This is a genomic window from Herpetosiphon llansteffanensis (assembly GCF_003205875.1).
GTDB lineage: Bacteria > Chloroflexota > Chloroflexia > Chloroflexales > Herpetosiphonaceae > Herpetosiphon > Herpetosiphon llansteffanensis.
Map to the genome: position 1 here is coordinate 1 of NZ_PUBZ01000099.1, position 57,671 is coordinate 57,671.

52 protein-coding genes, 1 CRISPR repeat array and 1 riboswitch (1 of these 54 running past the window's edge) are annotated in these 57,671 nt (G+C 49.7%); of the genes, 25 read left to right on the forward strand and 27 right to left on the reverse strand.

Annotation, left to right across the window (positions count from 1 at the left end; genetic code table 11):
- Positions 1-155 precede the first annotated feature (155 nt).
- A CRISPR array of direct repeats spans positions 156-1,550; the repeat unit is 37 nt; unit sequence GTTCAATAAATACCGAATCCCTGCAAGGGATTAAAAC.
- 213 nt (positions 1,551-1,763) lie between these two features.
- Positions 1,764-2,075 carry a winged helix-turn-helix domain-containing protein gene (locus C5S61_RS13900; protein ID WP_110515648.1) on the forward strand — a complete coding sequence of 104 codons (312 nt, stop codon included), beginning with the start codon at positions 1,764-1,766 and terminating at the stop codon, positions 2,073-2,075.
- A gap of 53 nt (positions 2,076-2,128) precedes the next feature.
- On the opposite strand, the gene C5S61_RS13905 is transcribed toward C5S61_RS13900, so the two are convergent.
- On the reverse strand, positions 2,129-4,117 hold the full coding sequence (locus C5S61_RS13905; RefSeq protein WP_110515649.1) for a choice-of-anchor A family protein: 1,989 nt from the start codon (positions 4,115-4,117) through the stop codon (positions 2,129-2,131).
- 323 nt (positions 4,118-4,440) lie between these two features.
- Positions 4,441-6,831, reverse strand: coding sequence for an ATP-binding protein (locus C5S61_RS13910; RefSeq protein WP_110515650.1), 2,391 nt, complete (start codon positions 6,829-6,831; stop codon positions 4,441-4,443).
- A gap of 219 nt (positions 6,832-7,050) precedes the next feature.
- Between C5S61_RS13910 and C5S61_RS13915 the strand changes: the two genes are divergently transcribed.
- Positions 7,051-7,446, forward strand: a complete 396-nt coding sequence (locus C5S61_RS13915) for a SpoIIAA family protein (protein ID WP_110515651.1) — start codon at positions 7,051-7,053, stop codon at positions 7,444-7,446.
- Here C5S61_RS13915 and C5S61_RS13920 read toward each other — a convergent pair.
- From C5S61_RS13920 to C5S61_RS13935, 4 genes are read right to left on the reverse strand one after another with little or no spacing between them, the layout of a single operon-like run.
- Complete coding sequence (locus C5S61_RS13920; RefSeq protein WP_110515652.1) at positions 7,443-9,020, reverse strand: polysaccharide deacetylase family protein; 1,578 nt, start codon at positions 9,018-9,020, stop codon at positions 7,443-7,445. The two genes, C5S61_RS13915 and C5S61_RS13920, sit on opposite strands and share 4 nt — an antisense overlap.
- Positions 8,993-10,225 carry an alpha/beta hydrolase gene (locus tag C5S61_RS13925; RefSeq protein ID WP_110515653.1) on the reverse strand — a complete coding sequence of 411 codons (1,233 nt, stop codon included), beginning with the start codon at positions 10,223-10,225 and terminating at the stop codon, positions 8,993-8,995. The genes C5S61_RS13920 and C5S61_RS13925 overlap by 28 nt, the downstream gene beginning before the upstream one ends.
- A 3-nt stretch (positions 10,226-10,228) precedes the next feature.
- Positions 10,229-11,182: a glycosyltransferase family 2 protein gene (locus C5S61_RS13930; RefSeq protein WP_110515654.1), complete on the reverse strand. Its 954-nt coding sequence runs from the start codon at positions 11,180-11,182 to the stop codon at positions 10,229-10,231.
- 4 nt (positions 11,183-11,186) lie between these two features.
- Positions 11,187-11,987, reverse strand: a complete 801-nt coding sequence (locus C5S61_RS13935; RefSeq protein ID WP_110515655.1) for an HAD-IIA family hydrolase — start codon at positions 11,985-11,987, stop codon at positions 11,187-11,189.
- Between the two features lie 162 nt (positions 11,988-12,149).
- Between C5S61_RS13935 and C5S61_RS13940 the strand changes: the two genes are divergently transcribed.
- The 4 genes from C5S61_RS13940 to C5S61_RS13955 are packed head-to-tail and all read left to right on the forward strand — an operon-like array spanning position 12,150 to position 14,416.
- Entirely contained in the window at positions 12,150-12,698 is a 549-nt protein-coding gene (locus tag C5S61_RS13940; RefSeq protein ID WP_164689474.1) for an RNA polymerase sigma factor, read from the forward strand.
- Positions 12,695-13,372, forward strand: a complete 678-nt coding sequence (locus C5S61_RS13945) for a hypothetical protein (protein ID WP_110515657.1) — start codon at positions 12,695-12,697, stop codon at positions 13,370-13,372. Before C5S61_RS13940 ends, C5S61_RS13945 begins: the two co-directional genes overlap by 4 nt.
- A 2-nt stretch (positions 13,373-13,374) precedes the next feature.
- Positions 13,375-13,863, forward strand: coding sequence for a hypothetical protein (locus C5S61_RS13950; RefSeq protein ID WP_110515658.1), 489 nt, complete (start codon positions 13,375-13,377; stop codon positions 13,861-13,863).
- A gap of 58 nt (positions 13,864-13,921) precedes the next feature.
- Complete coding sequence (locus tag C5S61_RS13955; protein WP_110515659.1) at positions 13,922-14,416, forward strand: hypothetical protein; 495 nt, start codon at positions 13,922-13,924, stop codon at positions 14,414-14,416.
- A gap of 37 nt (positions 14,417-14,453) precedes the next feature.
- Here C5S61_RS13955 and rnc read toward each other — a convergent pair whose 3' ends face one another.
- The 15 genes from rnc to C5S61_RS14025 form a co-directional block, all read right to left on the reverse strand.
- Entirely contained in the window at positions 14,454-15,164 is a 711-nt protein-coding gene (rnc, locus tag C5S61_RS13960) for a ribonuclease III (RefSeq protein WP_110515660.1), read from the reverse strand.
- Between the two features lie 63 nt (positions 15,165-15,227).
- Positions 15,228-16,469, reverse strand: coding sequence for a beta-ketoacyl-ACP synthase II (gene fabF, locus C5S61_RS13965; protein ID WP_110515661.1), 1,242 nt, complete (start codon positions 16,467-16,469; stop codon positions 15,228-15,230).
- Positions 16,470-16,594: 125 nt separating this feature from the next.
- Positions 16,595-17,056 (reverse strand): 6,7-dimethyl-8-ribityllumazine synthase, encoded by a 462-nt coding sequence (ribH, locus tag C5S61_RS13970; RefSeq protein WP_110515662.1) that lies wholly within the window; start codon positions 17,054-17,056, stop codon positions 16,595-16,597.
- 20 nt (positions 17,057-17,076) lie between these two features.
- Positions 17,077-17,943: a restriction endonuclease gene (locus C5S61_RS13975; RefSeq protein ID WP_110515663.1), complete on the reverse strand. Its 867-nt coding sequence runs from the start codon at positions 17,941-17,943 to the stop codon at positions 17,077-17,079.
- Positions 17,944-17,951: 8 nt separating this feature from the next.
- Positions 17,952-18,404, reverse strand: coding sequence for a transcriptional regulator NrdR (gene nrdR / locus C5S61_RS13980; RefSeq protein ID WP_110515664.1), 453 nt, complete (start codon positions 18,402-18,404; stop codon positions 17,952-17,954).
- 66 nt (positions 18,405-18,470) lie between these two features.
- Positions 18,471-18,851, reverse strand: a complete 381-nt coding sequence (locus C5S61_RS13985) for a nuclear transport factor 2 family protein (RefSeq protein WP_110515665.1) — start codon at positions 18,849-18,851, stop codon at positions 18,471-18,473.
- A gap of 12 nt (positions 18,852-18,863) precedes the next feature.
- Positions 18,864-20,048, reverse strand: a complete 1,185-nt coding sequence (locus C5S61_RS13990) for a glycosyltransferase family 4 protein (protein WP_110515666.1) — start codon at positions 20,046-20,048, stop codon at positions 18,864-18,866.
- The gene (locus C5S61_RS13995; RefSeq protein ID WP_110515667.1) at positions 20,045-20,452 is read right to left on the reverse strand and encodes a hypothetical protein; all 408 of its coding nucleotides are present in this window, start codon (positions 20,450-20,452) and stop codon (positions 20,045-20,047) included. Before C5S61_RS13995 ends, C5S61_RS13990 begins: the two co-directional genes overlap by 4 nt.
- Before the next feature lie 68 nt (positions 20,453-20,520).
- The gene (locus C5S61_RS14000) at positions 20,521-21,102 is read right to left on the reverse strand and encodes a YdeI/OmpD-associated family protein (protein WP_110515668.1); all 582 of its coding nucleotides are present in this window, start codon (positions 21,100-21,102) and stop codon (positions 20,521-20,523) included.
- A gap of 65 nt (positions 21,103-21,167) precedes the next feature.
- On the reverse strand, positions 21,168-21,749 hold the full coding sequence (locus tag C5S61_RS14005) for a YdeI/OmpD-associated family protein (RefSeq protein WP_110515669.1): 582 nt from the start codon (positions 21,747-21,749) through the stop codon (positions 21,168-21,170).
- Between the two features lie 74 nt (positions 21,750-21,823).
- The gene (locus C5S61_RS14010; RefSeq protein WP_110515670.1) at positions 21,824-22,858 is read right to left on the reverse strand and encodes an ABC transporter substrate-binding protein; all 1,035 of its coding nucleotides are present in this window, start codon (positions 22,856-22,858) and stop codon (positions 21,824-21,826) included.
- Between the two features lie 16 nt (positions 22,859-22,874).
- The gene (locus C5S61_RS14015; protein WP_110515671.1) at positions 22,875-23,699 is read right to left on the reverse strand and encodes an ABC transporter permease; all 825 of its coding nucleotides are present in this window, start codon (positions 23,697-23,699) and stop codon (positions 22,875-22,877) included.
- 152 nt (positions 23,700-23,851) lie between these two features.
- A riboswitch (FMN riboswitch) is annotated at positions 23,852-23,986 on the reverse strand.
- A 228-nt stretch (positions 23,987-24,214) separates the two neighbouring features.
- Positions 24,215-24,580 (reverse strand): hypothetical protein, encoded by a 366-nt coding sequence (locus C5S61_RS14020; protein WP_110515672.1) that lies wholly within the window; start codon positions 24,578-24,580, stop codon positions 24,215-24,217.
- Positions 24,581-24,713: 133 nt separating this feature from the next.
- Positions 24,714-24,851: a hypothetical protein gene (locus C5S61_RS26885; protein ID WP_164689475.1), complete on the reverse strand. Its 138-nt coding sequence runs from the start codon at positions 24,849-24,851 to the stop codon at positions 24,714-24,716.
- 3 nt (positions 24,852-24,854) lie between these two features.
- Complete coding sequence (locus C5S61_RS14025; RefSeq protein ID WP_110515673.1) at positions 24,855-25,346, reverse strand: hypothetical protein; 492 nt, start codon at positions 25,344-25,346, stop codon at positions 24,855-24,857.
- Between the two features lie 174 nt (positions 25,347-25,520).
- Between C5S61_RS14025 and C5S61_RS14030 the strand changes: the two genes are divergently transcribed.
- From C5S61_RS14030 to C5S61_RS14080, 11 genes are all read left to right on the forward strand, one after another.
- Entirely contained in the window at positions 25,521-26,018 is a 498-nt protein-coding gene (locus tag C5S61_RS14030) for a DUF4274 domain-containing protein (protein WP_110515674.1), read from the forward strand.
- A gap of 96 nt (positions 26,019-26,114) precedes the next feature.
- Positions 26,115-26,474, forward strand: coding sequence for a hypothetical protein (locus tag C5S61_RS14035; RefSeq protein ID WP_110515675.1), 360 nt, complete (start codon positions 26,115-26,117; stop codon positions 26,472-26,474).
- Positions 26,475-26,555: 81 nt separating this feature from the next.
- Entirely contained in the window at positions 26,556-27,608 is a 1,053-nt protein-coding gene (gene imm40 / locus C5S61_RS14040; RefSeq protein ID WP_164689477.1) for an Imm40 family immunity protein, read from the forward strand.
- Positions 27,609-27,774: 166 nt separating this feature from the next.
- Complete coding sequence (locus C5S61_RS14045) at positions 27,775-28,293, forward strand: hypothetical protein (RefSeq protein WP_124033432.1); 519 nt, start codon at positions 27,775-27,777, stop codon at positions 28,291-28,293.
- Positions 28,294-28,386: 93 nt separating this feature from the next.
- Positions 28,387-29,517: a tyrosine-type recombinase/integrase gene (locus tag C5S61_RS14050; RefSeq protein ID WP_240614523.1), complete on the forward strand. Its 1,131-nt coding sequence runs from the start codon at positions 28,387-28,389 to the stop codon at positions 29,515-29,517.
- Positions 29,518-29,591: 74 nt separating this feature from the next.
- The gene (locus C5S61_RS14055) at positions 29,592-30,281 is read left to right on the forward strand and encodes a Maf family protein (RefSeq protein ID WP_110515678.1); all 690 of its coding nucleotides are present in this window, start codon (positions 29,592-29,594) and stop codon (positions 30,279-30,281) included.
- Entirely contained in the window at positions 30,257-31,024 is a 768-nt protein-coding gene (locus C5S61_RS14060; RefSeq protein ID WP_054533230.1) for a response regulator, read from the forward strand. Before C5S61_RS14055 ends, C5S61_RS14060 begins: the two co-directional genes overlap by 25 nt.
- Positions 31,021-31,914, forward strand: a complete 894-nt coding sequence (locus tag C5S61_RS14065) for a diacylglycerol/lipid kinase family protein (RefSeq protein WP_110515679.1) — start codon at positions 31,021-31,023, stop codon at positions 31,912-31,914. Before C5S61_RS14060 ends, C5S61_RS14065 begins: the two co-directional genes overlap by 4 nt.
- A gap of 20 nt (positions 31,915-31,934) precedes the next feature.
- Positions 31,935-33,065 carry a DPP IV N-terminal domain-containing protein gene (locus C5S61_RS14070; protein ID WP_164689478.1) on the forward strand — a complete coding sequence of 377 codons (1,131 nt, stop codon included), beginning with the start codon at positions 31,935-31,937 and terminating at the stop codon, positions 33,063-33,065.
- 29 nt (positions 33,066-33,094) lie between these two features.
- Positions 33,095-34,312, forward strand: a complete 1,218-nt coding sequence (locus C5S61_RS14075; protein ID WP_110515681.1) for an acyl-CoA dehydrogenase family protein — start codon at positions 33,095-33,097, stop codon at positions 34,310-34,312.
- Positions 34,313-34,338: 26 nt separating this feature from the next.
- Positions 34,339-35,373, forward strand: a complete 1,035-nt coding sequence (locus tag C5S61_RS14080; protein ID WP_110515682.1) for a phosphotransferase family protein — start codon at positions 34,339-34,341, stop codon at positions 35,371-35,373.
- A gap of 52 nt (positions 35,374-35,425) precedes the next feature.
- Here C5S61_RS14080 and C5S61_RS14085 read toward each other — a convergent pair whose 3' ends face one another.
- Positions 35,426-38,086 carry an ATP-binding protein gene (locus C5S61_RS14085; RefSeq protein WP_164689480.1) on the reverse strand — a complete coding sequence of 887 codons (2,661 nt, stop codon included), beginning with the start codon at positions 38,084-38,086 and terminating at the stop codon, positions 35,426-35,428.
- Positions 38,087-38,326: 240 nt separating this feature from the next.
- On the opposite strand from C5S61_RS14085, the gene C5S61_RS14090 reads away from it, so the two are divergent.
- On the forward strand, positions 38,327-44,707 hold the full coding sequence (locus C5S61_RS14090) for an RHS repeat-associated core domain-containing protein (RefSeq protein ID WP_164689482.1): 6,381 nt from the start codon (positions 38,327-38,329) through the stop codon (positions 44,705-44,707).
- Positions 44,708-44,822: 115 nt separating this feature from the next.
- Positions 44,823-45,290 (forward strand): hypothetical protein, encoded by a 468-nt coding sequence (locus tag C5S61_RS14095; protein ID WP_110515685.1) that lies wholly within the window; start codon positions 44,823-44,825, stop codon positions 45,288-45,290.
- A gap of 89 nt (positions 45,291-45,379) precedes the next feature.
- Here the strand turns inward: C5S61_RS14095 and C5S61_RS14100 are convergent, their stop codons facing one another.
- Entirely contained in the window at positions 45,380-46,612 is a 1,233-nt protein-coding gene (locus tag C5S61_RS14100) for an AAA family ATPase (protein WP_110515686.1), read from the reverse strand.
- A gap of 214 nt (positions 46,613-46,826) precedes the next feature.
- Between C5S61_RS14100 and C5S61_RS14105 the strand changes: the two genes are divergently transcribed.
- Both C5S61_RS14105 and C5S61_RS14110 read left to right on the forward strand, forming a co-directional pair.
- A complete protein-coding gene (locus tag C5S61_RS14105; RefSeq protein WP_110515687.1) occupies positions 46,827-48,002 on the forward strand; it encodes a hypothetical protein in 1,176 nt (391 codons plus the stop codon).
- A gap of 150 nt (positions 48,003-48,152) precedes the next feature.
- Complete coding sequence (locus C5S61_RS14110; RefSeq protein WP_110515688.1) at positions 48,153-48,557, forward strand: (R)-mandelonitrile lyase; 405 nt, start codon at positions 48,153-48,155, stop codon at positions 48,555-48,557.
- On the opposite strand, the gene C5S61_RS14115 is transcribed toward C5S61_RS14110, so the two are convergent.
- Complete coding sequence (locus tag C5S61_RS14115) at positions 48,554-49,492, reverse strand: AraC family transcriptional regulator (protein WP_110515689.1); 939 nt, start codon at positions 49,490-49,492, stop codon at positions 48,554-48,556. The genes C5S61_RS14110 and C5S61_RS14115 overlap by 4 nt on opposite strands.
- A gap of 224 nt (positions 49,493-49,716) precedes the next feature.
- Here C5S61_RS14115 and C5S61_RS14120 point away from each other — a divergent pair, with 224 nt between their 5' ends.
- A complete protein-coding gene (locus C5S61_RS14120) occupies positions 49,717-50,421 on the forward strand; it encodes a hypothetical protein (protein WP_110515690.1) in 705 nt (234 codons plus the stop codon).
- Positions 50,422-50,488: 67 nt separating this feature from the next.
- On the opposite strand, the gene C5S61_RS14125 is transcribed toward C5S61_RS14120, so the two are convergent.
- Positions 50,489-52,519: a hypothetical protein gene (locus tag C5S61_RS14125; protein WP_110515691.1), complete on the reverse strand. Its 2,031-nt coding sequence runs from the start codon at positions 52,517-52,519 to the stop codon at positions 50,489-50,491.
- A gap of 166 nt (positions 52,520-52,685) precedes the next feature.
- On the opposite strand from C5S61_RS14125, the gene C5S61_RS14130 reads away from it, so the two are divergent.
- The 3 genes from C5S61_RS14130 to C5S61_RS14140 all read left to right on the forward strand — a co-directional run bounded on the left by C5S61_RS14130 (position 52,686) and on the right by C5S61_RS14140 (position 56,813).
- Positions 52,686-55,292: a CHAT domain-containing protein gene (locus tag C5S61_RS14130; RefSeq protein WP_110515692.1), complete on the forward strand. Its 2,607-nt coding sequence runs from the start codon at positions 52,686-52,688 to the stop codon at positions 55,290-55,292.
- Between the two features lie 88 nt (positions 55,293-55,380).
- The gene (locus C5S61_RS14135) at positions 55,381-56,160 is read left to right on the forward strand and encodes an RNA polymerase sigma factor (RefSeq protein WP_054533220.1); all 780 of its coding nucleotides are present in this window, start codon (positions 55,381-55,383) and stop codon (positions 56,158-56,160) included.
- A gap of 20 nt (positions 56,161-56,180) precedes the next feature.
- Positions 56,181-56,813 carry a hypothetical protein gene (locus C5S61_RS14140; protein ID WP_110515693.1) on the forward strand — a complete coding sequence of 211 codons (633 nt, stop codon included), beginning with the start codon at positions 56,181-56,183 and terminating at the stop codon, positions 56,811-56,813.
- Positions 56,814-56,896: 83 nt separating this feature from the next.
- Here C5S61_RS14140 and C5S61_RS14145 read toward each other — a convergent pair whose 3' ends face one another.
- Entirely contained in the window at positions 56,897-57,541 is a 645-nt protein-coding gene (locus C5S61_RS14145) for an HD domain-containing protein (RefSeq protein WP_110515694.1), read from the reverse strand.
- Positions 57,542-57,549: 8 nt separating this feature from the next.
- Positions 57,550-57,671 carry the 3' end of a glycosyltransferase family 4 protein gene (locus C5S61_RS14150; RefSeq protein WP_164689483.1) on the reverse strand. 1,006 nt of this gene lie beyond the right edge of the window, so the window shows 122 of its 1,128 coding nt (coding positions 1,007-1,128); its start codon lies off the right edge, out of view; the stop codon is at positions 57,550-57,552.

A 57,671-nucleotide genomic window follows, 5' to 3' on the forward strand; every position in this document is an offset into this window, starting at 1 on the left:
CATTGTCGGGATGTAAGCACCGGTCGTCCCCACACCATCACGTGGAAACTCCCTGCCTTTCGGACGCTTGACTATGAACGGGTTGTCGTCCCATTGCCCGTTCTTGGGCCGGATGTCATGCAGTAAGCCGCTGGCATCGATGCGGATTTACTCGAGTTCAATAAATACCGAATCCCTGCAAGGGATTAAAACCTACCGATGGCTGAATTATTCATTATTGACCATGAAGTTCAATAAATACCGAATCCCTGCAAGGGATTAAAACGTTCCTCGGGTTGGGCTATGGGTTCAAGGTCGGTTCAATAAATACCGAATCCCTGCAAGGGATTAAAACTTCATGGGCTTCTCCTTTGGGGTCATATCCATTGGTTCAATAAATACCGAATCCCTGCAAGGGATTAAAACATCGCCAAATTGTTCACCCGTTAAGATTGTGCCGTTCAATAAATACCGAATCCCTGCAAGGGATTAAAACCGCAATCAAATTATGGATGCCTTTACTCGAACGTGGTTCAATAAATACCGAATCCCTGCAAGGGATTAAAACGTGAGCATTTCATAGAGCAGCGTTGATAGCCAAGTTCAATAAATACCGAATCCCTGCAAGGGATTAAAACTTTCTATCGTGCCATTCATGGCCTGAATATCCTTGAGTTCAATAAATACCGAATCCCTGCAAGGGATTAAAACCAAGGGACTTCAATTGCGCTTACCCCAGCCCCGCCGTTCAATAAATACCGAATCCCTGCAAGGGATTAAAACGATTATGGCGTTTTCAATTCTGCACCCGCGACGGGTTCAATAAATACCGAATCCCTGCAAGGGATTAAAACCGCCGTTCACTGCTAGCGGTCGTGGCACAATCATCGAGGTTCAATAAATACCGAATCCCTGCAAGGGATTAAAACATTCCAAAAATCCGCAAACTGATGTTCTCGGTGTTCAATAAATACCGAATTCCTGCAAGGGATTAAAACATTGCACGCGGGGCAGCAGCCAAAGTGCAGTTTGGTTCAATAAATACCGAATCCCTGCAAGGGATTAAAACTCATCTATCGGGACTTCAGGCGTATCCGATCCCGGTTCAATAAATACCGAATCCCTGCAAGGGATTAAAACTTGGCGCAGCCTGTCACCGACCCCAGCGGCAGAGCGGGTTCAATAAATACCGAATCCCTGCAAGGGATTAAAACATGGATACTACTGCCACTGCTGCTATCGAACGATTGTTCAATAAATACCGAATCCCTGCAAGGGATTAAAACTACCACAACATATAGACGTGACTCATCTGGGCTGAGTTCAATGAATACCGAATCCCTGCAAGGGATAACATAACCATTCCTCGACAGAGCATGGCTCCTGAGGAAGTTCAATAAATACCGAATCCCTCCAAGGGATTAAAACTTTCTTCTCCAATCGCGATTGGGGCCGCGCTTTCCGTTCAATAAATACCGAATCCCTGCAAGGGATTAAAACATTATCACCCGCCCCGATTGACGTTCGATTGAGTGTTCAATACATACCGAATCCCTCCAAGGGATTAAAACTACACTGTCATGAATAGGCTCGTCTCCCGCTCCATGTTTAATCCATAGCGAATCCCTGCAAAGGTCTTGAGTTCAATTCTTACTTAGCGTAGCTTGGGCAATGCTACCACCGACTTGACATAGCCTGAGGCCGGTGCTATTCTAGCCCAAAATTCTGTGTAGCAGAATTATATCCTTGTAAAACTAATAATTACAGCAAACAGTGAGGATTCGATGGATAAACACATCAAAACCATCGCCCAACTTAATCGGCTTGTACATGAACCAGTTCGCTTACAAGTGATGAGCTATCTTGCTACCGTTGATGAAGCAGATTTTCTGTATCTGATGAACGAACTTGAGCTAACCCAAGGCAACCTCGGCTCCCACATGAGCAAGCTCGAAGCCGAAGGTTATATCTCGGTCACCAAAGAATTTGTCGCCCGCCGCCCACGCACCAGCTATCGCCTCACCTCAGATGGCAAGGTCGCGATCAATCAATATTGGCGTCTGATGCGCTCGATCGCCAGCGATGTCAATGAGTAAACAAAAAAGGCCTTGGGCAATTGCCCAAGGCCTTTTGATTATGCGGTTAGAAATTATTGGCCAACAGCTCGGCTAGGAGCAATCGCTGGCAAACAACCATTGAATGGGTAGTGATGCGATTCACCATAACCAATCAATGAGTTGCCAATCAAGGTGCCATTGATTTGGCCATTGTTGAAGTTGACATCAGCAAATGGAGCCAAAATCGTGCCTTTGATACCAATTCCATCCAACTTGAAGCTGGTGGCTTGGTAGAAGTTGTAGACAATCTTGGTTTGATCAACATTGGTCAAGAAGGTTTCGAAATATTGCATCTTATTATCAAGACCGCTGATATTGACCAACACGGTTGAGCCAGCTGGAACATTGATGTGTAAGCCATTGGCTTTGCTCAATTCAATTCCATCAACCGTGAAGATGTTGGCGCTGGCATTGGTTCCGGTCAACTTGACTGCACCATATTCATAGACAGTCGTGCCATTGGCGCTCAACGCACCCCAAGCTTGCGAGCGATTGCGCAAGAAGCTTTGCTCAGTGGCAAAATTGATTGGTTGGCCTTGGCGAACCGTGCCATTTTGCACGCTAACGCCATTCAATGATTTGCTCGTGCCATAAACTACGTTGCCGTTGTAGACCGAACCATTGGTGTAGGTCAATGAACCACCAGCAATCAAATCGTCGCGCGTCCCATTCGAGTTGGTCAGGCGCACGCCAACCCCAAAGTTTTGGAAGTTGATATTGCCACCAGCTGCAACCCGACCTTCAATATCGGTGTTGCTTTGGGTAATGTTGCCAAAGGTAAAGACATTGAAATCGCTAGCAGTGCCTAACCCTTGTGGGACACATTGGTTACCTGGTACAGGCGTACTGGTTGGTACTGGAGTACTAGTTGCAGTTGGCACTGGCGTATTCGTTGCGGTTGGCAACGGCGTGTTGGTTGCAGTTGCGGTTGGTACTGGCGTATTCGTCGCGGTTGGCAACGGCGTGTTGGTTGCAGTTGCGGTTGGTGTGCTCGTCGCGGTTGGCACTGGCGTATTCGTCGCGGTTGGCAACGGCGTGTTGGTCGCAGTTGCGGTTGGTGTGCTCGTCGCGGTTGGCACTGGCGTATTCGTCGCGGTTGGCAACGGCGTGTTGGTTGCAGTTGCGGTTGGCGTATTCGTCGCGGTTGGCAACGGTGTGTTGGTTGGCGTGCTGCGGCGAATGCTGAAATTGACCGCAACAGGCTCACAGCGAATTGCTAACGATTCACCAAATAAGCCAACATAGGTTGCGCTCAAGCGATAATCGCCTTCAGGCTTAGTGCTCGAATCCCAGCCATTTGGCTGAGTGCCATTATTGCCCATGAAATAGTATGGTGAGTTCACATCAGTGTAATTGGTGGTTTGAGCACCAGTCAAAGCAAACTCAACTTTTTGGGGCAAAGCACCAGCAACTTCAGCCTGGATATTCAAAACACCACTGACCAATTGGTTGTTGCTCACCCCGCTCAAGCGGCTAATTTGGCCTTGAGCACAAACTTCTTGGACTGGAGGCGCACAATAGCTGGTGTTAGGGAAGCGCGTTGAAAGCAAACGATCGCCATAGCGTTGGCCAACTAGTGATTGCAAAACTGGCCCACGGAAAATATCGAGCTGGGCTTTACAATCAGGAATTGCCACCTCCATCGTGACTGTTTGGCGTGGCCCAACAGTATACAGCGTGTAATCAAACAGCTGTTGGTTGCCAATCCGATCATCAAACATTCGATATGAGGCAATCCCAACCTGATAGGCACAATTGTACGAGTTATTGTATACCGCCCCAGCAGTATTCGATGTAAACCAGCCAGTCAATGAACGGGTATTCGTTGGATCACACGTTGGTGGAGTTGCAGTAGTAACTGCAACTGCAGCTGGCAAAGAGACCGATTCCACCACCCGCACTGTAGCTTGCACTGCTTGCGGTGTTTTGACTGTTTGGCGTGGAGTTGCAGCCCAAACGCTAAAAGGAACGCCTAAGACCGCCACGAGCAACACGGCCAACCAAACGACACGTTGCTTCATAAAGCATCCTCAATAATAGAGCTAAAGTACTACGCAAATAAAGACCTTCCTATCATAATCTAGCCGTAGCATAAAGCAAGGTGGAGATTTGTTTTTATTATGTGTGAATATCGCAACATCTTTTTTAGATCAGTACTAGGACTTTCAGTACATACACTTTTCGATCATTCATGCATAAATTTATTAAAATTTTATATAACAGATTGCCTATTAATCTAAATACTTATTAAAGCAGTGATTATTGTACGTCAGCTAGCATTTTATCGCTTAAAAAAGCAAAGCCCGCCAATCGGCGGGCTGCACCATTAAGTTTGCTAAGAATCTTAGCGCGCTAAAGCAGTTTGGGTAGCCTGTAAGCCAGCAGCAAAACTCAAGGCCTCGCTTGGCGCAAGCTGATCTAAGCCAGTTTGGGCTAGCCATTGTTGCTCGGCAGCACTTTGGTACAAGCCACGTTCTTGGCGAATTTGTTGGGCGGTTGCCATTAATTGCGCTGCCAGTTCTGGGTGTGTTGCTGTTACCAGCGCGGCGCAATGTTGCATAATCATCAGATCGTAGCGTCGTAGCTCTGTTGTTGCTGCAATTGCCAGCATATCTTGTGCTTGTTGTTGCATTGCAGATTGATCATTGGTTGCAATTGCTAAGCGTATTGCTAAAATCGCATGATATAAACGAAATTCTTGAATTAATGCTTCGATTGGTTCAAGCTTATGGAAATATTCGCTAGCTTGCGCATAATTTCCTGTTGCAATTGCAATTTCTGCTTGCTTAATCCAACTTCGTTGCATTGCTTCTTGATTGCCAACCGCGCGCCAAGCTTGCTCAGCTTCGCTAAAATGCAGCTCAGCTTGGGCATAATCAGCTTGTTCAGCTGCCGAAATTCCTCGTGCATAACGAATATAGGCCAAATTATCGTGATCACTAATCGCATACGCATTAACAAACGCTTGATCAAACCATTGCGTTGCCTCAGCATAGCGCCCATAATCAACCGCAACTAAACCTAAATTGATCTGGCTAAGAAACATATCCCATGTTTGATTCAGCTGTTGTTTAAGCGCAAGTGCTTGCTCAAAATAGTTTTGGGCGGTGGCTAATTGATTTCGTTCTTGGGCTAAAGTGCCAAGATTATGTAACATCAAGATTTCGCGTTGTTGGTTCCCAACCGTGCGCGCCAATGTCAACGCTGCTTCAAATGCTATTTGTGAATCCTGCAAGCGCCCAAGCGTGCCATATAAAACTGCCAAATTACCAATTGCACTAATCTCATCGTGCGGTAAATTAAGTTCCTGCCATAAACGTCGAGCTTCAATTAAATAATTCTCTGCTTCAGCAAAACGATTCAAGCTAATTAACAAACCACCGAGGCCGGTTGCAATTCGCGCGATTGCGCTTAAATCGCTGCGATTTGGGTGTTGATAGGTTTGTTCGAGCCAAGCAACGGCCTCGCGGTACGCACTTGTGCGATACCAATAAAAATAAAGATTGCCAGCAATTCGCTGCGCAATCAGACCATCGCTGCTTTCAAGCGACCAGCCTATTGCTTGGCGAATATTATGAATCTCGCCGCGGGCCTGTTCGATCCACTTCGCCCCATCTGCTCCGCGAATCTGCTGCTGGACTGATTCACTCAAGGCTTGGTAATGCAGTGCATGCCGCTCTTGCAAATAATAGAAACGGCCTGTTTTTTGCAATTGCTCTAGGGCATATTCACGCACTGCATCAATCATAATAAAGCGCGGTTGTTGGCCAGGCAGGTGTTCAGTTTGCAGCAAATGGCGATCAATCAGCGCATTTAGGCTGGTTTCAAATGGCATACCCTCAACCAAACCAACCTGTTTGATGGTATCGATGGTTGCCCCGCCAGCAAAAACACCCAACTGGATAAAAATATCTTTGGCATCGGCGGGCAACATGCTGACACTCCACGCCAGCACCGGCTTGATAATCGCTTGGCGCGCCGATTGTTTGGGGTTTAAAGCAGCCATCGAAAGATGATTACGCACGAAAAATAATAAATCTTGCGGGGTAAGCGAGGCACTATGGGCGGCGATTAACTCAATCGCCAAAGGCAGGCCCTGCACTAGCCGACAAATATCAACTAATGCGGCGGCATTATCGGCGCTCAAACGAAAGCGCGGCTGGCGCGTCCGCATTCGCTCAACAAACAAGTTAACAGCACTATACTGCTCTAATGCTTCAAGACTATATTCTTCGCCAATATCAGGGTATTGCAACGCAGGAACCATAATCGTGGTTTCATCAGCAACCCCAAGGGCTTGGCGGCTGGTAATCAAACAGGTTAGGCCAGGCGCACGGCGCAACAATGCTTGGATTTCGCTAGCAGCTGCGGCAACTTGCTCAAAATTATCAAGAATTAACAGAATTTGTTTATCGGCTAAAGCCAAAACCAATGAATCCAAGATTGCTTCATTGTGCGATTCTTCAACGCCGAGCGTGGCTGCAATCGTTGGCAACACAAATTTAGCTTGTGAAACGGGGGCCAAGGCCACAAAATAGCGCCCATCGCGAAAAACCTCGCCAACTTGCTCAGCAACCTCTAAACTGAGACGGGTTTTGCCAGCCCCACTTTGGCCATATAATGTTACCAACCGTGCTTGAGCATCGAGCAAAAGGTCAAGCACTAAGGTGCGAGCACGGGTGCGACCAATCAAACGCGTGGCATATTGGGGCAATTGTGATGGTAATAATGGCATAACAAAACCTCATCACCGCGAAACGTGCAGTAAGGTTTTACTGTAATGATTCATTCGCAGCTTGGCAAGGTTGATTTATGTCCCTCAATCGGGCTATTTTTTTAATGGCCTCATGCAACAAATCACCCATAAAATTCCCCCAAGCGGAGCATGGAACTATGCTATGCTTGCATATGACGGGGCCAAACAGGGTAGCCTATGCCAGTGATAGCAAAAGCCATGATGCTAATACCACATTCGTATACAACCCGCAGTTCAATTATCACACTCGATGGTGATGGTATTATTGTGATCAAAATTCGGCCAGGCATTCAAGAGACGGTTGAGGACGCAGAGGAAAATTTGGCCGCAGTCGATCTGTTGGCTGGTAGCATTCGCCGCCCACGCTTGCTCGATTTGCGCGAAGCCTTGCCAATTTCGCGTGAGGTGCGGCGCTTTTATATGCAGCCAGCCACCCGCAACAGCGCCACAATTGTAGCGCTGTTGGTCGATTCGACAGTCAGCCGCGTAATTGCCAATTTGATTATCGGCTTAACTGGTAATAGCCAAGCGGTGCAGGTATTCAGCGATGAACACGCTGCCCGCCAATGGTTACGTCAAGCAAATGTCAATTAGTTTTGGCTGCGCTCAATTTGCGCCACAAAATCCTCAAACGAGTTCTTGCCCGAAATCGTAATCCGATTCCAAATCAGCGGATCGTCGTTGGTCGTATCGGTAGTTTGGCGGGTTGTCGTCGCACTGCGATAGCCAGCCTCGCGCACGAGCTCCACAGTCAGGGCATTGTAGCGGCCATAGGGGTAGCAAAAATGGCGAATCTCCAGCCCCAAGTGTTGCTCTAGCTCCCGTTTACTATGGGCAATTTCAATCCATTGTGATTCGCGATCAAGCGTCGTTAAATCGGGGTGAACCCGCGTATGCGAGCCAATTGTCACCAATGGTGATTGACTAAGCTCTTGCAATTGTTGCCAGCTTACATAGGCTGGCTCGCCAACCAAGGCCACAGGAATATAAGCAGTAATTGGCACATTCAAGCTTTGGGCAATTGGAAACGCTTGCTCATACAAGTCGCGATAGCCATCATCAAGTGTAATTACCACGGGATGTTCGGGCAAGCTGATTTCGCCGCGTTGCGCTGCCAACACCATATCCAAACTCACCACATGAAAATTATGGCTTTGCAGATATTCGAGCTGGCGTTTAAATTCTGCTGGCGGCACCGATAAACTATCGCGCAACCGATCAGCAGGATTGGGATTTTGCGAAATATAGTGATAGGTGAGCATGGTCACATGCAAGGCTTGATATTCCCATGGCCGCAAGCCATAGCGCCATTCCAAGGCATGTTGGCCAACATTGCCCATCTCAACTTGCCAGCCAATTGGGTTGCTCGGCGTGTAGGTCAAGGTACGGCGCTCAAACAATTGCACCAAAACCTCGCGCTCAACCCCATCAACCAAGGTTTGCGTCCAAAACGCTGGGCTAATGGGCCGCCCAAAGACATACAACGCTTCGCGGGCTTGGGCTTGCACATACTCCCATAGCACGGCTGGCACGGTTTGGCCGGTCACATCATCGCGATGGCTGCCACTGGTTTCTGGGTAGCGCTCGGCCAAACTTTGGTCAGCCCAAACCTGCACGCCAGTTGCTTCATGAGTTAGCCAATTGGTTACCGCTTGGCCGCGCAAATCGGCTCCTGCCTGGTCATGCAAGGTCAAAAATTCAGCCCAATCGCGGTAGCGCGGCGCACGATTTTCAATCACTGCATCGCCAGCGACTGGTTGCTCCGAGCCACAGCTGCCAGTTGCACATTGCTCGCGCCAATCTGCATTGCCAATTTGCAAGCGCCCAGTGACCAACTCAAGCACCAAGAGGCCATTGGTAATGTACCATGGCGATTTGGTTGCAAGATTGGGATCAGTAATTTCCATCCGCGCTTTGGCATAATAGCGCACCCAACGCAATTGGCGCGGGCTTTCTGCATAGCGCTCTTGGGTTTGCCATAAGCGTTGCGGCCCCCAGAGCCACGCTTGCTCAGTGCCACGTTGGCCATCAGTGGCCTGCCACAGCTGCTCGAACGCCCGATCTTCGCCTAAAATAATCCGTGCCGCTGTGCTTTGAGGCAGCAACAACGGCACAATAACCAACAACCCAAGCCAAACTCTTAGGGTTTTTGCCAATCCAACGCCCATGCAACCTCTCGATCGATGTGGTCGCGCCAAAAAGCCCAGGCATGGCCTTGCGGATATTCTGCATAGTTCAGCTCCACACCGGCTCCAACCAGAATATCGCGCAACGTCCGGTTGCCCTCTAGGAAATTGCATTCATCGCCAGTGACCGGCCCGCCAATACATGTCTCATAGGTTCCCACGACGGTCACAATCCGCGCATTAACTGGCGGTTGAATTGACATCAGGGTGAGCAGGCGGCCATTTTGGCGTGAAACAAAGCCTGATTGATTGACCACAGCGCCAAATACCTCAGGATATTGTAAGGCCAAATAGAGCGAAATCAAGCCACCATATGAGTCGCCAACCACAACTCGTTGCTTAGGATCATTGATCGTGCTGTATTTGCTATCGATCATTGGCACTAATTCGGTTGCGAAAAATTCGCTATAGGCATCGTTGAGGTCATAATCACGTTGGCGGCCTTGCTCGCGGCTTGGTTTGACAAACACGGCAATCAGGGGCGGTAAAATCTCATCGGCAATCGCGTTATCCAAAATCGTTGGCGTAAAGGCATAGTTTTGGTAATCATCGCCATCTTGGAAATAAACGCTGGGATATTGCTTAGCCGGATCGTAATTGGCAGGCAAGTAGACATGCAATTGGTGGGTAGTTTTGCTAATTTCCGTATAGTAGTTGCCCAAACTTTCGACAGTTCCCTTGGGCACATCGCTGCGCGAAATAATTTCGGTTGGCGTGACGTATTCGGGCATGCGCAACTCGGAATTCAGACCCATGCTGCTTGGAACCACCGTTGAATTACGCGGATCGTTGATCAAACCACCGCCACCACCAACGCCAAAGCGATAATCGATGCGCGCGGTTGGGCTGATGGTTTGGACAACGCCCCACCAATTGGTCGTGCCAAGCCGTTGCATCGGAATCGTCTGAAACCAGTTGGTCAGATCGCTTGATAATTCCATCCGTGGAGCATCTTTTTCGACCATAAACAAGGCTTGATCGCCTTGGGTCAAGGGGCTTGCTGGAAACATCGCGTTAAAATCATTGATCAGTTTAAGTTGCGCTGCTTGATCATCGGTTTTGGCCAATTGCTCGCGCAATTGATTAAAACTGGTAATCGGCTGGCTGGCATCATACGTGACCGCCGCGCCACCGCAACTTGCCAAAAGCACACTGAATGCTAAAAATAAGCCAATAAATCGCTGCATAGATTAATCCTTTGGTTGATTGGAAGGTTGGATGACTTGGCGAACTTTGGCCCAAGCCCAGGTGCGGCGGCGCAATTCGCTGTGATCGATGCGCTGTTGCCGCCATTGCCAAACTGCTGCCAAGCTGCGTTGCAAGCCAGCAACGGTCATTAAGCGCCGATGCCAACGATTGAAACGCTTGCCATAGGCCAAGCGAAAAAATTGTGATCGCGCTTGTTGCAAGGCCAAAAACGAGCGTACCCGAAATTGGCTTGAGCTTGCCCCACCATGATGAATGACGGTTGCCTGCGGCTGCTGCCAAATTGCCCAGCCAGCTTGACGAATGCGCCAACAAAGCTCAACTTCTTCTGCATAGAGCCAAAAATCTTCGTTAAACAGGCCAACTTCGGCCAAGGTTTCGGCCCGCACGAGCATCGCCGCGCCCAAGGGATGATCGATTGCAAACGCTGCGTCGCCGCCATCTTGCATGTAGCGCCCATTCAGCGGGTGATGATAGAGCCGCCCAAAACCACGCCCACGTGGCGGATAGAGATCGAACACGCTCATCAACAAACTTGGGAAGCGAAAAGCGGCAACTTGAAACGAGCCATCGGGGTAGCGTAAGCGCGGCGCAACCATGCCAACCCGCGAATGGTGCTGCAAAAAAACCACCAACGCTTCTAAGGCTCCGCTGGTCAGCTGGGCATCGGGGTTGAGCAGCAAAAGATAATCGGGCTGCTGCTGCAAGGCATGGCGAATACCCAAATTATTGGCCTTCGCAAAGCCTAAATTTGCCCCCGATTCGATGACATGCGCTTGTGGAAACTCGGCCTGGACCATGGCAACGCTGCCATCGTGCGAAGCGTTATCGACCACAATTGCATTGGTTGGCAAGGTGCTCAGGGCGAGGCTGGCCAAACATTCGCGCAACAAATCGCGGGTATTGTAGGAAACAATAATTACTGGAATTGGCTGCATCGAACTACTCCCGACCTGCGGCGAGCTGCGCTAAAATGCCAGCCAAATCATCGGCCAAGAGATCAATCGTTGGTTCCCACGATTGGGCTTGCTGCATGCTATGCACGCCGCTGCCAACAAAGGCGGTGGCAATCCCAACCCGCTGCGCGCCAGCAATATCAGTATCCAAGCGATCGCCGACCATTAATGTTTTCTCGGGCGTTACGCCAAACAATTGCAATGCCGCTTCAAACATGGCAGGTTCAGGCTTACCTATTACTTCTGGCGTGCAATCACTGGCAGTTGCCAAAGCCGCCACAATCGCGCCAGCCCCGGGAATCAAGCCCTCAGGCGCGGGAAACGTGCGATCGCTGTTTGTGGCAATAAACGCTGCGCCAGCGCGCAAGGCCAAGGTTGCGGTTTTCAAACGGGCATAGGTCAGGTTGAAATCAACCCCAACCACCACCGCCGCCACATCGCTATCAGCGGGCACAAAATAGCCATCGCCAAACAACGACGACTGAATGCCATCCATGCCAATCGCCAGCAAGCGCGTGCCCTGCGGGTAGCGGGTGCGCAACAAGGTTGCCGTCGCCGTTGATGAGGTAATCACATGCTCAGCCGAAATTGCAATCCCCAACTGCTGGAGATGGGTGGCAAAGGTCGCGGGCAATTGCGATGAATTATTGGTTAAACAGGCATACCCTAAATCGAAGCGATCAAGCACGCTGGTTAATTCCGCAGCGCCTGGCAAAATCGTCCCACCCCGATGCAAAACGCCATCCATATCGAGCAAGATGAGCTTTAACTGCTTGAGATTGAGCATGCCGAAAAATCCCCATAAAAAACAACTTCTCCCGATTGTACCACTGCCACGGCTTGCCAACACGTTCATACTGCGATCTAAAGGTTATGAAATGTGACATGGAACCAAAGCAAGGCGAGCGGTGTAGAACTTAACAAAGCAGCCAAATCAGGAGCATCTGCCGTGGATCAAGCCTCGCAGCCCGCTGATCTCGCCCAAACGTGGGCAACCCAAATTCTCGCCCATCAAACGGCGATCTTTCGCTTGGCCTATCTCATGGTCGGCGATTCAATGATTGCCGAAGATTTGGCCCAAGAGACGGTTATGCGCGCCTTACGGATGCAGCATCAGTTTGATGTTGAGCGCCCGTTGAAGCCATGGCTGTTGCAAATTACCGCCAATCTGGCTCGAAATTATCGCCGTTCGTTGCGCCGTTATCTGCGCGCCTTGCAACGCTTTGCCTTGCAACAGCCAGAAAACAGCGAATTTAACGAAACCAGCGGCCCAGCGTGGGAGGCAACCCAACTTTGGCATGCAATTGGTCGGCTGGCTCAACGCGAACAAGAGGTCTTGTATTTGCGCTATTTTTTGGAATTAAGCGAGCAGGAAACTGCCCAAGCACTTGGGATTGCCCAAGGCACGGTCAAATCGCGCTTACACCGCGCGTTGGTACGCTTGCGCGGCGTGGTCGATGGCGAATTTCCCGAGTTGCGAACGGAGCGTTGCGCATGAACCAACCACCAGAATCCTACCCAGAAGAAACCCTGCGCAAACAAGCCCAAGCGTTTCCCTACCCGCCAACGCCACAGTTGCAGATCACGCGCCCACACCGCTCGGTCTGGCCACTGCGGGTTGGTGTAGCAGTTGCAGTCGTGCTGCTTTTGAGTTTCACGCTGCCGGCAGTGCGGGCACACGTCGGGCGCTGGCTGCAAGTTGGCACCATTTTTATTGGCAATCAACCACCAACCATGCTGCCAAAGCCAACCCAAATTCAGCCCAGTCAGGACCCGATAACAAACCAATTACCCACCAGTTCGCTGCTTGGCCCGCCCGATCAACTATTGCAATTAGAGCCATATCCGCATGTGCAGCGCTTGATGTGGTTCAGTCAAGCTCAAACGATCACGCTTGATGTGCTTGATTCGCAGGCGTGGGCTGGCAAAACCGTGCTCGCGCTTGATAACGTGACACGGACGCAGGTTCATAATCAGCCAGCGATTTGGCTGCAAGGCCAGCGCGAATTGACCTTTTTTGATCCTGGCACAACCCAAATCTACCAAACCACAAGTTTGAGCGTTACCGCGACCTTAATTTGGACTGATGATCAGCGGACTTATCGGCTTGAAACCACCAGTGATCTGGCCACAATGCGCCAAATCGCCGAATCGTTGAGCCAAGGAGAATGACCATGCGCCGTTTATTGATTTTCATGTGTCTCATCGGATTGCAATTTGGCCTGATTAGCATCAGCAATGCTGGCGGCTGGGCAACAACGCCCATCACCAAACTACCCGATACGATTGTTGCTGACCAAATTTTTCAACTTAAATTTAGCGTGCTACAACATGGCACGAAACCAACCAACGGCTTAGCAGGCAATCCAATCAAGCCCGAACTGACTGTGCGGCACGTAGCAAGTCAGCAAGTCAAAACATTCTATGCCCAACAGGTTGGTGATGTTGGCCATTTTCAGAGCAGTTTACAACTGCCAACTGCCGGAGAATGGGAAATTTCAATTATTCCACTGCCGTTTGGCAACATCGAAGGCGAAGTCTATCGAATTACCGTCCAAGAAGCCCCAGCGGCTGATCATAATTGGTGGTATATGGGGATTGCGGCTGGCGGCTTAGGCTTGGCAATGGGCATGGGCTGGTTGATCAAACGGATCAGCCATTAATCAACGAATGCTTAAACCATCAGCGATCGCGCCGAATCTTTAGCCAAGGAGAATGACCATGCGCCGTTTATTGATCTTCGTTTGTCTCGTTGGATTGCAATTTGGCCTAGTTAGCATCAGCAATGCTGGTGGCTGGGCAACAACGCCCATCACCAAACTGCCCGATACGATTGTGGCTGGCCAAAGCTTTCAGCTTGAATTTAGCGTATTGCAACATGGCACCAAGCCTATTAGTAGCATGGGCACTGATCCGATAAAGCCATTGTTGACCGCTGAACATGCAACGAGCACAGAGTTTCAGCAAGTTTGGGCTACCCAGGTTGGTGATGTTGGTAATTTTCAAGCCACATTGCAGCTGCCAACTGCCGGAGAATGGGAAATTTCAATCAAGCCAATGCCGTTTGGCACCATAGAAGGCGAGGTTTATCGAATTACAGTGCAAGAAGCAACTGCCGCGCCAAAAGCAGCCAATTGGTGGTATATGGGGATTGCCGCAGGTGGTCTAGGCTTGGCAGTGGGGATGGGCTGGTTGATCAAACGCATCAGCCATTAAGCAAATTGAATTGAGGCTGGCTAACACCAGCCTCAATTTAGCGTTGTTCAGGCGCAGTTAATACAATTGTTTCAGCGGTGAGCGCTTCGAGCGCTACTTTGGCTGCCGCCTGCGAAGCCATCGTTTTTGAGGTACCGATACCAACGCCAAGCAAGCTATCGCCCGCCCAAACCTCAATTGTCCAGGTGCGCTCGTGGTCGGGGCCGGTCACGTTAACTTCACGGTAATTGGGCGTTAGGTTGATCCGACCTTGGACAAATTGTTGTAAATCGGTCTTGTAATCTTGGTTTTGCACCCCGCTGGCCTTAACCGATTTAAGCAAGGGCAGCACAAAATCGCGAGCAGCAGGCCAGCCGCCATCAAGCGCAATCGCCGCCAACAAGGCCTCAAAGGCATCGGCCAACAAATTATCGCGCTCACGGGCTTTGGCCCGTTCCTCGCCACGGCTAATTTGCACATAACTCCCAAGATCAAAGCGCCGTGCGAGGCTGGCTAAGGTGCGGGTTTGCACCAACATCGCGCGCATTTTGGTTAGATCGCCCTCGCCAAGCTCAGGAAACTCGTGAAACAAAAAAGAACCACAAATAAAATTTAAAAGAGCATCGCCAAGAAACTCAAGCCGTTCGTTCGATTCTGAGCCGGCTTCTGGGTGTTCATGCACATACGAGCGATGCAGCAATGCAGCCCGTAAAAACGCGACATCGTTGAAGGTATAGCCAAGTTCAGTTTGTAGTTTATTTAAATCCATAGCAGCAATGTTAAGCTACGCGAGCTAGGCAGATTGCAATAATCCGCCTAGCTCGCAGGGTTTTTAGGCTTCAAAAGCCTTGAACAACAGACTAACGTTATGTCCACCAAAGCCAAATGAATTGCTCATAAAGCTGGAGAATTGCGCTTGCCGAGGTGCGTTTGGCACACAATCAATCTCACACTCTGGGTCGGGGGTGTGATAATTGATCGTAGCGGGGATCAGGCCTTCTTGCATGGCGCGAATGCCGATGACTGCTTCGATTGCGCCGCCAGCGCCCAAGGTATGGCCAATTTGCGATTTGTTTGAGCTAATCGGCAATTTGGCGGTGTAATCGCCAAACACTTTTTTAATCGCCAAGGTTTCGGTACGGTCGTTGACGGGAGTAGAAGTACCGTGAGCGTTCAAATAGCCCAATTCGTGTGGCTCCAAGCCTGCATGACGCAAGGCCATGCGCATGGCTTTGACCGCGCCTGAGCCATCTTCTGCAGGCATCGTGATGTGATAGGCATCGGTGCTCACGCCATAGCCAACCAATTCGGCCAAAATGGTTGCGCCACGGCTGACCGCATGCTCGTAATCTTCCAAGACCAACACACCAGAGCCTTCGCCCATCACAAAGCCATCGCGATCTTTATCGAATGGGCGTGAGGCGGTCGCAGGATCGTCGTTGCGAGTTGAAAGCGCGCGGGCGCTCGCAAAGGCACCGATCCCAATTTCGGTAATTGCTGCTTCGGTACCACCAGCCAAAATAACTTTGGCCTCGCCACGCCGAATGACGTGCCAAGCCTCACCAATGGCATTGCCAGAGGTGGCACAGGCTGAAACAGGGCAGAAATTCGGGCCACGCGCCCCAATTTCAATCGCCACAACCCCACCCGCCATATCGACAATCATCATTGGAATCAAAAATGGCGTAATTCGGTCGGGACCCTTGGTATCCATCACACGCAAATAGGTTGTAAAATTATCGAGACCACCAACGCCACAACCAATGATGACCCCTACATCATCGGCGTTTTCGTCGGTAATGGTCAGATCGGCGCTGCGCAAGGCTTCTTTGGCTGCTGCTACTGCAAAATGGACAAAGCGCGAGTTGCGCCGTGCCTCTTTTTTATCCATATAGTTGGCGGCATCGAAGCCATGGACTTCTGCGGCAATCTGAGCACTAAAATTTGTTGGGTCGAATTGGGTAATTCGCCGAACAGCCGAACGTGCTTGGACAATGCCCTCCCACAAAGATGGCACGTCGAGGCCCAATGGGCTAATCGTGCCCAATCCTGTGACGACGACACGTCGATTCATAGCAAAACCTCCTAGTGCATAGCAAAGTGCCGCATCATTATAGCAGCAACTCCCTAAACCGACCGAGAGGCCAACCAAGCATCCTTGGCTGACCTCTCGCAGCAATTCAAAACAGCAATTTTGGGCTAGAGTTGCTTGAGCAAATTGGCCATTTCGATCGCCGCTACTGCACACTCAGAGCCTTTGTTACCAGCTTTCGTGCCAGCCCGTTCGATCGCTTGCTCAATCGTGTCGGTGGTCAGCACGCCCAGCAACACGGGAATGCCCGTATCGTGCATCACCTTGGTTACGCCGCTAGAAACCGCATTGACCACAACCTCATAATGCGAGGTTGCGCCACGAATCACGGCCCCAAGGGTGATAATTGCATCGTGTTGACCACGCTCAGCAATTTTCTTCACCACCAACGGAATCTCATACGAGCCAGGACACCACGCCACGCTAATATCATCGTCGGCAACGCCATGGCGTTTGAGTGTATTGACCGCGCCTTCAAGCAAATTGCCGCCAATAAAATCGTTCCAGCGCGCAATCACGATTGCAATTCGCAAGCCAGTACCGATCAAATTACCTTCAATTACGTTCATGTCGCATCCTCAACGCCAATTTAGCCATTCATTTCGAGCAAGGTTTCGCCATCGAGCACTTCAACATTTGGGCGTGATTTTGCCGATTTGCGTGCGCCTTCTTGCACTTTCAGCGGCGTAACAATCACACCTTTATGCCATTCTGGGTTATCGCGCAAATCTTGATACAGCTCTTGGACTTGGCCAGGCTTGAGGGATTCGCTGATCGTACAGCGCACCAGCCAAAGCTCAGTGCTTTCGTTGCGCTCAAGATACAGATCAATCACATCTTTATCGAATTTGTAGTTTTTGAGCTTGAAGTTATTGGATCGGAAGAGCTGGGCAACCCATGAGCCAAATTTTGGCAAGGTCAACGATTCCAAATCTTCGATGCTCACGACGCGGCCTGGACGTTCAAGTTGGCCGCCCCGCGAGGCCATTTCATCGCGCATAGCTTGGGTGCGTTCTTGGCCACGCCGCGCCATCACCGTACCATAAGCAGGGAAGGGCAGCAAGGTCATTGCGATCATCATCGCCACGGTCAAGAAGTTCCCTTGCTGGCTCGGAACTGGTTGGTTGGGGTCGTTCAAACCTGGCTTGGCATCAAAGCCAAAAACGAGAACCGAGCCAATCAGCAAAGCAGTAACGCTCGCAATCAGCGAGAAAATCACCCCATGCACCAAAGCGCGGCCTTGAATCTTACGGCCAAGATAAATCCCACCGCCAATCGGAATCACCCCAGCCAAATAAATAACCCAGGAGAATGGTGCGAAAATGACCAAACACCAAACTATCCCAGTTAACAAGCCTGCGATCCAGAGTTGTTGCCAAAGCAACGGTACTTTAGCCACTTGGGGCTTAGAATCTTTCAGATCAGTTTTGGTTTCTTGCGATACAGGAGTTGCCATTGCAGCTACTATTCCTTTTCCATAAGTTCTTCGACAGCTTCGCGCAGCTTGCCAAGATCGCTAAATGAACGATAAACCGAGGCAAAACGGATGTAGGCTACCTCATCGAGTGAGCGTAAGCGCTCCATCACCTGTTCGCCAATGACCGAGCTAGGAACTTCTAGCGCATCGTAGGCAATCAGGACGGCCTCGACTTCCGTTACCAACGTTTCAATTACATCGGCTGAGATTGGCCGTTTATAGGCCGCAACCCGTAAACCACGCAATAATTTCTCGCGGTCGTATGGCTCACGGTCGCCAGTTTTTTTAACGACCATGACATTAACAGATTCAACCCGTTCATAGGTTGTGAAACGGCGATCACAGTGCTTGCAGCGACGACGACGGCGGATTGTTTCACCATTATCAAGTTCGCGAGTATCGATCACTGCGCTTTCGCCAGGGCAATACGGGCAGCGCATAGTTCCTCTTCAGCCTAGCTTAGTAGATTCATTATACCATGGCCCCATGAGCACCACGAATAGCGCTTAATCGATCGGTTCAACCAAATGTTGACGATTCGTCGGCGCAGGATATGGCTCGGGCCAATATTCGACCTGTTTGATAATCAGCCCAGCTTGGATTGTAAAAAAGCTGATTGCCCGCGCCTGCACTTGACCATCAGTGACTGCAACATCGCTACAGGCTTCAGTTGCGCTTGCAACCAAGCGATTGATGCTAAATTGCCAAGCGCCAGCAGCAGGATATTCAGCATTGATTTGGGCAAAAGCTGCCCTGCCACGAATCCGTTCATTCGATTGCGGCCAATCGAGCGTATAGTCGTCGTGCAATACCGCGCCAACCGCTGTAAAATCATTGCTTTGCATTAATTGCCAAAATTTGCTGACAATTTCATAGGCATTGGGCATCGCATGCTTCTCCTAGAGCGCAGTCAATGTGCGTTGGGCCACTTCATCCCAACGACATTCACGCAACACAAATTCACGGCCAGCAGCACCCATCGCGGCGCTCAGTTCAGGCCGATCGAGCAAATAGCTCAGCGCACTCGCCCACTCGCGATAGCCTTGGCAAGGAATGCCGCCGCCGCTACGCAGCACAAAATCGCTGGTTACTGGGCAATCGGCGTTCACCAAGGCTGGGCGGCCTTGCAACCAACTTTCCATCAACACAATCGAAAAGCTTTCAATCGTCGAAAGTTGGCAAAAGACATTTGCCGCAGCGTAGGCATCATACTTGGTTTGTGGCTCGACAAAGCCCAAATCCAGCACCCAAGGATCTAAAATACTCGGCGCATTCAGCTCGCCAGCGCCAATTCGCACAAAGCGCAGCGCTCGACCTGTTTCTGCCTTCCACTCGCGAAAATAGGCCAACAACTGCGGCACATGTTTGCCCCAATCGGCACGCCCAACATACAGCAGAATCGGCTCATCGCCCAGCCCATACTGTTGACGAAAACGCGCGGCATCGCCAACCCGCGTCAGATCAATGCCCTCGCCAGCAACACTGGTTTTGGCTGGATCAAGCTCATACAGCCGCAAGCCCAAATCGCGTTCAGGTCGGCTGTTAAAAATAATCCCTTGGGCACGCCGCAACATCTCGCGATAGGTCGAATAGTAGGCATATGGCTCATCGTGCAAGCAGGGAATATGGTAGGCGCGGCCTTGGGCCAAAAAGCTGCCCCAATACGATAAGCCCATTGGATAGGGCATAAAGATACAGCGCCGCTCGCTATGTGCTAACAAATGTTCATACAAGCCATCGCTATTGGGCAAACTTCCCAAAAGGTTAATTTCGTGGGCTGGATGCTCGGGCAAGCGCCGCCCAGATCGGGCAGCCAAGCGCCGCACCACTGGCGGAATCCCCATCGCAGGCCCAGCCATCGGCCAACGCCGAATTGGCAAGCCATTCCAGTGGCTCAAACCAGCAGGATAATGCTCAGCAGTCCGTTCGCTAAACGAATCGCGGCTGGTCGTCGTCCAAACCTCAATATCAGCGCCTTGGGCATGGATGGCATGGGCGAGATCGCGGGCTTGATCTTCTGCTCCGCCACGAGTATCAGGGCCAAACCATGGAGTTACAAGGGCTACTGGGCGTTGCGCTCTCATGCTTGGCGCTCGCGTTCAAGCTCAACCACCCGCGCCCGCAACAAGGCAATTTCGGCGCGTTGCTCGTCGATGGTCGTTACTACACCATGCAAGGTGCGCACAATCGCATCGTTGGCAGCATTTTGTTGCTCGGCAATCGGGTTGATATACCAGCGCAAATAACGGCGAACCACTTTGTTAAGCGTGGCAATAACTTTTTGCGGCAAGGTTTCGCCGTGCAATGGCCAATGCACGCTGACCACGCGCGTCGCCTCGACCTCGGCCAACAAGCGCTTGAGATCAACATCGCTCAGGCGTGGCTCATTGGCTTGGTCGCTTAAACCAGGTGCGCGACGTTGGCGAATTCCATCACGGATTTCGGCCAAAATCGCGCCAACATCGATTGGGGCTGGTTGCTCTGCCATTGGTCTGCCTCATTCAATAATGATTTTTTCTGCGGGCAGTATAGCAGCAAATGCAGCCTCGTTTGGCATTAGAGGGTTTCGCCACGTTCCAGCGTAGCAACAAAATCGCGAATGCGTTTGGCGCGGGTTTCTGGTTTTTTGGCCGTTTGGATGCGAAACAAAAATGGATAACGTTGCGTTTGTTTGAGCGTGGCAAAAAAGTTGGCGGCAGTTGGGCTGGCATCAAGTGCCGCCTGAAAATCCTCTGGTATCGCAGCATTTTTGGGCGAATCGTAGGCCGCATCCCAACGCCCATCGGCTTTGGCTCGCTCGACTTCGGCCTCACCAGCGGCGTGCATCAAGCCAGCAGCGGTCAAACGTTCAATATGATCACGATTGACTTTCGACCAAGTGCTTTTTTTCGTCCGTGGGCTAAATTTTTGCAACCAAAACTGTTCATCGATTGGTTTAGCTTGACCATCAATCCAACCAAAGCACAAGGCTTCATCAAGCGCCTCAGCTCGATTGACCGAGGCAATTCCGGTAGCTTTTTTGGCCAGTTTGAGCCAAACACCGTTACTTGTCGCATGTTCAGCTTCAAGCCAAGCCCGCCATTCCGCTTGATTGGCAAAACTCAAGGTTGGTAATTCGGCCTTCGTTTTATCGCTCATCACACACTCCTTAAACACATCAAGCACCCGACCATTAATTATAACGGTTGGGCAATCAAATCAGATTAGAAGGTTTCGCCACGTTCGAGCATGGCAATAAATTCGCCAATGCGTTTGGCGCGGGTTTCTGGTTTTTTGGCCGTTTGGATGCGAAATAAAAATGAATAGCGATAGGTTTGTTTGAGCGTGGCAAAGTAGCTGGCCGCAGTTGGGCTAGCATCAAGTGCCGCCTGAAAATCCTCAGGCACGGTCGCATTTTTGGGCGAATCGTAGGCTGCATCCCAACGCCCATCGGCTTTGGCCCGTTCAACCTCGGCCTCACCAGCAGCGTGCATCAAGCCAGCAGCGGTCAAACGTTCAATATGATCACGATTCACTTTCGACCAAATGCTTTTTTTACCCCGTGGCGTGAACTTTTGCAACCAAAACTGCTCATCAAAGCTCTTTTTTTGGCCGTCAATCCAGCCGTAGCACAACGCTTCATCAAGCGCTTGGGCATAATTAATTGATGCAATGCCGGTGGTTTTTTTGGCCATTTTGAGCCAAATCCCATCGCTGGTTGCATGTTCAGCTTCAAGCCAAGCCCGCCATGCTGCTTGGTCGACAAAACTTAGGGTTGGCAATTCGGCTTTTGGTTTAGCGCTCATCACACACTCCTTAAATACAATAACGTGCTCATGGAAACATACAATCCATGAGCACGTCAACCGAGGATTAATATTTAGGGTTGGGCAATAAACTGATTACTGAAGGCGCTGCCCAATTCAACATCTTTGGCCAACACACCTTGGCTGCGCAAAAAGCTATGGGTTGCTTCCCAACTGGCCAAATCGGTATAACCAATGCCATATTTAGCGGTCAAATCGCTTTGCCAATAGCCAATCGTTTCAGCTAAAACTTTTTGTTGCAAGGCCTTGGTGGCATCATCGGCAGCTTGCAATTCGGGAATCTCGACCAAACTAGCGCTAAATGCCTTATCTGGATCAGCAGCAACATCGCGCATGCCCAAGGCCGTTGCTTTAACGAAGCCTTGTACCAAGGCTGGTTGATCTTTAATCAAGCTTTCGCTGACAATAATGCCATCGGAAGTCAAGGCAAATGAATCCGACACGCGGATAACATTCAATTTAACTCCCGATTCGGCCAGTTGAATTGGCTCATTATTGCCATAGCCACTGGCAACTTGCACTTTATCTTCGCTCAAGGCCTGAATTTGCGCAAAACCAATTTCTTGAATCTGCAAATCGCTTTCTTGCAACGAATTTGAGTACATCAAGGCCAGCAAGCCAATATACGAAGCGCCAAAACGGCCTGGAATGCCCACAGTTTTGCCTTTAAGATCGGCTGGAGTTTTGATATTCAGCTCGGCTTTGCTATAAAAAACTGTTGGCGTGCGTTGGCTAATGGTCGCAACATTGACAATTGGTAAACCCTGCGCCCGCGCCAACAAGACTGAATCGCCGCCAGCCATGCCAAACTGCACTGAGCCATTGGCCACACGCTGCACCGAATCAGTTTCATATTGATAATCGAAAGTTACATCCAAACCTTCGGCTTCATAGTAGCCTTGGGTTTTGGCCAAATAGAACGGTGCAAATTGAATATTTGGCACATACGGCATGGCAATCGTAACTTTGGTTAGCGGCTTGGCTTGATTATTTTCCCCAGTAGAAACCGGAGTATTGGTTGCTGTTTGCCCGCTACAAGCCGTCAAAAAAAGGAGTCCAACAATCGCTAAGAGACGACGATAATCCATTACAAACTCCACACATCTATTCCCACGTGACCAAACGTCGTTCTAGCCACATTGCTAGCTGATAAAACCCAAACGTCAGCAAGCCAAGTGTGAACAAGGCTGCAAAAATGAGCGGCGTATCGAATAAACCACGGGCGATGTTGATTAACGCGCCCAGCCCTTCGCGGCCACCAATAAACTCAGCGACAACTGCGCCGGTGGTCGCCAAAGCCAAACCGGTTTTGATCCCGCCGAAAATTCCTGGTAAGGCCAAGGGCAATTCAATTTGCCACAAACTTTGCCAGCGATTCGCCCCGCTGATTGCCGCCATCTCGCGAATATCGCGTGGCACGCTGCGCAAGGCTACAACCACACTGCTCAGCATTGGGAAGAAGGTTACCAAGGCAGCGACCAACAATTTAGCTCGCAAATCAGCGCCAACCCAAATCAGAATCAACGGCGCAACTGCGACAATCGGAATCGCCTGCACAATCGCCAATTGCGGCGAGACAATCCGATCGAGCCAATGCCAATTGGCCAAAACGTAGCCCAAAACCAAGCTTGCAGCGAAGGCCAAGCCAAAACCACCCAAGGCCTCAGTGAGGGTGCGCATGGTGTGTTGCAGCAACGCGCCTTGGGTCAACTCCTGCCACCAGCGGCTAGCAACAGCCTCAGGCGTTGGCAAGACAAAGGCTGGGTATTGTTGCCAAGCAACCAACCCACGCCATGCCAACAGCAGCCCGAGCAGCGAAAGACCAATCCACAAGCGGCTCGAACCAAGCCACGTGCGGCGTTGCTTGCGGCGCAACGGAGCAGCGGGAGCTTCTACGACATACTTCATCCGGCCATAATCGTGTAACATAGCTAGTACCTAAAAACAAAAAACCCCAAAAGAATCAATCATCTCAGGGTCAATCAACACGTAGTTGCGTACGCAAGCCAAACGTTGCCGCAACGAGACAGCACGCCTGAATTACGCAAATAACCCACAGCATTGTAGGTACACATACGTTGATCGATCTTCTTCCATCCGGACTTTGACCGTCGGCTCTGGATTCGCACCAGCATCCTACCTTGCGGCTCGCGGGCTTATGTGGCTGAACCACCATCACCGCCGATAAGGAATTTCACCTAACCCTGAAGACCATAGTATTTAGTTACCTGTACCATAGCACTGAGTTTTGTAACTGTCAATACACTAACAGCCCGATCAGACGAAAGAAGGGCCTAGAAGCCAGCGTTCAGGGTTCAGGGGCCAGCATAATCAAGCAAATCGGTGCAATCTGTGGCGAAAATACGATTCGTAGCTTCGTACATAAAAAAGCAACTGCCAGATTTGACAGTTGCGATTGATCAAGCCTCAAAGCTCAAACGTGCTTAAAATTCGATCTTCTCTTCAATTTCGCTGAGCATAATCCGTGCAAGGGCCAAATTGGCGGTTGGCTTGTTGAGCGCGAGGTAGAGGAAGATACTTGGTTTCTTTTGCAAAATCCGAATCAGATGATATTGCGTCCCTAAGGTAATCAAAATATCTTCAATCTGATCTTTCAAACCAAGCCGACCCATCACTTTCATTTTAGAACGCACGACTTCGGTGTTGCCTGCTGCAGCCAACTCTAAATTGAGAGCGCTATTCCCGCCAGCAGTGCCAAGCGTCATGCCGCTGGTATAATCAACCAAAGCAACGCCTAACGCTCCGTCGATGTTCATGGCCTCTTCGAGCGACTGTTTAATGTTATTCATACAACGTCCTTTTGTTCTACGCTCCAGACACACAGCTATCATAGAAGGATTAAACTAGCCCGTCAAGAGCTAGCAGCAAATTCCATGGCTATCCATTTAGCTCGCTATTCACCAGCATAGCTAGTTGCTTGGTTTAACTGAAGCGCTCCACAACCTGCAATTGCCCAGCTTGATTACGCCAAACTTCCAGCCACGGCTCAGCTTCGGCATAGGTACAAAGCACCAACTGTTGTTCCAACAATTCAGGCCAATCGCCATCGGGCCAAACCATATGCTAACCACCAAGCGAGGCAATTGCAGCTTCTCGATACAGCGGGTGTTGCGCTTGATACACTGTTTCATAGGCATCAACTAATGCTCGATCAGGCACATCATCAGCCCCAACCCAACTCTGATCATCGCGAAACGAATCAACCCAAGTTTGAATCGTTGCTGAGCCAAAGTGCAAAACTGCATCCAACGGCGGCAAACTGGTTGCTGGCTGCGCATACAAAGCCTGCATTGGTGCCAATTGTTCCTTGGCAAGTTGTCCTGAAGTAAGTTTGGCTGAATAATTCGTTTCAGCATCATATTCAATTATCAAGTGCGTTGATTCAGCCAAGATTGGCAAATACGCGCAATCAACAATCAGCACTGGGCCTGTTTCGGTATTTAATTCGCCCCAATAGCCAGCAATTGGTTGATCAGGGTTGGTCGGCTCAGTTGTTAACAGCATCCATTGACGAATTAAAGGTTGCGCTTCAGCAAGTAATATTGTTAAATCCATACCCAAAATCCTCTTTCTTTTAGCCTACAATGCGTCTAAACCTAGCCCAAAATGCACATCCTGTGCAAGCTCTATTTCGCGGCCAGTAAACGACACTTAAATACAGCCGCAACATGATTGAAAAAGCGAGCACGTAGGCTACAATAAACTCAATCCTTCCGTAAGAGAGAATGTATGGAACCACAATTAACCAAATCAGAAGCCTACGCGGTCTTGCAGGTCTTAGAATTTGATGCAGATTATCGCCAATTAACTAAGCCCCTGCAATGGCATCAATTGATGTTGCAATGGAATTGGGACAGTAATTTAGAACCGCTTTGGTGGATTATTCAGCAACCAAATTGCGATCTTGGCACTGCCCTATTAATATTTTGGCGGGCAACCGCTGGCTATTATTATCAATATCCTAATCGAGAAGCCCTCATCGCCGACCAAAAAAATCCAGCGATTTACGATTTACTTAAACAGATCGAATCAAATTATCTGAATGGCTTTTATCAAAACCAAGCATTTGGCTATGATCCCACCAATGAGGATGGCGACGATTTCACCCAAGATTATGTCGAGCAGCGACAGCAAGTGATTCCCGAGGGCATGCTGCGGCCAAGTCCAGGCCCATTGATCAAATACCAAGCGTTAATGCAATCGACGATTCGCCCGCTCACCAGCTAAGAAGCCAAACGAGTTGCCAAAAAAATCGACCAAGCGTGGCAAGTACTCACAGCGTTTAATCCACAACTTACACCTCAATCAGCAAGCCCTGCAATCGTGCAAGCAATCGCCGAGTGTGTCGAGCAGTTTCGCCAAAGCCTATCAATCACCCAAAAAATCTCGAATCGTCATCCAATTCTTGCCCTTGGTTGGCTTTGGGCCGAACAGCTTTGCCAAGTTTATGCTTGGGGTTGGGCTTGTCGTAGCTCACGCATCACCCGCTCGATTGGCGTAATTAGCCCTGATAAAGCCTTTATCCATTTCCCACCAAATTTAATCAGCTATCTTATAAAAGTGCGCAGAGAGCAGAATCAAATCTATCCATTATTTGAGCGCTTAGCAACGATTCAAGCGACAAGCGACTTTCGCGATGCTTATAGTTCTGGCTGGCTTTTCCGCACAGCATCGCTTGATTAAATTCAAACCAGCGATTGAGGCGGACATCCAGCAAGCTATGCTATGCTCAGCAGCATGAGAAACATAGGCGAGAGGCGCACCATGCAACCACCTGAATTAAGCTGGAGTTTTGGCGAACATGTTGAGCATATGCCAACGCTCAGCATGTTCTATCATCATCAAAACAGCTTGTATGCACTATTCCAAGGCCCATTGAATCAACTTGTGGTATGGGTTGATGATGCAGCGTGTTTGCAGCTGAACTTCAATCAACCAAGCATCATGCCACATCTCATTAAACGCTTAGGCGAATATTTGGTATTGGTGCCGCTGCTTGATCGCGGCAATTGGCAAGCTCAATTTGGGCTAAATAGCATGACGCTCAATGATTATGTTAATTTAAAAGTATCAGCAATCGTTATTGCAGCAGCCCAATGGACTGAATTATGGCATAGCATAGGGCAAACAGACGATTATTTGGCAACGCTTGAGCCAATATCTAGTACTGAACTGGCATGGCTGTGGTTGCTCAGCAGCCAAATTCCGCCAGCCGAGCAATCGCCTCAGACTTTTGCAGGCTACGCCAAACATATCAGCAGCGCAATCGTTGCTCAAGAGCCGGAAACTACGCCCGCAATTGGCGAGTTTATTCAAGCACTTTTAGCAGGCAAGCAGGCCTTTAGCCAAACTCCCATCAGGCTGCAAAACCTTGATGGCCAGCAGATCACTGGCTATTGGCTCGATCAGCAGCAACAAGTACACGGATGGAATGCGTTATGGCAACGCCATGAGCAGCCATTTTTTCTGCTAGCAGGGCTGGCAATTGCGGCACTAAACCCCTACGCCAGCTTATTACAAGCCAAAGGCACGCCATTAAACGATTTGATGATTAATGAGATTGGCCTGCAACGCGCAGATGCACTGCATGCAATCGAACTAATTCGGGCAATGCAGAAGCCAATTTTGGGCGGCGATATCTATCGTCAAACCAACGACCAGATTGACCCAACCTACGACAACTGGAGCATTGATGCTGGCCCAAGCCACAGCGTGGATGCACAGCGCAGCTGTGATATAAGCCGCAGTTACATCGAGCGCTATCCAAATCCACACAATCAAATGTTATTATTTGTATTTGTGCTTAGCAAAAAATAACGAGCACTTGAGAGATGTTATGGATAATGAATTAAGCAAATCAGCAAAACCTCTCCCCAAGCCAATTCCCATTCCGTTGCCGCCGAGGGCAGAGGGCTCTGCCAAATGGCCAGCAAACTGCAATGGTATTTTGCCAAATGTCGAGCGCTTTCGTTGGCCCGAAACTATGCAATGGATCGCAAGTTTGCCCAAACCGCGCGAACATATGCTGATGGAGCTTGGCGTAGGCATGGTTTTCCCAGGTTTGATGTTAAGACATTTTGCCTATACCACCCGTTGGTATAAATGCCCCATGGATTGGCTGGTTTATGCCCGTGGGTTATATGCCTTTTTGCAGCAGCCCGAACGCGTGCGCAGCTATCTGTATGGCGCGAGCATCAGCCCAGCCGAGCGCAAACAGCTTGATGAACTGCGTTCGAGTCGCATGTTTATTGGTCAACGCGACGCTTGGAACTACATCAACACGCTTGAATGCTCAATTACGCGCAGCTTGCTAGAGGCAAATTTGAGCTATGCATTGCCTTTTTTGATGGCCGATCCCGATTATCAAGCCCGCTACCCAAGCAGCATCCTTGATGTCTATTTGTTTGTGGTTGCTGCCAGCGATTTGTTTTGGCGCACCGATAAACTCTTGCAAATTATCGATGGCGAGGTGAGTAGTATCGAAGATTTTGGCTTTTTCTAGCCAAATCAAGCGTGCACATCCGAACAAGCGTGCTTTGACAAGCGCTCATGAGATCGGCTACACTGCATCCATACGCTAAACGAGGCTGATCTTATGGATGAATTTGAGTTAATTCCACAGCAGGGCAATAATCCTCTTGCGCCCAATTTCACCAACGTCATGAAGCAGCGCAGTGTTGTTGCCGACCAGATTTCGGCCCAACATAGTTTCATCGAATATCGCCTGCGCCAACGCCCGCAAACGATTCGCCGCCATAACACCGATTTGAAAATTTTTGCCGATTTTCTGGCCAGCATTGGGATTGTGATTCCAGTTGATGACCATGAAGTGCCGATTCTAGCGACTGAGCCAGCTGCTTGGGCCGAAATGAGCGTCGGCATCGTCACAACCTTTCGCACATGGATGCTGAATGAAGGCTATGCGCTTGGCTCAGTCAATATTCGGCTCAGCACCGTGCGGCTCTACTGTCGCTTGGCCCATCAGGCTGGCGTTTTGAGCCTTGAGGCTTGGAGCCGAATCCACACCGTCGAGGGTTATCGCCGCCGCGAGGGCGATGGCATTGATGCCCAACGTGAAGCTACCGAAACCCCAACTCGGCTTTCCACCAAAAAAGCTGCGCCTCACATCTTAGATCAAAGCCAAATTCGCGAACTCAAACGGGCAGCCCGCACCAATCCGCAAAATCGTACACCCGAGGTTGGCTGGCGCGATTATCTGATCGTCTGCTTGCTGGTCGATTTGGGCATGCGCTGTGGCGAGGTTGTCGTGCTCAAGTGGGCGCATATCCAAGGCAAAGTCTTGCTGGTGGATCGGCCAAAAGTCGATAAAGTACAAAAACATCGGCTGATTGGCGACACCGCCAAAGCCTTGCGCGAATATCAAAAAGTGATTGCCCAACCAGCCAATCCCCAAACCTCGCTCTTGGCTGCGTTTGATCACAAAGGCAATCAGATTGGCTTTGGCATTTCTGAGCGGGCAATTCACAAACGCATCGTTCAGCTTGGCAAATTAATTGGCATCAACAACCTTGCACCGCATGATTTGCGCCATTCGTGGGCAACTCGCGTGGCCCAAACCAACATTCCGGTGCAAGCCTTGCGCGACGCTGGCGGCTGGACCAACCTCAATACGCCCAACCGCTACATTGCCCAACAGGCGATTGCCAATGACGGCGTAAGCTTATTGAGCGACGATGGCGCGCTTGACGATGATGATGAAGCCTAATTGCCACTTGCAGCTTTACCTGTTTGGGTTATGATGAACAGCAATTGAGTTTGGCTTGTGGAGTACCATTCAGCGTGGATAGCTTAATTCTGGCCTCGGCCTCACCACGACGGCATGATTTGTTAAGTAGTTTGGGCCTGTCGTTTATAATTGAGGCAAATGATGGGGAAGAGCGCCAAGATCAGGTTCCTCCGGCGATTGTGGAGCAACTTCCAGCCTTCGATTTAGGCCTCGCCAGTCACCCAACCTTGTTAGCGTGGCGTAAAGCCCAAGCCGCCCGCGAAACGAATCAGCAAGCAGTGATTCTTGCAGCTGATACAATTGTGGTGATTGATCGGATGATCTTGGGCAAGCCACGTGATCCGGCTCATGCTTATGAATTGCTGCGCCGCCTTGCCGGACGTTGGCATACTGTTTATACCGGAGTTGTGGTGCTACCCGCCGCCTCCGAACAGCCGTTATGTGAATTGGTCGCCGCCCAGGTACATTTAGCGCCGCTCAGCGATGCTGAGATTTGGGACTACATCGCAACTGGCGAGCCAATGGATAAAGCTGGTGCTTATGGAGTCCAAGGCATTGGCGGACGGCTGGTCGAAGAGGTTCAAGGCAGTTTTACAACCGTTGTTGGGCTACCGCTTCCAACGACCGCCAGTTTGTTGAGCCAAGCGGGAATCGCAATTCCCTATAGTGTTGAGCAAGCATGGCAGCGTTGGCGTGCTACATTAGCAAAGGAACCACTATGTATGCAACAGTCAAAGTGCTGATGGTCGATGATCACCCGTTGTTCCGCCAAGGGGTGCGCTGGGCGCTATCAAGCGAACGCGATATCAAGATCATTGGCGAGGGTTCTAGTGCCGAAGAAGGCTTGGTCTTAATTTCTGAGCATGAGCCAGATGTAGTGCTAACCGATTTGAACTTACCCAACATGGATGGCTTGGAATTTACCCGCACCATTCGCCGCCAATACCCGAACATTGGCGTGGTGATGTTGAGCGTCTACGAAAGCGACGAGCATGCCTTCAATGCCTTGCGCGCAGGAGCAGCCGCCTATTATTCCAAGGAAATTAGCCCCAAAACCTTGGCAACGGTCTTGCGACGGGTGGCGCGTGGCGAATATGTGATTAACGATGTGATGTTTGAAGATCCACGGGTCGCTGACCGGATTTTGACTCAGTTCCGTGGTTTGCAAACCGGCATCGTCGCCGAACCAGACCTTGATATTAGCTTATTCTCGCCGTTGAGCGACCGTGAAATTGAGGTTTTGGAGCATATTGCCAGCGGCGCAACCAACAAAGATATTGCCGATGCGCTCAAAATTAGCACCCAAACCGTCAAAAACCATATTTCATCGATTTTGCGCAAGCTTTCGTTGAACGATCGTACTCAAGCGGTGTTGTATGCCCTGCGCCGTGGCTGGATTGAAACGCCAGCAACCTTGCTGGAAAGCATCGAACGCCGTGGCTCACAAGCGCTGAATTTTAATAACGATGATGACAACGACGAATGAAACGAGTAACAGTCATTCTTAACCCAATGGCAGGCAATGCCCATCAACGTCGTGCAATTGCCAAAGGTATCACCGAATGGCGCAGTAACCAAGGTTGGCAAGTTCGGCTGCGCGAAACGCGGCGTGCAGGCGATGCAACGACGTTTGCCCGCGAAGAAGCCAAACGCAACGATCTCATTGTTGCTGCTGGTGGCGATGGCACGATCAACGAGGTCATGAATGGCCTCGTTGGCACCGATACGGCTTTGGGAGCGCTGCCGGTTGGCACGGGCAACGTCTGGGTGCGCGAATTGCATCAATCGCTCAATCCGTTGCATGCTGCCCGCCAACTAGCCGATGGCCATGTTGAACCGGTTGATGTTGGCCAAGCCAACGAGCGCTATTTTTTGCTCATGGCTGGCATTGGCCTCGATGCAGCGATTACCCGCGAAGTGCGTTCTGCAGATAAAAAACGCTTAGGCCGCTTAGCTTATGTGATCAAAAGTTTGCCAGTGCTTTGGCGCTTACGCGGCACACGCACCCGCATCAGCCTTGATGGTGAGCCACTCAAGGGCAATGCGCTGTTTGTGCTGATTAGCAACTCACGGCTGTATGGCGGCGTGCTCAACATTGCCTATCGCGCAGCCATGCGCGATGGCATGCTCGATGTTTGTACGATGATGGGCGATAGTGCCCTCGATGCCCCCAAATTGCTGGCGGGAATTTTGTTTCGCGGCTATGGGATGATCCAAGGCTTAGAATATCGACAAGCTCGTGAGATCGAGATTGCATGCTCCAAGCCCTTGCCAATTCAAGTCGATGGTGATGCAATTGGCACCACTCCCATGACCTTTCGCGTTGTTCCGCAATCGCTACGCGTGCTTTTACCGCGTACCACCGAAATCAACTAACCCTGTAGATGAGGTTCTGTGTGAGACGTTCGTTCTATTTGCTGATCGTGCTTTGTTTGTTAGCCGCCTGTAGTAACGCAGGCTCAGCCCTGCCAACCATGGAGGCCCTCCCCACTACCGAAGCGCAACCAGCAGTCGATGAAACCCAAGCTACCCAAATTGTGGTCGAAAATCAAAGCAATGTGCCAGGCAAATTGCTCTTCGTGCGGGTCGAAAATGGCTCAGGCGATATTTGGGTCCACGAAGGCACTGAGGCTCGCCGCATCACCACATCGCACAAAAAATACCAGCCCAGTTGGTCGCCCGATGGCAGCCAAATTGCCTACATTCAACGCGAAGAAAGCTTCGCCGATATTTGGGTGATGAATGCGAATGGCTCCAACAAGCAGCAGGTAACCAATAACGAACCAGCTGGCATTCCAGCCCGTTCTGAAGATCATGTGCAAAGCATTCGCTGGGCCTTCTACCCACGTTGGTCGCCAGATGGCCAGTTTCTCAGCTATGTCTCGCAGGCCCAAACTCCGCGTAGCGTTGGTGGCGATTCGTATCAAGAGTATCCGCTTTCGCTCTATATTTATGGCACCCGCCGCATTGGCACTGGCGATTTTCCAACTGCCAGCTTTCAACGCTTTGTCCAAGCAGATACCGATTTGAGCCACCCAACCTGGTCTGTCGATGGCTCGATGATAGTCTATAGCCAGGCCGAACGTTGTTTTGGCTGCGAAGTGGCCGAAATTCAACTTGGCTATGCAGTGCTTGATCTCCCAGGCGGCAACGATGAGTATGGCGTGCTGCAAGGCCCAAGCGCCGATAGCTTCCAAGGTGCGCTTGACCCAGCGTTCTCGCCTGATGGCAAATGGTTGGCCTTCACCAAGAGCGTCAATGGCTATAGCGATATTTTTATCGTACCCGCCCCCGATGCGACTGGCAAAGTCAGCAGTGCGCCAATTAAACTCACCAGCACTGGCCGTTCGCGCCAAGCCACATGGTCGCCTGATGGCAGCAAATTGGCCTTTTTCACGATCAACGATCAGGTAACCCTTTCGATTGCCGATCTCTCGGTTCAAGGCAATACGCCTAGCCTCGGCCAACCAGTCGATATTCGCCGCGACCTGTTTGATGTCGATTCAGGGATGGCATGGGCTAAATAAGGCCCAGCTACCAAGGAGCAATGAAGCCCATGGATTTTGCGATTCCCAGCCAGATTGCCGCAATGCGTGAGCAAATTAGCCAATTTTTGGTTGAAAAGGTCTATCCCAACGAGCAAGCATGGTTCGATTACGACGAAAAAGCCTATCCCGCTTGCTCCGAAGACCACCCTGAGATTCGGCAATTACAAGCAGAGGTCAAAGAATTAGGTTTGTGGGCGGGCCATCTGCCACGCGAGGCCGGCGGCATGGGCTTATCGATTATGGAATATGGGCTGCTCAACGAAATTATTGGGCGCTCGTATTTTGCGCCACGCATTTTTGGCTCGAACGCCCCCGATAGTGGCAACGCCGAAATTCTTTGGCACTATGGCACGCCAGCTCAGCATGAACAATTTTTCTGGCCTTTGCAACAAGCAGCAGTGCGCTCGTTTTTCAGCATGACCGAGCCTGAGGTCAGCGGAGCCGACCCAACCTTGCTCGAAACCAGCGCCGAACTGATCGACGATCACTGGGTGATCAATGGGCGCAAATGGTATAGCACCAATGCTAATGGCGCTGGCTTTGGCATCGTCATGGCCAAAACCGACCCCGATGCGCCAACCCATTTGCGCTATAGCCAAATTATTGTGCCAGCAGATACGCCAGGCTTGACCTTGGTGCGGCCAATCTCGGTGATGGGCCATACCACCGGCGGCGGCCATTGGGAAATTGAATATACCAATGTGCGTGTGCCAGCCGAAAATCTGCTTGGTAAGCGCGGCTCTGGTTTTGCAATTGCCCAAACTCGACTTGGCCCAGGCCGCATTCATCATTGTATGCGCTGGCTTGGCCAAGCCCAACGCGCCTTCGATTTGATGTGCGAATATAGCACCAAGCGGGTGGCCTTTGGCGGGCCGTTGGCCGATAAGCAAATGGTGCAACATTGGATTGCCGAAAGTGCTGCTGAAATTCAAGCTGCGCGTTTGAGCGTACTGCACGCCGCATGGCAAATTGATCAAGCGGGAGCGAAATCAGCCCGCATTGACATCTCACTAATTAAATTTAGCGTTGCTGCAATGCTGATGAATGTGCTTGATCGTGCGATTCAAGTCCATGGTGGTTTAGGCATTTCCGACGATACGCCGCTGGCCTTTATGTGGCGACAAGGCCGCGCATCGCGCATTTACGATGGACCAGATGAAGTGCACAAAATGGTTGTCGCTCGCGAAATCTTAAAACGATATGGCTATCCTGCGCGCAACGTCTAAGTCTGTAGTCTTCCGAGGTACAACCCATGGATACGATTCAAGTTCGGCCTGATGAGCAGTTAAATGAAGCAGCCTTGGCCGATTATTTATACGATAAGTTGCCTGGTGCCAGCCAAGCGTTAACCGTGCGCCAGTTTGGTGGCGGCGCTGCCAATTTGACCTATCTGCTTGATTATGGTCATTATGAGTATGTGTTGCGTCGCCCGCCACTTGGCCCTGTTGCACCCTCGGCTCACGATATGGGTCGCGAATATCGGGTCTTATCGCAATTGCATCCGGCCTTTGCCCAGGCTCCTCAAACTTTTTTATTCTGTAACGAACCTGAAATCATTGGCGCGCCATTTTTTATTATGGAGCGTCGCCATGGCAGTGTTGTGCGCCGCGAATTGCCGCTCCAATTCAATACACCAGAGGCTCCACGGGCACTCAGTTTGGCCCTCGTCGATACCTTGGCCGATTTGCACGCCGTCGATTATGCGGCAATTGGCTTAGGCCACATCGGCAAACCCGACGGCTTCATCTTACGTCAAGTCGTTGGTTGGTATGAGCGCTGGAATAACGCCAAGCCCGATGATTTGCCAGCAATGGAAAATGTTTATGCCTGGCTTTGCGAGCAGCAGCCGCCAGCCTCAAGCCCAACCCTCGTTCACAACGATTATAAGCTTGATAATGTGATGTTTCGCCAAAACGATCCCAGCCAATTAATCGCTGTCTTTGATTGGGATATGTGTACCTTGGGCGAGCCATTGGCTGATTTGGGCACATTGCTTTGCTACTGGAGCCAGCCCGATGATCCGCCAGCCTTACAAGCGGTGGCAATGATGCCAACCGATGAGCGTTTTGCCAGCCGCGCTGAGCTTATTGCGCGGTATGCAGAGCGCTCAGGCCGCGATGTCAGCCATATTCGCTATTATCATGTGCTTGGTTTATATCGTTTGGTCGTCATTTTGGCCCAAATTTATGCGCGCTATCAACGTGGCCAAACCAAGGATGCCCGCTTTGCCCAATTTGGCGCAGTGATTCCAATTATGGCCCAAGCTGCCGCCGATCTCACCAAATAAGCTTGGCTAGCGCAGGATTCTGCTTTTGCGAGCAACAGAATCCTGCGTTGGCTCATGCAACATCAACTATAAGTAGCTTCAATACCTGTTCAGGAATACTCTGCAAGCCTTGCTGCCAATACGAATCATATTCAGCCAAGATTTGTTGCAACTCGATTAATCGTGCTTGGTGTTGCCGTCGATCATTACCATCGAGCAAATAAGCATATTCTGCGGCTCTTTGTTGCATAAAACCAGCCATCCATGCTGCATTTTGCCATTGTTGTTGCGCTACATACCATTCAGTCAATTCTAAAATAGCGCGTAGACTATGAGCAATAAATTCATGCTGAAAGGCAAGTTTAATTGCTTCGATGAGTAATTGTCGCGATTGAGGGTAGTCTGCTTGTTGAAGCAATGCCCAAGCTTTTTGAATTGTAATATGGCAAATAAAATAGGGGTCGGCAATACGATAGCTATTGGTTAAGGCCTGTTCGTAATAGGCATTTGCTTGATTAAATTGTTTCAATTTTGTCAAACTATCTGCAAGATTTGTACAGATCAAGGCAATACCTCGTTTATTTTGGAGTTGCTGATGAATATTGAGACCTTGTTGATAGTAATCGTGTGCTTGCTGATAATCACAGGTATCATAGGCCAATAAGCCTAAACTATTCAGGATATTTGCTGCCATATGATGATCATGGACTTGTTGCGCTAAAACTAACGATTCTTGTAAATCGCTCTGCGATTGTTGATACTGCTCTAGGCTACGACGAACTTCACCAAGATTGCTTAAAATTGCTGCTAAATCACGAATTTTATCAAAGTGCCGGGCAAGCTGAATTGCTTCAGTAAAGGCTTGCGCTGCTTGTTCAAATAAACCTTCACGTTTATAAAGCAAACCAATTCCATTTAATAAACCCATTGCCAAATCATCACGCTGTTCTTGGCGAGCAATTGTTAATCCTTGGGCTAGATACTGCTGTGCTTGCGGAAAATCACCTTGATTGCGCATAAACGTGCTTAGCCCACGTAACATCATAATTCGATGGTTTGGGTCAATTTGATCAGCGTGACCAAGAATTTGCTGAATCCAATAACTCCCTTCTTGCGCCATATCCGCTCGATTCCAAAAATTCCAAAGCATAGCGCCCAAATGCGCTGCACTTGCAAGCGCTCCCGATTTCAAGCTATAGCCAATTGCTGCCCGAATATTGGCATAATGAGCCTGAAATTGTTGCATCCAATGCTGTTGCTCAGAGCCAGTTAATTCATGGCTATGGGCTTGAACAAAATTTCGATAATAATCAATATAGGCTGTGTAGTAGCAAGCAGCATCAGGTCTTTCATTTAATTGCTGCTCAGCATATTCACGAATTGTCTCGAGAAAATAAAAGCGTTGATCGCTTTCTCGATACTGTAAAAGATGTTTTTGGACTAAACTAAATACGATTAATTCTAAATCTGAATGTTCAAGAGATGAAAAAACACCTAAAACTGCTTGAAGATCAAAGATTCCGCTGAATACAGCCAATTGGCTAAATAATGCTTGCTCTCGAGGATTGAGTAAAAGATAACTCCACTCAATAACTGCTTGTAAGGTCTGATGACGAGCAGGAACATCACGCGGGCCATTATTGATAAATGCTAAGCGTTTGGTTAAACGCTCGAGCAACATCGGTAATGGAAAAATATTACTACGGCTAGCAGCTAACTCTATTGCCAACGCAAGACCATCAAGTCGTTGACAAATTTGCACAATAATACCTCCATCGGTTTCATGATTTAAACTTGCTTGAACCGCTTGAGCACGAGCCAAAAAAAGACTAATTGCTGGTTGTTGGAGCAATTGTTGCTTCATCATTGATAGATGGTCAAAATCAACAGCAAATGGCAGTAATTCAAAACGTTGCTCGCCATAGATATTAAGCGCCTCGCGGCTTGTGGTTACGACTTTTAGCTGTGGCGCATGCGCTAAGAGATCGGTCACAAGCGGCGCAGCTTCAAGCAATTGCTCAAAATTATCAAGGATCAGCAGCAGTTGTTTATCGTGCAAAAAATCTTTGAGTTGCTTCAATAATGGGCTTTGATTTGAAGTTTTTATGCCCAAGGATTGCATAATTGTATTGACAAACAAGTCGGGGTCACGTAAAGCAGCTAAATCGACGACATGCACGCCATGATGAAAGAGCGGCAACCATTGCAAGGCAGTTTGCAACACCAAGCGGGTTTTGCCAACTCCACCTGTGCCCAAAATACTCATCAAGCGGATATGTGGCTGGCGCAAAAGCTGCCCGAGGGTGTGTTGCTCATGCTCCCGACCAATAAAGGCATTGAGCGGAGCGGGAATGTTGGTATAGGTAATCGGCACTGCCAAGGCTAGGCTTGGTTCGGGGATTGCAATTATGGGAGCATTGGGCGTGGGCAACACAAATCGATAGCCCAAATCGGCCTCGGCCAGAATATAGCGTGGGGGCTTATCGCCAAGTTTCTCACGGAGCCGCCCAATCGCGACATGCAATAAATAGCTACTATCACGCTCGTAATGAGCACCCCAAACATGCTGCAAAAGCTGACGGTGAGTCAAGACGTGATTGCGATTAAGCAGCAGAATCTCGAGCAAAGCCCACTCTTTGCGACCAAGATGCAAATTAATGGCTCCACGACGAACTCGTTGCTCGGTCAAATTAATTTCTAGCTGTTCAATTGTAATGACGTTATCGGCGGTCATATTCAAACTCTCTCCGGATGGCATGAGGAGACCATCAAAAAATGTTCGTCAACATGTTAGCCGATGTTGGCGCACATGTTAGCAGCGTTCACTATGCTAACAACGGTCAATTCGTAATCAACAAAGGAGTTTATTGCGATACCCAATCGGCGGCTATAGCTGCTGTCGGTTGAATGGTGTTCATGTTTTCTGTGTGAGGTCTGAATGATCCCCAGTAATCGTCGTTGGAAACGGCTAAGCATGCTCCTGCTTGCTTGTAGCCTTGCCCAAATGTTGGTTCCTTCCACCAGCGCCCAGCAACCCACAGTCGCGCCGCAACGTCAGGCAATTCCGCTGAGCAGCACTGTTGATTATGTGCTGCCCACGCAGCAAGCAGTTGAATTGGCGACAACTAATGCCGTTGCTGCACCAGGGTTAACCTTCGAGCTCAATCTGGCGCACCAAGTAAGTGTGGGCCAAGCTGTACCATTTACGCTGACCCTAATCAACCGCAGCACCACCGAAGGCCACAATATTGTGGTTTCGCTACCCGTTCCTGCTGGTGTTCAGGCGCTCAGCAAGACCAACCTTGTTGATCAAACTCAGTGGCAATGGCAGATTAAACGCTTAAAGCCACAAAGCCAGCAAACCTTCAGCGGCAGCATTCGGATTACGAGCCGCCCTACGCATGGTGCTTTGTTGTTTAATCCGCATGCCAATGCTAGCAATCTCCCTCAAGCAGCGACCCTCAGCGCTGGCGCATTGATTGCCCCTCAAACTACCGCCAAACAAGTTGAACATTGGCAAACTCAAGACCAAATGCTCCAAAGCAGCGACCAACGGGTCAGCATTGCCTTGCCAACTGGAGCACATGCAGCACATTTCAGCTATGTTCCTTATCAAACTATGGCGCTTAATAAAACCTCAAAAGCCCTTCAGTATAGCGAATTTGTGCCTGAGCGGCGTGGATTCAGCAGTTTTGAAATTCAGGCAAGCCAAAAATCGTTTGCCCCAGTTGAATTGCAATTTGCCTATAGCCCAGAAGAATTGCAAGTGCTTGGGATCCAAGAGCAAAGCCTCAGGTTGTTCCATTATGATCAAGCCAGCCAAAGCTGGCAAAGCCTCGCAACCACGATTGATTCGGTCAATCATGTGGCCAAAGCGACGATTACCAACGATGGCGCATTTAACTTAAGTGATGGTTCTTCGCCCTCAACCGCCTATTTGCCCACCCTGCAAGGCTTTCAAGGCGGTGGTTTTACTGGCGCTGCCAGCTATAGCGTGCCAATTGAAGTGCCTGCTGGTGCTGCTGGCCATAAACCAGTGGTCAATTTGAGCTATTCCAGCGCTGCATCCGATGGCAGCAACGGTACGCGGCCATTATGGCAAGCTAGCTCAGTGGGCAAAGGCTGGGATTTAGGCATCGGCGGCTCAATTGGCCGCACCACTAGCGCTGGCTCAAGCGACCATCAATGGGATAGCTTCAGCCTGGTTTTTGATGGACAATCATCAGATATGGTGCGAGGGCAGCCCCTTGATGGCAACTACACCAATCTCGCCGAGGCAAACTGGACGTGGCATGCAACCGACGAAACCTTCGTCAAGTTGCGCAAATCGGCCAGCAGTGATACTTGGACAGCGTGGACTAAGAATGGCACCCGCTACGAGTTTAATCAGGCTCTACGCTGGGGAACCAACTCGCCAGCCAATCGCTTTGAAACCTACAAATGGCTGCTGACCAAAGTGGTTGATCCCAGTGGCAATGCGGTAGTCTACGAATATCATGTTGATACCATCCAAGCCGCCGAGCCAATCCACCCAACTTGGTTCCTGCAAAATGTATTTTGGGGCTACGATGGCGCAACGCCCGGCACTGGCACACCGCGCTATGCCCTCGCGTTCGATATGAGTCCGCGTTGGTCGGCTCCAACTGAAAATGTCGATTTGAACTGGGAATACACCAGCTCGCGGGTTATGGGCAAGGCTGGCACACCCCATGAAGCCTATCGGATCGACAAAATTAAAGTGCTGAGCATGCCACCTGACCAAAGTAACTATCAATTAATGCGGGCCTACAAGCTCAATTATGCAGCCTTTGCTAATAGTGTTAGTGCTGATGTGAGCAATGGGCAGCGGGTATTAACCTTAGCCAATGTCCAACGGCTGGGCAAAAACAACGAACCACTACCAGCAATCAGCTTTAGCTATGGGCTAAGCCAAGGCAATGCGCTTGAGCCAACCCCAGGTTGGAACCGCTTAACCCAAGTTGATAACGGCCAAGGTGGCTTACTGACGATCAATTATGAACATGTTTGGAATCAAGGCATTGCCGATTATGCCAAGTATTACCAAAACTATTATCGGGTGGCTAATGTCGTTCAGGCTGATAGCAGCAATTTAGCCTATAGCCGCGACTATTTGAGCAAGTATAGCTATGCCTACCCTGCCTTAAACGACGACAATCACTCGGCGGCAGTTATCTATGCCCGCTACCCAGAAAGTGGCAATGGCGATAGCCGCTTTGCCTTGGCCCACGCCGAAAAAAGCGAGTTTCGCGGCCATGCTCAAGTTAGCGAGCGCATCTACGATGGCAGCACCGCTACAGCACCGCTCTTGCGCACTACCGAGACATGGTTCCATCAAGGCAATGGGGGCAGCGCTGCTACGCCCTGTCAGCCAGCAATTATCACTCCTGCACCTGGCAATCAATATGTGAATGTTAACGATAGCTGCTACCTGACCATGCGCGATAGCGAAAGCTGGAAGGGCAAAGTTAGCGCCCAAGAAACTTGGTTCAATGGCTCACGCTTGAGCCGCATAACCAATAATTATGCCCGCATTACCTTACCGTTCTATGGCAATGATGGCAATGCCACTCATGCCACTCAAAGCAACCATTACAAACGAGCTGGCTTATGGCGCGCCTTCAACTATAGCGCCGCAACCAGCGAAAGCACCTACGAAGCAGGCACAACCAATGCCCGCAGCATCACCACCAGTTCAACCTATGAAGCAACTTATGGCAACCTAACCGCAAAAAGTGTTGCCGACGATACTGGCACGGTGCTGCGCAAAGAACTGGCTTGGTATACAACCCGCGATGATGCCAACAGCTATATCGTTGATCGGCCATGGCAAACCGCGACTACCGATGGCCAAGGCCGCTATTTGATGCTTTCGGCCAATTTCTACGATGGCGCAACCACAACCAACGTGCTTGGCACTCGTGGCTTGATCACCCGCCAAAGCCACTATTTCAACGTGCCACTGCAAACCGACTTAACTGGTACAACCCTCTATGGATCGGATGTCGTTTATGGCCATGATGTCTATGGCAACCGCACAACCCAAGCCAGCTATAACCTCGATTACAGCACGCGGATCAATACCAATGGCTCGGTAAATTATGGCGTGCCAGGCAAAGGAACCGCTGCCCGTACCAGCACCACTGAATATGATAGCACCTACCATGCGTATCCTGTTCGCGAAACCAATCCACTCAATCAAAGTCAACAAGCTGAGTACGATTACCAAATGGGCAGCGTCACCAAGGTAATCGATCTTAATGGTAATGCCACTTCGGCAACCTATGATGGGTTTGGTCGGATGACCAATTTGATCAAGCCAGGCGATAGCAGCAGCTTTCCAACCGCCCATATCGATTACTACGACACTTATCGCCCAATTTTATATCTCGTCAGCCTGCGCGAAGATGCTGGTCAGAGCGCTATCCGACCAATTTTACACTTCTACAACGGCTTTGGCCAAGAAATTCAAACCAAAGCCGAGAGCATCGATGGTAGCCAACATATTGTCAACGATACCAATTTCGATGGCTTGGGCCGCGCCACCAGCCAATCCGAGCCACGCTATGTTACTGATAGCAGCAATTTCTGGGGCTATGTTCCCGCTAGCAATCCGCTTTATCAAGCAACCACGACCAGCTTCGATGGCTTGAATCGGCCATTGATCATCACCAGCCCTGGCAACCGAACGGTCGAGCACCATTATGGGGTAACCAGTAGTTTTCTCTATGATGATGTAATCGATCAAAATCGCCACCGCACCCAATATCGCTACGATGTGTTTGGCCGTTTGCGCGAAGTGAACGAAATTAACGGCAACTGCGCCACTGGCTATTGGGCTAGCTACGCTTGTGCTGGCGCATACACCACCAATTGGTCGGTTGCCAGCAACACGCGCTATAGCTACGATGCGCTTGATCGGCTGACAACAGTGATCGATGCCCAAAATAACACAAGCACCATGCGCTATGACTCGCTTGGCCGCAAAATGCGCATCCAAGACCCTGATATGGGCCAATACAACTATAGCTACGACGCAGCCAGCAACTTAAATGGCCAAACCAACGCCAAAGGTCAAACCATCAGCTTCAAATACGATGCGCTCAACCGTTTGACTAGCCAAGTTTTACCCGATGGTAGCCATAACGATTATTTCTATGATTTTGTTGGCCAACAAACCGCTGGCTACAATTATGGCAAGGGCCATCGCACCTCGATGCAAACAGTCTTGGCCAATGGCACAATCCCCACCTTTCAGCGCTGGGAATATGATGCCCGTGGCCGCGAAATATTCACAGGTCACAGCACCGATTTGACCAATGCCCACCATATTTTGACCAGCTACGATAGCGCTGATCGGGTCAAAACTCGCCGCTATCAGCCAATCGACGAAACCGTAACCTACAATTACGATGCAGCATGGCGCGACTATAGCCTGTGTACCTCGCTTGGTGGGTGTTACGTTACTGGAGCCACATACGATGCACTGAATCAGCCAACCCGCGTCAATTATGGCAATGGCAGCTACAACCAATATCGCTACGACGACCCAACTCGGCTCTTAGAAACGCTTGAAATCTTTTCAGCCCAAGGCACCAATCTCTATTCCCGCAACTATTGGTACGATAAAGCTGGCAATTTGAATGGCATCGGCACATGGGACAATGCAACCAACAATCAAACCCGCCAGATTCAATATTTCAACTACGACGACCAAAATCGCCTAACCCGCGCTTGGACAACGGGCGATAGCGCAGGCGCATACGACCAAAGCATGAGCTACGATTCAATTGGCAATTTGTTGAGCAAAGCTGGGGTTACTTATACCTACCCTGCTGCTGGTAGCGCGCGCCCGCATGCCGCCACCACGATTGGGAGTAAAAATTATACCTATGATACCAATGGCAATCTCAGCACCACCTACACAGGCACAGCCACCAATGGCAACGGCAACCGCTATAGCTGGGATTACGCCAACCGCCTCGTGCAAGTTGAATCATATCTGCGTGCGCCAAGGAGCAGCGGCAGCGGTTGTGATAATGGAGAACAACGAGTTCCTGCTGCGCTTGCACCTGAGGCAATTACGCCAATTACCTGCCCCAACCGCATTGCCAGCCCCAATCAACCAAGTGTTGATACCTACAGCGTGCAAGAGCAATATGTCTATGATGCTGATGGCAAGCGGGCCGCGCGCATTGCCAATGGCCAAACAATTGTCTACTTTGAAGGCGCATGGGAAGATACACTTGGGGTGAACGCTCGCAAGCTCTATACCTTCAATGGCAGCATTGTCGCCCACCGTGATAGCGACAATACCATGAGCTATCTCCATGGCGATCAGCTTGGCTCGGTCAGCATCGTAACCAACGCCAGCGGCCTGCTGAAACACAAACAAGAATTTGACCCATGGGGCAATATTCGCGAGGGTGGAGCCAGCAGCACCAAAATCAATTACACCGGCCAATACCGCGATGATACGGGCTTGATCTTTATGAATGCGCGCTACTACGATCCCAAGATTGGCCGCTTTATCAGCGCCGATACGGTGGTGTCAGGCAGCCCAAGCGGCTCGATGAATGGCAGTGGCTTACGCTCATTGACCACCGATTTTACCGACCCAGCTTTTACCATGAGCCTCAACCAAGAACAACGCAGCACACCATGGTTCACCCTGAGCCAATCCCAACAACAGGATATTGGCACACCGTGGGGACCAGCCAACCCACAAAGCCTCAATCGCTATAGCTATGTCCAGAACAACCCACTAACCTACACCGACCCAACTGGACATGTAAAAACGGTTATTCGAAATGCTACCCAAGCCCGACGAGCATTAACTCAGTTAAAAGCTCTTCTGGAAAGTAAAAATATAGGAGTTACTATAAAAGGTGCGGAGATTAGTGGTGGCTATAAAGACATTGCCGCTGTTACTCTCTTGGTAGATTTTGATAGTGTTGTGGCAGTATTGGGCCCTGAAACGGCTGTGGTTACTAAGACGCTTATGGATGCATTACAGCATATGGCTCTGGCCCCAAAGGAAAGCATTCCGCCAGGAATTTACTTAATATATAAAGAAATAAAAAAGAATGGTTATGTAAATTCAAGTCTTACCTGGGGTGAATGTAACGATTCTCAATGCAACGAAGGGGGACCACCAATTCAAGCAATGATTAATTATCGCGAAGAAATTAACTTATTCGATATATTTTACGAATCTATGCATATGCCTATGGAAAGTACTACATCTCATTATATAAAGCAAGGACAAGGACGATCGATGAGATCAATATTTTATGGTGTTGATAGAGCTACAGGTGTATATGATGCAAATGAGTAAAATTCTTTAATAGCAATTAATTATGTTAGTCTAAACGTTAGCCCATGCTGGTTCGGATGTTAGTCGGTCGGTCTATGATTGCTCCATCAACTATTTTATTGATGGAGCAATCGTCATGGCACAAGCAACAAGCACAGCTCTCGCCAGCAAACCCAAAGCGCTGCCAATCGCTGCAATTGTGATGCTGGTTGGAAGTTTAATTATGGTTGTTGGGCTTTTTCTACCCTATGTTTCGAGCACCGCCGATAGCAGCATTAACGTTAGCGTTATTGATGTGCTCAAAGAAGAGAGCGATCTGGTTGAATCAGGAGCCAGAGTGCTCTATAGCCTGATCGCAGGCACAGTTGGCTTAAGCCTTGTCCTTAGTGGCTTGGCCTTCACAGGCAAAAAAGTTTGGGGTTGGTTGGCAGTTATCCTTAGTTTTATCATTGCTGGCTTCAATGGCTTAATGGCCATGGCTCCCAGTGAAGGCAAATCGATGCAAATTGATAGTGCTGCAACCGTGATTGCAGGGGCAGCCTTAGTGGTCTTTGTCGCCAGTATCGCCTTCTTACGCCGCAAAAAACCAGTTAATCAAGCTTAAAAATCTTGCGCAGCCAAGAAAATCCAGGGCGCATGATCAGGTTGATCATGCGCTCGTTGCTGGGCCAAATACCCTATAGCCAGCAAAAATTAGGCTTCGTCTTCTGCCGCTGCTGGCTGCTCGGTCACCATTTGCTCACGCAAAAATGTAGCTTGCTCCAAAATTACCGTATCCATCACTGTTTGATCTTTGGTATCGATCCAACGCATCAGGGCCGAAACAAATAATTCCTTCAAATAGGCAAATGAAAAGCCTTCAGTAGCCTCTGCTGCCTGTTGAATTCCAGCCTCGGTTAATTGGGTCGAGCTGTGCAGGGCACTATTCCATTGGTGAATATAGGCCATCCGCTCGGCCAACTCTGGCAAACTAAAGTAATATTTGCGATCAAAGCGGCTTGGGCGGTTCATAATCGCTGGGTCAATATCCTCTGGGTGGTTGGTGGTTGCCAACAGCACAATTCCTTGATTCGAGGTAAAACCATCAACTTCGTTCAAGAAGAAGGCGCGATTGTTATCGTTGATCAATGAATCCAAATCTTCGAGCACCACGATACAGGGAGCACTGCGCCGCGCCCGATCAAACACCGCCCGAATATTGGCATTATTGGTTGTATATTGGGCATCGAAACTTTTAACATACAAACATGGATAATCTAAGGCATTCAACAACCCTTTGATCATATGCGTTTTGCCGTTGCCAGGCGGGCCGACCAAAATAATTCCCCGTTTCCAAGCAATATTGTAGTGGGTATAGGTTTCCTTGGCTTCGAAAAAGCGCTGCAAATCGCGGAAAATATCGTTTTTAAGTGTGCCAGGCAAAATTAAATTATCAAGTGATGTATTTTTAATCGCATAAAATAATTCTTGGTTCTTTTCCCAACTGCCTTCCTCAAACACCATAATTTCATCGCGAATTTCGGTGTTCCAAGCAGAAACAGCCTTGAAAAACTCCTCAACTGCCGCTTGCGAAGCGCCAATCAGATATTGAATGGTCATCTGGTTACCATAGGCATTCCACGTCATACCAATCAACTCGAACTGCTGGTCATTCCATGTGACGGTTTGCCACGCATTTTCCAAATAGCGGGCAACCGAGCCTTCTTCGCCACGCACCCAGCTATAACCAATTTGTGGGTGCGGTTGTTGGAGCACCCGAAGCTCGCAAAAGCCAGCCTCAGCATAAGTGCGCACATCAAAATCGCAATCTTGAGTTTGGAGAATCGCCTTATCGGGATAATGCGCTGCTAATTGCTGATTGACCAGATAGGTCAACGCTTGGCTGGGCTGCTGTAAGGCATCAATGAAATAGGTTTCTTGCTGCACGCGATATTCTCCTGTAGGCTAAAGCTCGCGGTTGGTAGCTCAAGTATAATCACCTCGTTGACAATGGTTGTCACAGCGATTAAATGTGGCAGTTTTTAGTAGATCTCATTTCATCACCAACAACACTTCAGTATACATAGTATATTATGCACAAATGTGCGACATCAAGCTATTATAATGCCCCAAAACAGGCAATGATAGGAGTGTAATCAGTATGTTGCCACGACCTCCAGCTACACCATGGTGGGTTTTCAAGCCAATTGCAGGAATTGATTTAACTGGTGACAGTACAAAGCTATTTAATGCTCCAATTTTTGGCGATGCCTTAATCATCAATCATGCCGATTTATTGCAACATCTAGACGAAGTTAAGTCAGGTAGTCGCATTGCTGATCATCAAGGCAGTTATCTTGGTATTCGCCAATCAGGCGTGATTAATACAGAATGGTTTGACGAAGAGCGTTCAAACGAACATTTTATGCTACAAGTAACAATCCGCCAGCAACAAATAGCTGGATTTTTAAGTATTATGGGATTAATACAGCCAAAAGATGTTTATCGCTGTGGGCTTGCTCATGATTTTTTAGAACAAGAAGATCATTTTGTACTCTACAATCCCATCAATCAACAGCGTTTATCATCATGGTCAGGTGGTATTTCATTAGAAACCTTTACTCGTTCAGCCAACTATGACATTCTAGAGTGGTCTTATAGTCAATTTGAAGCCAATTGTAGCAACGCTTGTTTAAATAGTCTTTGGCGAAGTATGCATAGCAATGCCCAAAACTCAGTCCAAATAACTTTGCGCCAAGCAGTTGCTAGGCTTTATAAGTCAATTATGGCTACAACGTATACAGATCAATTGCTTGGCGCAATTACCGCACTTGAAATTTTGCTAACAAATGATCATAGACGAACACCTTACAAGAAAATCAAAGAACGAGTTCGAACAATACTTGGGATCGAGTTGACAGACCATTATGCACTTGAAAGAGTCTTTGAGAGCCGCAATAACTATGTTCATCGCGGAACCGATCTAGTTGAGCGAACAATTCCATTGCAGGCTTTAGGTCTTGCGGTTGCAACGCTATTGCGCTACGCAGATGCATGTATTGGCTATACAACCAAAGATTTACTATTATCTGACATTGATCGGCGATTACAAAAAAATCGCACAAATACATCCCAACAAGAACAGCTTCATCATTTAATTGATCAGCCTTACAATATTCCTTTATTTAATTATATTGATCAAACACTCGAATTTGATTGTGAATTTAAAGAGGGTTTATATGATCGCTCTGACCGAATTTTTGAGACTGAAGATTCATTTGAGAATATTGAGCTAAATCAATGGCTTGATATTTTTAATAAACATACAGACAAATAGTATATTAACCTATAATACTATTTTATCTGTAGCTATTCGGGTAGTTACATCAAGTAAGGAGCATTGGGCAACAACCATGCAGCAATAGGCAATTAAACATAGCAAACATTGGCTATACTGGCAGCAATGAGTTTATTTGTGGAGCGTGTGATGAATATTAAACGCAATGGCTCGCAGCCCTCAGAGGTTGGCTCGGCAGATTATTTTAGCGGCACGGTACGAATCGACCCGTTGTTTCAAGCGCCCGAACCTGCACGGGTGCGCGGTGCAAGCGTCACCTTCGAGCCAAACGCTCGTACTGCATGGCATACTCATCCGCTTGGGCAAACGTTACTTGTAACTGCTGGTAGTGGCTTAGCCCAACGTTGGGGCGGGCCGATTGAAGTGATTCGGCCAGGCGATGTGGTTTGGTTTGCACCAGGCGAGAAGCATTGGCATGGCGCTAGCCCAACCACCGCAATGACCCATATCGCCCTCCAAGAGCAGCTTGATGGCGCAGTTGTTGAATGGCTAGAACATGTCAGCGATGAGCAATATTTGGCTGAGCAAGCCTAAACTTGCGAGCGCCGCAAACGTGCAAGATCATCAGTTGGCGAACAACCAAAATAGCGCCGATACTCGCGGCTAAATTGCGAACTGCTTGCATAGCCTACCTGCTGGCCGATTTGGCCAATCTCAAGCGTCGTTGCAACCAACAAGCGCCGCGCTTCATGCAAACGCAAGGTTTTTTGAAACTGAATTGGGCTGAGCGCGGTAACTGCTTTGAAATGCAGATGAAAAGCTGAAACACTCAGATGAGCCAAATCGGCCAATTGCTCAACCTGGATTGGTTGGGCAAAATGCTGGCGCAACCAGCTAATTGCCTGCGCCACGGGCGTAACTCGTGAGCTGGTTTGGCCAATTTGGGCCAAGCGATTGCCAAATGGGCTATGCAACAAGCGAATAATCATCTCATCGATTACCAAAGGAGCGAGTAATTCAGCCTCAGTAGGATACTGCATAAGCTCAAGCAGACGAATGGCGGCCTGCACCAGTTGACGATTACTGCGCTCGGTGGCAATTGACCGCAGCTCAGTTGGCGCTGGCAGTCCTTGCGGATAGACTTTGAGCGCCAATTCGGCCACCCGCTGCACATCAAACTCTAGCTTGAAGCATAAATAAGGCTGAGCAAGACTGGCTTGGGTAATTTGGGCAGCGACCGGCAAATCAATCGCCACAACCAACAGATGCGCTGCATCGTAATTGTAGGTCTGATCGCCGAGCACCAGTTGTTTGGCCCCTTGCGCCACAATACAAACGCTTGGCTGATAGAGTGCTGGCAGCGAACGTTGATGCGGTTGCGATTCACGGATCGCATAAATCTGCGGCATACAAAAGCCGAAGCGTCCATCGTGCAGCGCATACTGGGCCAACAATTGGGCCAAAGCGCGGCGTTCTGGATCAAGCAACGGTTCTGGCTCCAACGATCGATCAATCTCAAGCAGCGTCATCGCACAATCCTCGTAGCACAATCTGGCATTACTATACCAGTTGATCATGCCCAGCAAACCATTATTTCCAATCAAACATTGCTTAGTATAGATTCAGTTTCATCCTTCATCCCTCGTTCTTCATACTTCGGTGAGCTGTCATCAAGCTGTAACCCCTGCATCCTCTCAGCGAGCGGGCTTTTTTCTATAATGAAGCCTGATCGCACTTGCAATGGAGGTTGGTTATGCAGATTGTCTTTTTATTGATGAGCGGCGCGTTATTGCTCTTGGCAGTGCTGCTCTTGTGGTTTGTGCCGCATTTGTTGGGCCAGCAAGAGCATCGGGCCAAACAAGAAAATCAGCAGCTTAAAGCCTTGTTGAGCGATGTTCTGGGCGAGCAAGAGGTTGTAGCCCGTCGCCAAGCCCAACTTGGCTCGTCGCTTGGTCATCTACAAGGCCAGCTCGAAACGCTGCATACCTCGTTTCCAGCAACGGTTGCCAAATTAGCAGCTCAGCCAGCCGACTTTAGCCGCCCACTAATCGAGCATCTTGATACGCGCTTGAATAGCTTGCACTGCCAACTCGAAGGCTGGATGAACGAACGTCGCCAGCATTCAAAGCAAGTCAGCCAGCAAGAAAACGAATCATGGGCCTATTTGATGAGTTTATTAGGCACGATGCAAGAGCAACTTGGCGATGTTTCGACCCAGCGGCCTCGTCGCCCATTGCGCGAACCGCAGCGGGTTGAGTTTGGTTCGTCGGCAGTAGTAGAAGATTTACGTGATGAAGTTGAGAGTTTGCGTGCCATCTCCGAGGAAATTGCTGCTTTGCAATGGCGTTTACGCCGGACTGTGGCCAGCGCCAGCAAGCCCACTAATCCGAGTAATCAGCAGCAACCAATGAGCCTACTTGGCCCAAATGAGCCAGTGCGCAGCGTTCGCACCCTCTAAATGATGCGCTCAATCTGCATACAACAATAAAGCGCCCATGGTTTTGGCCATGGGCGCTTGCTCCTGCTTAAATCGAGAATTGTTGGCCATAAAGCCGGAAGAACTCAGGGGTTGGTGTGCTGGCAAATAAACCGCTAGCACTCGTGGCATTCAAGGCCAAAGCCACATAGCCACGATCCACAAAATGCTTCGAAAGCTCGGCCTGTGGCGTGGTTCCGTTGGCGCTATACACCTTCAACACTCCAGCAATGCCGCTGGTTGTGCCAAGGCTCAATAATGCAGCATTATCGTAGTTGAGCACCAAGGTTGGCTTGAGCGGCACACTCGCCCCAACATCGCTGGGCAAGGCTGCATTGCTGGCCAAGGCAAAAATATAGCCGCGGCTTTGGGCAGTACCAGTTGTATTAGGAAAGCTGCTGCACGAGCCATACATCGTCGTGGTAATCACCCGCAAATGGTTGAGTTCACTGGCGCGACTTTCGGCAGCTTGATTGAAAAAGACCATCAAATTGCCTTCCGATGAGCCAGCAGTTAATGGAATTGGTGCAGTTGGATTATGGCTGGGAGGATTGCCACCCTCAGAATAGGCTACAACCGCCAATTGAATGCCAGTTTGGCCTTCAAATACCAAGAAAGCTGTACCATCAAGCGACGGCAAATTATTAACCACGCCATTGCTATCGACGGCATAGGCATTTTGCTCGCCAGCAGCAGCCACAAAAATCGCGGTCGGCGTTAGGCCCGCTTGGGTCACAACTTTGACACTGTACGCGCCTTGCACCACTGAGCCATAGGGCATGACCGCGACCAAAGGAAATTGGCTGGGCGTGCATTCAATCCAGTTAAGTTCAGGCGGATTGCCTTCGAGCTGCGCGACATACACCGCCGTTGTGCCATTGGCTTGGTCGCCAATCACCAGCACATAATCATCTGCATTTGCGCCAAGCAACTTAAATCCCTGCGAATGCACGCGCGAATCGAGGCTACCCTGCGGAATAAGCGTGGTCGGCGCATTCAGGCTGCCACGCAACAAATAAACCCAGCCACGATTGAGGTTGGCAATTGGCGTATTGCTAATCGTGAGGGTGGCAACTTCGGCCACCGGATTGCTGCCAAAGCCATGGTGAAATACGGGCAAGGGCAAGGGCAAGCGTTCTGGCCCAATGCGCGGCTGATCAAATGGCGCAGTTGCCATGGCGCTGTAGGGCAAACCAGCCCCAGTTTGAGCACGGAATGGCTGCCAAACATCGTCGCCGCCGTCAATCCGCATCACTTCGCTCGAGCCAACCAAGTGCGCCATAATCGATTCGGCAGTTGGGTTGAACGAGGGTAAGGCCAAATCTGGATGCTCAGCATTATTTGAATTAATATATTGATCGCGCAAGCCAATTGCGTAGTGCATCCATTCGTGCACAATCACCCGATAGCCCTCTGGCTCGTGCCAAGGAATGCTAAAACTACCTTGACGTTCCCACATGCCACGGCCCAAGCGAATTGGCATATGCTTGGAATCGGTATACAGCCCTTCGCGCCAACTACGGGGATGATAGCGATTGGAAGCCAAAATTTGAATATCAGCGGCGCGCATCTTATCAACGCCACCAAACACCACTTGACCAAAGGCCATCGTGCCATTGCTCACATCAAACAAGAAATCTGAGGCGCGGCGAAAAGCCCATTGCAATTGATTAAGCTCGCCAGCGCTCGGCACCCATTCGATCGCCACCAAGACATTAAACAAACATACTTTGGTTGCGCTGGTGGTTTGAGTCGTGTTATGGCTCGCTTGAACTTGAGCATAGGCGGTTGGATAATTTGGCAAATCGTCGCTGTTGGCGTTGGCAGCGAGCTGTTGTTGCAGATCATACACACAAAAGGCCCAATTGAGGTCTTGCAGGCCCAGCAAATTGGCAGCTGGTAATGACCAATTGCTCAGCAAGGCGAGTTGGCTTGCCACCCGTTGCACCAAGTGTGGATTGCTTAATTGCATACTTGGCTGATTGGTGTACCAATCAGTATTGCCGCTTGGGGCTGGGTTCGGTGTTGTATTAAAAAGATTGTAGCGGTTGAAATAAACTTGGGCGTGTGGTGTGGACATGATCGCATTCCCCCAATGTCACAAAACAAGGGCTACTTCGGTAGCAAAGCCGATCAAAATCGAGTATAGTAGCGCTAGAACTTTGCTTCAATTACGCGGATGGTGTGCCTGATCTCTCACAAACCTAGGCATGCTGGATGGCGTTGCATAGACCAAGGGTGATGGTATGGTTTTACTTGATGATGCCTTTGAATCAACGGTTACACCGGCACTTACATCTTACATCTGGCTCTTGCGTTGGTGTGATTCTGCTCAGTTGGCTAGCCTCACACCGTATTCACCCGCACAAATTGAGCGTTTTTGCCAAAGCACATTTATGCTCAAGCACCATGATCACGGTTGGTATGAGTTGCACGAAGCTCCAGTTTTGGCTGAACTTCCCTACCGCGAGCACGAAGTTTTTGCTGCTGCCCTTGAGTATAGCCAGCAACAACTCAATCGTCTAGTGGCAGAGGCTTGGAACTTTGAGCTGCAACGCTGGTTGTACTACCTTGAATCATATTTGGAATTGCTTTCGGCCCGCCGCGAGTGGCCAACCATCGCCAAGGTGTTGGAGCAAGCCAGCAGCATTCCGCACGTTAATTCGCGCCAACAGCAGCTTTTGATGCTCTACAGCGCAATTATCCACATGCGGCTTGAACGCCAGTATGCTGTGGCCCAAAGTTTATTACAACAATTGCGCGACGACATCCACCTCGAAGCCGATTTATTGCCAATGGTGATCAACAGCTTGGGCACGTTGGCTTGGTTTCGCGGAGCGTATGATCAAGCGATTCAACATTATATTGAGCAAAACCAACACGCCCAACAGGTGCAAAATTGGCTTTACCAAGGCCATAGTTTGCTCAATCAGAGCATTTTGGCCAATCATTTGCAACGCCCAGAACAGGCGCTTGAACTCAGTTTGCAAGCGTTGGAAGCCTTGCAACGAGCGGGCAATCGCTACCGCGAAGCCCATGCGCTCTACGAAGTTGGCTCAAATTTGCTCTATTTATGTCGTTGGGATGAAGCCGACAGCTATTTCAGCCGTTCGGCGGCACTCTACGAAACCCTCGATACAGTGGGCGATTTGGCCAATTTGTATTGGCACATTGGCTTTTTGAAGCATCTAGCAGGCGATTTGGTGGCCAGCGAACAGGCCTATCAAGTTAGTATTGAAGCAGCGCGGGCCAGCGTTGTGCCCAATGACGATAGTTTGCGCGATTCATTGGCATTTTTGGGCTTGCTCTACTGTAGCATGCACGATTATCAAGCAGCCTTGGCAATTTATGCCCAAGCAGAAGATTTGGCACGGCAACAAAATAATCGCCATGAATTAGCCTTAATTCTCAACCATCGCGGCGATGCTGAACGCCGCAGTGGCGCAATCGATGCCGCTTTTACCGCTTTTGCCGAATCGATTGCGATTATCGAAGATTTACGCACCTCGTTCCGCGATGAAGATACCAAATTGGGCCTGATTAGCACTGCCCAACAGGTCTATGAGCACATGGTAGTCTTGTGCATTGAGCGTGGCGATGCGGCCCAAGCTGTCAATTATATCGAACGCGCTCGTTCGCGAGCGTTCCTTGATGCGCTCCAAGCAGGCGATGCCAGCCCAGCCGCCGAGCTTTCGCAACAATGTGCCAATTTGGCCGAAATCCAAGCCAAGCTTGATCAACGCACGGCAATTGTTGAATACTTTACTGTCGGCGTGCTAGGCCGATCGTTGCGCTTCTTGGCAGCCTTGGCCGAACGCAAATCACCAATTTTGCACCACTTTAGCCTTGAACCAGCCTTGTATAGCGTGGCAATTACAGCAACCAATGCCACAATCCAGCAGCATAGCTTCAATCCATTGAACCTGACCCGTGGCCATGGCGGGCACCATCGCTTGCTGCAACCACGGATTTTGAAGGCAATTTCGCAAGCCTTAATCGAGCCATACGAAGCGTTGCTGAGCACGCTTGATTTGGTGTATGTTGTGCCGCATGGGCCGTTGCACGATGTGCCGTTTATGGCCTTGCAAACCAGCGATGGCAATTGGCTGGTACGCGAAGAGAACCCAGCGATTGCTTTGGCTCCCAGTGCCACAATTTTGGTACGCTATGCCTTGGGTCGTCCAGCAAGCAGCCAACAGCAACAATATTGTTTTGGCTACAACAGCGTTGGCGACGATGCCCTGACCTATGCAGAACACGAAGCCCAGGAAATTGCCAAATTAGTTGGTGGCCAAGCGTGGACAGGCGCATTAGCCACCGATCAATTTTTGCGCTATGCCCACGACGCACGAATTATTCACATTGCCTCGCACTGTGTCTATGATGCCCAGCAACCGCTCAATTCGCACCTGATTCTTGGCAACGAAACCTTGAGCGCCCAAACGATTATGGATCATGTGCAGATCGATACCGATTTGGTGGTGTTGAGTGCCTGTGTCAGCGGGCGTAGTTTTGTGGCAGTCAGCGACGATCAATATGGCTTGCAACGAGCGTTTTTATATGCTGGCACGCGCAGTTTGCTCTGCTCATTGTGGAACGCCTCGGATGTGGCGGCGTTGTTCGTGATGGATCGCTTTTATCGTGAATTACAGGCCGGAGTACGGATTGCCCTAGCACTCAAGCACGCAGTCATTGCTGTACGAGACTTGACGCGGGCTGATATTATTAAACAGTTCCAAATTTGGCAGCTACCGACGAGCGCGATTCCGTTTGAACTTGATGGCCAGCACAATGACAGCCCCTTGGCTGATCCACGCTTTTGGGCTGGCTTTATGGTGATCGGCAAAGCCTAAAGTGTAAGCAACCGATGTTCGTTCGACCATTGTATAACTGTTTACGATGCTTCTCGAAGCATCACGCCTGAAAGCAAAGGTGCGCACCATGTTCGAGACCCAATTATCTGATAGCGAGCAGCTCTATACCGAACGTGCAACTCTTCTGATCAAGAAATATGGATGGACACTGCTCTCAATCGACGAGCTGGTACAACGAACTATGCGCCGTCGCCAGACCGATTTTCAAGGCACGCTTGATCAAACCCTGATTTGCGCCTACATGATTTCGTTATACGATGCATGTTCTGGCCGCGAAGGGTTCGGTCGACGTGAGGATGGCTATACGGAGCTTTTCCGCATGGTCTATAGCTATGCCATGCTTAAACGTTTTGAACCAGCTGAGGAAATTGCGCAGGCAACGATTGAGCGAGTGCTCAAACATTTTGACGATTGCCGCAAACCTGGGGCGTTTTGGGAATTTGTGCGTTTGCAAATGAACAATGCCTTGCGCAGCTTGCGCCGTTGGACAAAATATCCCGCTGATTCGCTCGATCAACCAAGCATGAATGACGAGGGTCAAAATCGTTACGATGTGCTGGAAGATACCCAAAGCATTGCCCCAGCCACAGTGGTGATTCAACATGAAACCAAGGAGCGCATATCGGCCTGTTTAAACGCCTATTTGCGGGAACATCCCCGTTCACATAACCAATTAGCCGCATTGTGGCTGAAATATATTACCGGCCTTGATGACAATGCGATTAGCCGGACGTTGGAAACTACCGTAAGCCATGTGCATACCCTGCGGAGCCGCGCCATTAAGCGGCTGCGTGATGATCCCCGCTGGCAAGCTGTTGCCACTGATCTAGGGATTGCTTACGAATAACTATTTGGTGAGGAACTACCATGAACACGTCACTTCCGACTGCATCTCACGAGATTATGCGTCAACGCCTTGTTGAGTATGCCCATGCTGTTGCCCTCGGCGCGCCAATAGATGCTGCGCTGCAAGTCGTCGCCGACCATGTTGAAACATGTTCAGGCTGCCGCGCCGAGTTATTTGATGCCTTGGATGCCAGTTATGCCTTGTATAGCACGTCGTTTGCAATGGCAGATAGCATTCCAGCACCTTCGTTGAAGTTCTTGCGCCAGCATTCGTTGGTCACCGCCGCCCCTGAAACGGTTGGCTATCGCTTTATGATTGAGTTTTCCGACCAAATGCTGCAGCAAATGCAAATTCAATTGCAATACACTGGGCAAATGCGTGGTCAGCGGCTCATTGGCACGTATCGTCAGTCGTCGGTGAGCATTCCCGATGTGACAATTGAAATGTATGAGAGCATGCAGCCCAAACATGCCGTTTTGCACTGCTACATTCAAGTGCCAGAGCGCGATCCCTTTGATCAAGCTGGTACTGAAGTGAAGGTTGTATCGCCAAGCTACGAAAACAATGGCACGACCGATGCAGATGGCTTTGTCTTATTCGATCGCATTCCAATTGAAGAATTGGCTCGCTTGAAAATCAAAATTCTCAATTAGCAAGTGTGGGTAGTACGGGTTGTGTTGTGTTCTACCCACACTTGCTAAGCGAAACTAAAACCGAATCAACGAGAGAATCATTGCTACGATTCCCCAACTTCATGCGCTAATTGCTCCAAGAATTGGTTTAAAATACCGGTTCGTTGTTCTGCTAATGCACGGCCTGTGGCTGTTTGCATTGTTTGTGGCAGCTTTAAAAGTTTGGTATAAAAATGGTCGATACTATTAAGTTGATCATCGGCTGGGCGCGTGCGCGGAAGTGGCTGCTGCGGATCGTAGAGCCGGCGGCCAAGCTCAACGCTGAGCATCAAACAACGGGCTAAACCAATCGCGCCGAGCGAATCAAGCCGATCGGCATCTTGCACGATTTTGGCCTCGACAGTTTCTGGTTGAATGTTGGCCGAGAAACTGTGAGCCACAATCGCATGGCCAATTGCAGGCAAATATGCTGCTGGATAGCCTTGGCTGCTCAGCCATTGGGTTGCATGCTCGGCGGCCATACGCGAGGCTTGGCTGCGCAATGGCGAGGCCTTCGAAACCACAACGCAATCGTGTAACCAAGCTGCGGGAATAATCACCGCCAAATCGCCGCCTTCTTGAGCGTGAATTAATTGGGCATTGCGCACGACCCGTCGAATATGCTCAGGATCGTGCGAGACATCGGCGTGACCAAGCTCTTGCTCAATCCAGCTTGCAAAGCGTGATTGCCACTGATTCAGATCAATCATCGTTCTATTTAGCTCCCAACCTTGCGATACACGTCGAGCGTCGCTTTGGCCAAATTTTTCCACGAGAATGCTTTTGCACGCTGCAAACCACGTTCGCGCAGATCGTCGCGCAGGCCAGCATCATTGGCGA

Coding starts and splice junctions, on each gene's coding strand:
- C5S61_RS13900 (WP_110515648.1), top strand. CDS start 1,764: ATGGATAAACACATCAAAACCATCGCCCAACTTAATCGGCTTGTACAT.
- C5S61_RS13905 (WP_110515649.1), bottom strand. CDS start 4,117: ATGAAGCAACGTGTCGTTTGGTTGGCCGTGTTGCTCGTGGCGGTCTTA.
- C5S61_RS13910 (WP_110515650.1), bottom strand. CDS start 6,831: ATGCCATTATTACCATCACAATTGCCCCAATATGCCACGCGTTTGATT.
- C5S61_RS13915 (WP_110515651.1), top strand. CDS start 7,051: ATGATGCTAATACCACATTCGTATACAACCCGCAGTTCAATTATCACA.
- C5S61_RS13920 (WP_110515652.1), bottom strand. CDS start 9,020: ATGGGCGTTGGATTGGCAAAAACCCTAAGAGTTTGGCTTGGGTTGTTG.
- C5S61_RS13925 (WP_110515653.1), bottom strand. CDS start 10,225: ATGCAGCGATTTATTGGCTTATTTTTAGCATTCAGTGTGCTTTTGGCA.
- C5S61_RS13930 (WP_110515654.1), bottom strand. CDS start 11,182: ATGCAGCCAATTCCAGTAATTATTGTTTCCTACAATACCCGCGATTTG.
- C5S61_RS13935 (WP_110515655.1), bottom strand. CDS start 11,987: ATGCTCAATCTCAAGCAGTTAAAGCTCATCTTGCTCGATATGGATGGC.
- C5S61_RS13945 (WP_110515657.1), top strand. CDS start 12,695: ATGAACCAACCACCAGAATCCTACCCAGAAGAAACCCTGCGCAAACAA.
- C5S61_RS13950 (WP_110515658.1), top strand. CDS start 13,375: ATGCGCCGTTTATTGATTTTCATGTGTCTCATCGGATTGCAATTTGGC.
- C5S61_RS13955 (WP_110515659.1), top strand. CDS start 13,922: ATGCGCCGTTTATTGATCTTCGTTTGTCTCGTTGGATTGCAATTTGGC.
- rnc (WP_110515660.1), bottom strand. CDS start 15,164: ATGGATTTAAATAAACTACAAACTGAACTTGGCTATACCTTCAACGAT.
- fabF (WP_110515661.1), bottom strand. CDS start 16,469: ATGAATCGACGTGTCGTCGTCACAGGATTGGGCACGATTAGCCCATTG.
- ribH (WP_110515662.1), bottom strand. CDS start 17,056: ATGAACGTAATTGAAGGTAATTTGATCGGTACTGGCTTGCGAATTGCA.
- C5S61_RS13975 (WP_110515663.1), bottom strand. CDS start 17,943: ATGGCAACTCCTGTATCGCAAGAAACCAAAACTGATCTGAAAGATTCT.
- nrdR (WP_110515664.1), bottom strand. CDS start 18,404: ATGCGCTGCCCGTATTGCCCTGGCGAAAGCGCAGTGATCGATACTCGC.
- C5S61_RS13985 (WP_110515665.1), bottom strand. CDS start 18,851: ATGCCCAATGCCTATGAAATTGTCAGCAAATTTTGGCAATTAATGCAA.
- C5S61_RS13990 (WP_110515666.1), bottom strand. CDS start 20,048: ATGAGAGCGCAACGCCCAGTAGCCCTTGTAACTCCATGGTTTGGCCCT.
- C5S61_RS13995 (WP_110515667.1), bottom strand. CDS start 20,452: ATGGCAGAGCAACCAGCCCCAATCGATGTTGGCGCGATTTTGGCCGAA.
- C5S61_RS14000 (WP_110515668.1), bottom strand. CDS start 21,102: ATGAGCGATAAAACGAAGGCCGAATTACCAACCTTGAGTTTTGCCAAT.
- C5S61_RS14005 (WP_110515669.1), bottom strand. CDS start 21,749: ATGAGCGCTAAACCAAAAGCCGAATTGCCAACCCTAAGTTTTGTCGAC.
- C5S61_RS14010 (WP_110515670.1), bottom strand. CDS start 22,858: ATGGATTATCGTCGTCTCTTAGCGATTGTTGGACTCCTTTTTTTGACG.
- C5S61_RS14015 (WP_110515671.1), bottom strand. CDS start 23,699: ATGTTACACGATTATGGCCGGATGAAGTATGTCGTAGAAGCTCCCGCT.
- C5S61_RS14020 (WP_110515672.1), bottom strand. CDS start 24,580: ATGAATAACATTAAACAGTCGCTCGAAGAGGCCATGAACATCGACGGA.
- C5S61_RS26885 (WP_164689475.1), bottom strand. CDS start 24,851: ATGGTTTGGCCCGATGGCGATTGGCCTGAATTGTTGGAACAACAGTTG.
- C5S61_RS14025 (WP_110515673.1), bottom strand. CDS start 25,346: ATGGATTTAACAATATTACTTGCTGAAGCGCAACCTTTAATTCGTCAA.
- C5S61_RS14030 (WP_110515674.1), top strand. CDS start 25,521: ATGGAACCACAATTAACCAAATCAGAAGCCTACGCGGTCTTGCAGGTC.
- imm40 (WP_164689477.1), top strand. CDS start 26,556: ATGCAACCACCTGAATTAAGCTGGAGTTTTGGCGAACATGTTGAGCAT.
- C5S61_RS14045 (WP_124033432.1), top strand. CDS start 27,775: ATGCAATGGATCGCAAGTTTGCCCAAACCGCGCGAACATATGCTGATG.
- C5S61_RS14050 (WP_240614523.1), top strand. CDS start 28,387: ATGGATGAATTTGAGTTAATTCCACAGCAGGGCAATAATCCTCTTGCG.
- C5S61_RS14060 (WP_054533230.1), top strand. CDS start 30,257: ATGTATGCAACAGTCAAAGTGCTGATGGTCGATGATCACCCGTTGTTC.
- C5S61_RS14065 (WP_110515679.1), top strand. CDS start 31,021: ATGAAACGAGTAACAGTCATTCTTAACCCAATGGCAGGCAATGCCCAT.
- C5S61_RS14075 (WP_110515681.1), top strand. CDS start 33,095: ATGGATTTTGCGATTCCCAGCCAGATTGCCGCAATGCGTGAGCAAATT.
- C5S61_RS14080 (WP_110515682.1), top strand. CDS start 34,339: ATGGATACGATTCAAGTTCGGCCTGATGAGCAGTTAAATGAAGCAGCC.
- C5S61_RS14085 (WP_164689480.1), bottom strand. CDS start 38,086: ATGACCGCCGATAACGTCATTACAATTGAACAGCTAGAAATTAATTTG.
- C5S61_RS14090 (WP_164689482.1), top strand. CDS start 38,327: ATGCTCCTGCTTGCTTGTAGCCTTGCCCAAATGTTGGTTCCTTCCACC.
- C5S61_RS14095 (WP_110515685.1), top strand. CDS start 44,823: ATGGCACAAGCAACAAGCACAGCTCTCGCCAGCAAACCCAAAGCGCTG.
- C5S61_RS14105 (WP_110515687.1), top strand. CDS start 46,827: ATGTTGCCACGACCTCCAGCTACACCATGGTGGGTTTTCAAGCCAATT.
- C5S61_RS14110 (WP_110515688.1), top strand. CDS start 48,153: ATGAATATTAAACGCAATGGCTCGCAGCCCTCAGAGGTTGGCTCGGCA.
- C5S61_RS14115 (WP_110515689.1), bottom strand. CDS start 49,492: ATGACGCTGCTTGAGATTGATCGATCGTTGGAGCCAGAACCGTTGCTT.
- C5S61_RS14120 (WP_110515690.1), top strand. CDS start 49,717: ATGCAGATTGTCTTTTTATTGATGAGCGGCGCGTTATTGCTCTTGGCA.
- C5S61_RS14125 (WP_110515691.1), bottom strand. CDS start 52,519: ATGTCCACACCACACGCCCAAGTTTATTTCAACCGCTACAATCTTTTT.
- C5S61_RS14130 (WP_110515692.1), top strand. CDS start 52,686: ATGGTTTTACTTGATGATGCCTTTGAATCAACGGTTACACCGGCACTT.
- C5S61_RS14135 (WP_054533220.1), top strand. CDS start 55,381: ATGTTCGAGACCCAATTATCTGATAGCGAGCAGCTCTATACCGAACGT.
- C5S61_RS14140 (WP_110515693.1), top strand. CDS start 56,181: ATGAACACGTCACTTCCGACTGCATCTCACGAGATTATGCGTCAACGC.
- C5S61_RS14145 (WP_110515694.1), bottom strand. CDS start 57,541: ATGATTGATCTGAATCAGTGGCAATCACGCTTTGCAAGCTGGATTGAG.